Source organism: Rhizorhapis suberifaciens, from assembly GCF_014200045.1.
Lineage (GTDB): Bacteria > Pseudomonadota > Alphaproteobacteria > Sphingomonadales > Sphingomonadaceae > Rhizorhapis > Rhizorhapis suberifaciens.
Genome location: NZ_JACHOV010000001.1, coordinates 394,198 through 449,001, shown reverse-complemented (window position 1 = coordinate 449,001; position 54,804 = coordinate 394,198). Strand labels below are relative to the sequence as shown.

Genomic DNA, 54,804 nt, shown 5'->3' with positions numbered 1-54,804 from the left:
AAAGCACATCTGCGAAAGGCCAAAGCCAGGACCATCGATGCCCTGTGGCAAGCTGTCGGCTCAATCTGCGAACTCTACTCCTCAGACGAATGCTGGAATTATCTCAAACACGCTGGGTATGTTGCAGATTAATGGCTCGTTGCTCTAGCGTTCGGAGCAGCTCGCTTCGCCGCCCGCGATGCGAACCTCCTTCTTGCTCACCACTCCCACCCGGTCGCGACGGCGCTCGAATTACGCGTAGGCCACAGCGTCGATCCTGAGGAAGTGGTCGCCTTTGCCCGCAAGTCGATGGCGGCCTATAAGATACCTTGCCCGAATCGAGATCGGAATGGCCCTCCCCCGAACCGCTTCGGGCAAGGTGCAGCGCGCGGCTATCCGCAACTATTTCGTCGAAAAGGAATAGCGGCAGATGCTTTAAACGAGCAGGCGCGTGCGCACCGCCTCAATATCAGCATCGCCAAGCCGCAATTCCTCGCGCAGGAAGCCTTCCGCCGATCCATGCCGCGCTTCCACCGTTTCAAACATAGCGAGCAGATAGGCCGGGTCGGCGCGCATCATCGGTTCCCAGATTTCAGGAGCGATGCCCACCAGCTTTCCGCCCACAGGGTCCTTGGTGACCAGTTCGCAGCCGCGTGAAAAAAAGCAGTCTGTCAGTTGGTAGTCCTCGATCACAAGGTCGCGGGTCACTCCCAGAAGGTCAAGCAGCAGGGCCGCAGCAATGCCGGTGCGATCCTTGCCCGCAGCGCAATGGAAAACAAGTGGCAGCGGTCCATGCGCGATCCGCAGGAAAAGCTCCCGGTAGGAAGGCGCCTGCTCATAGGCCAGGTCGTGATAGGCCTCGATCATCAGCCGACGGGAGGTCTCCGAATTAGCGCCGGGCCGCCGCATTGCCTCCGTGAGGTCGCCAGCACTCATTTTATGGTCGCGAGACCAAATCTCGTAGGTCGCGGCCTCCGGCAGCCGCGACGGCCGCCGCGCCCGCTCGGTCGTCGAGCGGAAGTCGCAGATAAGCTGCAGCCCAAGGGTATCGAGCACCGCATGGTCCCGATCGCTCAGTTCCGACATGGTGCCGGACCGATAGACCAACCCGCGCGCGACACTGCGGCCATCGGCGGCCGGATACCCACCAATGTCGCGGAAATTGTGGCCGCCTTCCAGCTGCACCACGCGATCGAAATCGTTGTTCGCTTCCATCATGCTCCGTCCATAGCCTCGCGATGTGTCAGGCCTATTACCCAAGGTTTTTACCAGCAGTTCCCGGTGAAGCCGGAAACACGGGCTATCGCCTCATCCGATAGGCTGTAAGGCGGGAGAGGGAAACCATAAAGCACTAACGGTCGAGATCGGTGTGGTAGAGATAGGTTATCGTGTGAATCAGGCTGCCGGGCCGCGTTTTCCGCAAGCGCGGCGGCCTTTTGCGCCTAACCGGCAATCGGGTCAAGCAACCAGCGCGGAGGGCAATCCTCGTGCAGAAGCATCAGTCTCTCCTCTTATTCGCCTTCCATGGGCGCTTGTAGATCGTGTATTAGCATATCATATATGTGCAATCCTTCTTCTCTCTTTATGGAAAGTCTCTGCATTTTGTTCTAGGGGAATGCCGGTAAGGGGCGGCAGGAGCATTTTTTGAAGATGGCGACGGAACCGAAAAAGAAAACAAAGCGCGAGGGCTCTGCTGCCGCCCGACCCGTTGTGAAGCCGTTCCGGTTTGGCTTTCTGGTCCATGACGTCTCCCGCATGAGGCGCACCCTGTTTGACGAGGTCATGCGCGAGCGGGGGGTCACCAGGTCGCAATGGTCGGTTCTTGCAGCGCTCTCGCGCATGGGCCATGATGGCATGATGCAGGTGGATATTGCCCGGCATATGGATGTTGGAAAAGTCACTATCGGCGGACTTATCGACCGGCTTGAAGCTAGTGGTTTCGTGGAACGGCGGCTGGATGCCGAAGACCGGCGAGTGCGCCGCGTCTTTATCACCGACAAAGGCTTTGAGGTGATCCAGGAAATGCAGAAGGCCGGGAACAAGCTCAACCGTTCCATCTTGGCAGGCGTTACCGCTGACGAGCTGCGGATCACCGAAGACACATTAGCGCGTGTGAAAGCCAATATTCGCGCCTTGATTCAAAACAGCTGAAGCCCTCGCCAGCTGCTAGCTCGTTCTTATACAAGCGACGCTCCGCGTTCGAGTCTCAGGTCAGCCGTCATTCGGCCGGTCCGCTCTCCATTGCCCATTCGTAGCTGATATGATGAGCCTAATTATGATATTCTAGCATATCAATACTCCCTTGACAGCACGGGCCGTTCTGGACAGCGAGGACGCCATAGAGGGCAAGCGTGCCTTTGTAGAGCGCAGACCTCCCCGCTGGAGGGGGCGATAGACACCACTGCCTGCCATAGGAGAGCGTAATGGCATCAAATCTGGATCATGTTCTCGAATTCATCGACGCCTGGAGCAGGCTGGAGTTGGAACCAATTTTGGGGGCCATGACGGAAGACTGCTTCTATCACAATATGCCTTGGCCGCCGATTGTCGGACAGGTCGCCATTCGTGAGGCGCTCGCTCAATTTATGGCTGGGGCTGAAGCGATCGAATGGCAAGTGCTTCACGCCGGGGAAACAAGGGACGGAGCGGTGCTGACCGAACGGCTCGACCGTTTCCTGATCAACGGCAAATGGATCGAAATTCCTGTCATGGGCACATTTGAATTGCGCGATGGCCTTATTTCCCGCTGGCGCGATTATTTCGATTCTGCCCAGTTCGAAACTGCGATGGCATCCCTCACCTGAGAGGCATTGCAGTTTGCTGCCAAAGCACATAGTACGCATACGGACGACATGGTAAGGAGGGATGACATGGTGGTGGGTGTCGGCATCATCGGCGTGGCTCCAGGGCGCAGCTGGGCGGCATTGTCCCATATTCCCGCGCTTCAGGCACTGCCTGACTATGATATCCGCGCGCTCAGTACGACGCGGCAGGAAAGCGCCTCGGCCGCCGCTGCTGAATTCGGCATACCCAGGGCATTCGACAATCATCACGATCTGGTGAACGATCCGGACGTTGATCTGGTCGTTGTCGCCGTCAAGGTCCCGCACCACCTGGAGCTTGTCACCGCCGCCATCGAAGCCGGCAAGCATGTCTATTGCGAATGGCCGCTAGGAAATGGCCTAGTAGAGGCCGAAAAAATGGCAGCGCTTGCCAAGGCCAGGGGCATGGTCGGCGCGATTGGATTGCAGGCCCGTTCCGCCCCAAGCTTCAATTATGTCCGCGATCTCATCGCCCAAGGCTATGTCGGCACGGTTCTGTCGACCACTCTGGTGGGATCGGGCATGAACTGGGGCGCGTTCATCGACCAGCCCAACGCCTATACCGCCGACAAGGCGAATGGCGCGACGCTGCTGACCATTCCGTTCGGGCACACGATAGACGCAGTATCCATGTGCCTTGGCGAGTTTACGTCCGTTACCGCCATGCTCGTCAATCGCCGCGACCACTTCACGCTTTTACCGGACGGCAAGCAGATGCCGATGACCGCCGAGGATCAGGTGACTGTCACCGGCACGCTCGAGTCCGGAGCAGTGGCGGTGGTCCACTATCGCGGCGGGGTTTCGCGGGGCACCAACTTCCGCTGGGAAATCAATGGCACAGAAGGAGACATTGTAGCCACGGCCGATGGGGGCCACGCCCAGATGTTTCCCCTCACAGTGATGGGAGCACGCGGCCCTGATCAGGCGCTCGCTCCGCTCGCAATCCCCGGTGAATATAAATGGGCGTCAGACGTGCCGCCCTTCGCTGAGAACGTGGCCCAAGCCTATGCGCGGCTCGCCAACGACCTGCGCGACGGGACATCGACCTGCCCGACATTCGATGATGCGGTGAAGCGGCACCGGCTGATCGACGCAGTTGAGACATCTGCCACCAGCGGCACGCGCGTTACAATTTAGCCGCAGTAATCAATTTCCTTCATACCATCACATCAGAGCGAAACGAACTACATCACCAGTCAGGGCTTGTGCGTGGATGGCGGATTCTCCTCGTCAATTTTCTAGCTCGTGAACAGAGTCTCGTTAGGTGCGTCGAGGAGAATTTAGCCGTCTTGCCCGTGGACGACCGCCGCCCGATATCTCTTCCGCCCCTCGATTGCCACAAGGATCGAGATCCCCGAACAGACCAGGCAGACCAGCGAAATGCTGTGTCCCAAGCCCGTGCGAGGGTCGGAGAAAACGGTGTCCGAAAGTGCGCCAATGATCGAAGCGCCGACCGTCAGCGAGACAAGACTGTTCCAGAGCACGAAAATTGCAGAGTTGACGCCGCGTAGCGATGGCGGAGTGATAAGCTGAAGCGCGGCCACGAGATTGCCGTAAAATGAAGCCAGAGCAAGCGCCTGCAAGACCAGCATTCCGATGGAAAGATACAAGCTTCCGACCGAGGCATAAGCACTGGTCGCCAGGGCGATGGCCGAGAAAAGCGCTACCGCAACGAGTGGGGCGTCAGTCAAGCCCCGGCGGTGCAGTCGCTCGGCGAGTGACACGCCCAGCGCCGTGCCAAGGCTGCAACAGCAAAGATAAAGGATGCCAAGAAGATAGCCGGCTTGACTTGGCGAGAAGTCGAACGCCCGGATAAGATGCGTGGCATACCAGACGAAACCGGCGTAATAAACGATGCCGAGCAACCCCGAGCATACAAAGATGGGAGCGAAGGCTCCCGCACGGCGCCAGAGCAGCTTGAAAGCATCTGTGAGGCGGGCTGGCGCCCCCACGGGCGTCGCCGCCCTCGAAGGTTCACGGACGAGCAGCAGCAGCAGGGCCACGAAGAAGCCCGGCAAGCTGATGAGCCAGAACGCCTCTTGCCAGCGCTCGTATCCGGGCAGGATCAAGGGCAGGCGGTTGACGAGATTGATGACGGCGCTGCCGGCCAGAAAAGCCGCGCCGACGCCCAGGGTCGCCGCCATCGTGAAGATCGACATGGCGCGGACGACGCGTTCCTTGGGGAAGGCGTCGGTGATCATCGTGTATGCGGCCGGAGATAGAGTCGCCTCGCCCAAACCGACTATGGTGCGCGCCACGAAAAGCATTGAGAAGCTGTCCGCCAGGCCACACAGGATCGTGCCCGCGGTCCAGAACAAGACACCGCAGATCAGAACATTGCGACGGTTCCAGCGACTTACAAGTATCCCTGCCGGAATGGTCGCCACGCAGAAGGCCAGCGAGAAAGCGGGTCCCTGTAGCAGCGCGATCTCGAAATCGCTTATCTGGAGCGATGCTTTGATAGGGGCGACCAGCAAAGCTATGACCTGACGGTCAAGAAAGGCGACGATGTAGGCGAGCACGAGTACGCCGAGCATCTGATATGCCGAGCCGAGCGAACTACCGGGCTTCAACGCACCCGCTGTGAAGTTGTTCATTATTCCTCCCCGACGCCAAGATTGCTGGTGTGAGATTTTGGTGCGTCGCCGCATCATCCTATGGCCAGGATTGGAACTCGCCAAGACATGATTGTCATCAAACAAACTGTCGAAACGCCGCGAGCCTTGAACCTTGCCAGCTCCAACCATCTGTTGACGCTATTCAAAAAATGGATAGGTTATAGATCCTATATATAAATCGGGGCGATTAGAAGTCGCTACAGGCTGAGGAGACTGATATGTTCAAGACATCGCAATTGGCGCATTTGACCTCCGTGTGTCTGGCATCTTTGATGGCAGCGCCGTTGGCAGCGCAATCATTGCCGGCCGAAGGTGCCGGGCAGCGCGAGCTCGCCGCGGCTGATGACAGCGCTGATATTGTCGTTACGGCCAACCGCCGGTCGCAGGCGCTGACCGACGTGGGTCTCGCCATGAGCGTCCTTGACAGTTCCCAGCTCGATAATCGCCAGGTATCGAGCGTGAGCGATCTCGCCGCTCTCGTTCCCGGCCTGTCCATCGGCGACAGCGGCTATGCCACGCCGATATACAGCTTAAGGGGTGTGGGCGTGAACGAGCCGGCGGTTGGCGCCGGATCAAGCGTCACTGTCTATGTCGACGAAGTCCCATTGACGCTGCCAATCTTTACTCGCGGCGCATCTTTCGATCTGGAGCGGATCGAAGTTGTAAAGGGCCCCCAGGGCACTCTCTACGGCCAGAACGCCACGGGCGGCGCCATCAATTATATCGCGTCCAAGCCGACGGACAATTTCGAGGCCCGTATCAAAGGCAGCTACGGACGGTTCAACGCCGCATCGCTCGAAGGCTTCATCAGCGGTCCCTTGTCAGATACGCTCAGCGGTCGAATCGCGGCGCGGGGCGAGCGCGCCGACGGATGGCAAAAGAGCATCACGAGAGACGATAGTCAGGGCAAGGTACGGAAATTCGCTGGGCGCGCCATGCTTGAATGGCAACCCGGCGATGACTTCCGCGCGCTGCTGAACTTCAACGGATGGAAGGACAGATCGGACACGCAGGCGCCGCAGCTGATCAGGATCGTTCCGAACAATCCGGCAGTCGCACCGTTTCCATTCGTTTCCTCAGCCCCACTCGCGGCCGGCAGCCCGCGCACGGCCGATTGGGACAGGGATACGGATTTCGATCAGAATGCATGGTTTTACCAGGGCTCGCTCCGCATGGAGTATGACATCGCCGACGGCGTCACACTTACATCGCTGACGGCCTATTCCAAGTTCCGCAACCGGTCCGTGCATGAAGCCGACGGCATCGGCTATTCGGCGGCGCTCGGCAGGGATATCATTGATGGGCGCTACGACCTCGCTTCCGATGCCAACAGCTTCACGCAAGAAGTACGTCTGTCCGCCAGTTTCTCGATCATAAATTTCGTCATCGGCGCGAATTATCAGCGGGACAATGTAAACGATGTGCAGTTCGGCCATTTCGACGACTTCTCGATCATATCGAACTTCTTTGGTGTCGACATAAATTCCACCCGCAATCTCAATAACCAGCGTATCCGCGGTTACGGAGTGTTTGGAAATCTCGAAGCCGAACTGACCGACTATCTCACCATTTCCGGCGGGTTGCGGATCAACAACGAGACCCGCAGCTTCAAAGGATGTAGCGCGGACAGCGGCGACGGCAACGCAGCGGCCGGCTATAATGGTTTCACCAACTTTTTGCGTGGGAACCTTGGTCTGCCGCCATTGTCGGGCTCGCAGATCATTGGGCCGGGCGAATGCATTTCGTCAAATTCGGACCTCATACCGGCCTTCCGGGTCGATCGGCTAGAGCAGTCCAACGTGCCATGGAACGTCAACGTCAATTTCAAGCCCTTCGACCGCTCGCTGATCTATGCGCGCGTCAGCAGGGGCTTCAAGGCGGGCAACTATCCTTCCCTCAGCGCGGGCAACAATGCCGTGTTCACTCCGGTCTCGCAGGAAAAGCTGCTGGCCTATGAACTGGGGTTCAGGTCGAACGCGATCGATGGCTTGTCCGTAGAAGGCGCGATCTTCCGTTATGAATATACCGACAAGCAACAGCGGGGACGTAAAGATACGGGCTTCCCGTTCGGCCTGGTGGCGACGCAGGTGAACATTCCTGAATCGCGGATCCAAGGCGCTGAATTGTCGGCGACGCTTCGTCCAGTGACAGGCCTGACGCTGTCCGGTTCGGCTGTCTATGTCGACACGGAGATCAAGCGCTACACGGGCTTCAGCATTGAGGGACCATTGGTCGACATGAAAGGCTTGCCCCTTAATTTTTCTCCCAAGTGGAGCGTGAACCTGGACGCTAATTATTCCGTTCCGATCACATCCAGCCTCAATCTCTTCGGCGGCGCCGGCCTTGCCTATCGCAGCAAGACGACCAGCCAACTCGCTGCATCCTCACTCTATGACATTGACGCATATACGCTGATCAACGCTCAATTGGGGGTTGAGGATATAGATGGCCGGTGGCGGCTATGGGCCTATGGCAACAACATTACCAACGAATATTACTGGACCAATGTCGTGAAGTTCGCCGACACGGTGACGCGGTTCACCGGCATGCCCGCGACCTATGGCGTCAGCTTTGCTTATAACTTCAAATAATTTGCCCATCCGCACCGGGGAGGCTGTCACCGTTCCCCGGTGCGGATTATCATATCAGCCGAAATCCGCCTCTAGCAGTTGACCTTAGGCATCGTCGTTCCTTCGTCACTACGACGAAAAACCCAAACCCTCCTTAATTTACAACCTCAAATCTGTGCCATTGGTGCTGACGGCGAACAATGCTAGCTATAAAATGACAGTTTCGATCAAGCAAAAACCGTATGCTAGAATACGATATTGGTGAAAGCCCAATCTGAATTGAAGCGGATCATGTGTAATGCCCGTGCGACCCTATGACAATATTCCGGTCCCGACACTGCACGCTATTGTGACAGAGCATGCGGGCAGGACCCCGGATGCACCCGCAATCCGCTTCAATGACAGCATGTTGAGCTATCGCCAGCTCGACGCCCGCGCCAATCGCGTCGCCCACAGCCTGATCCGCGATGGGGTGAAACCCGGCCAGCGGATCGTGTTCCTGGGTCGGAACAGCGATGCCGTTCCCTTGCTCGCATTGGGCGCAAACAAGGCCGGGATTGTGCCTGTGCCACTGAACTGGCGCCTTGCCCCGGCAGAAATAGCGCAACTTGTTCGCGATTGCGAAGCACCCATCATCTTCGCTGAACCCGATTTTCTGCCGGTCATCGAAGGCACCGATGATGCCCAGGCCTTCCGCACGGTGTCAGCACGCGACCTTCTGGCAGAAGACAACTGGCTATCGGATGACGAAACGCCCATTAATGCTTCGGCCGACAGCGAAGCGATCGCGCTTCAGGTCTACACGTCAGGCACGACCGGCCATCCCAAGGGCGTCATGCTGCCCCATCGCGCGCTGCTCGGGATCAACGCCTTGCGGCACGCCGTTGCGTGGGACAGCTGGGGGCCAAAAGATGTCACGCTGGTTCAAACACCGCTTGGCCATATCGGCGCCTTCGGCGGCCTGGCGCGTGCGCTCTATTTTGGCGCGCTGGCGATCATCCATGAGAGCTTCGACGCGGCGGCAACCTTGAGCGCGATCGAGCGAGACAAGGTCAGTAAGCTCGCGCTGGTGCCGACTGCGATCAAGATGATCCTCGATCACCCCGAGGCCCGCACCGTGGACTATAGCTCCCTGGACACCATCATTTACGGATCCGCGCCGATCACGCCAACGTTGTTGCGCGAGGCTGTGGCAACCTTCGGCTGCCGTTTCGCGCAGAGCTACGGTATGAGCGAAACCAGCGGCGCAACCGTCGCGCTTCCGCCCGAAGATCATGATCCATCAGGTACCCACCGCATGACGGGGGCCGGCAAGCCGCTGCCGGCAACAGAGTTGAAAATCGTTGGGGAAGACGGCGATCCTCTACCGGCCGGGCAAACAGGCGAAATCTGGATACGCTCGATTGCCAACATGGCAGGCTATTGGAAGCTGCCGGAGGAAAGCGCGAATACGCTAACGCCCGACGGTTGGGTCCGAACGGGCGATGCCGGCTATCTGGAGGAAGACGGCTACCTCTATGTCTGCGGACGCGTGAAGGAAATGATCATTTCCGGGGCCGAGAACATCTATCCCGCTGAAGTCGAAAACGCCATTGTCAGCCATCCCGGCGTGGCGGAAGTCGCGGTCATCGGGCTGCCCGACCCGCATTGGGGAGAAGCCGTAACAGCGATCATCGTGCTACAGACGGGCGCTGCCGCCGATGCACAAGCGATTACTGACTGGGCGCGACAGCAGATCGCTGGATACAAGGTGCCCAAGGCGATCCATTTCGTCGAGGCTCTCCCGCTCAACGCCACTGGCAAGGTCGACAAGCGGCAGCTCCGGGATCAATGGGCAGCCGCTCCACTGGCGGAACGCGCGTGATGCGGCAGCTGGGAAGCTGCCGCCCGCATTGCCTTTAGGCGAGGGAATTCGGCGCGCCTGGCAGGAAGTCATTATAAGGCCCAACGGTCATACCACCATCTACGGCTATTTCCGCTCCACAGAGATAGGAGGCATCGTCACTGGCCAGGAACAGGCTGATGCGGGCGACCTCTTCCGGCTCGCCGATGCGCTGGATGGGCTGACCCACATAATATTTGGCGAGTTCCGATACCTCTTCGTTGGTAACATTGCATGACGGTGTCGATGCCGCCGGGGAATACCGCGTTGACCCGCACGCCCTTAAAGCCAAGCTCCATCGCGGTCCCCGTCCCGTCAGAAATGAGTGAAGAGCCTTGATGTAATATCGTAGGCGTTTATATAGTGCACTATGAAATCGCTCGATATAGAGATTAGCCCCTCGCTTTCGAAAATCCAGGCCTCCGCCAACCTTTCGGTGAGCATGGAAGTATCTTTTGCGCTCTACAGCGCGGCAAATCGGGTGATCAGGATGCACCGATCCCTGCTCGATCCAATGGGGTTGACCTATCCCCAATATCTGGTCCTGCTGACCTTGTACGACGGCTCGCCACGAACGGTCGGGGAAATCGGTTCTGCGCTCGGCATGGACACAGGTACGTTGACTCCCCTGCTGAAGCGATTGTCCGCTGCTGATATGGTGACGCGGTCGCGCGATCCGGCAGATGAAAGGCGCGTCATCGTTGCGCTGACCGCAAAGGGCGACTCATGCCGGGCCGAGATCAGCCTGATTCCTTCGAAAATTGATGCAAAGTGCCGGTTGAGCAAGGAAGAACTTACCGACTTGCGCAACACATTGAATGCGCTGGGCCATGCAGGTCCATCATCCGATCGAACAAACGCAACCCTAAATCCCTAAACGAGGTGCCCGTGACCACTATAACCGCCCTTGCCACACCATCCGAGATGAACTCGGCTGATGCCAGCCTGTCCTTTCGCGAAACCGTCAGGAAGCGTCGCTCCTATCGGGGGTTTCTGCCCACCCCGGTAAATGATGCCGTTATCATGGACGTTCTCGAGGACGCCCAGCGGGCCCCCTCGAACTGCAATACCCAGCCTTGGAACACTCATATCGTATCGGGTGCGAAGCGGGACGAACTGTCGAACGCCCTTATTGAGGCCAGTCGCGCAAATCATTTCACACCCGACTTCTCGTTTGACATGAACGCCTTCTACGGACGTTATGGCGAACGGAAAAATGACCAAGGCCGAGCCTATTACAATGCCCTGGCCGTTGAAAGAAGTGATGAGATCGGCCGACAGGCGGCGGTTGAGCTGAACTACCGCTTCTTCAACGCACCCCACGTCGCGCTGCTATTCACGCCATCCTTCGGCGATAATGCGCGGGTGGCATCCGACATCGGCATGTACGGTCAGACCCTGCTTCTTTCACTTACAGCGCACGGCCTGGGCGGTATTCCTCAGACTTCCCTCGGCTTCTTTGCTGACACCATCCGGGAAGTATTGGGAATAGATCCGGCATTAAAGATGCTGTTCGGTATCTCGTTCGGCCATCCTGATCCGGACGCGCCAGGCAATCGCATGATCATGGATCGCGATCCGGTAAGTGCGAACGTCACTCTGCATAGCTAGTTTCACCACGGGTGGGGTTCTTCAACGGGCCGTTCCACAAAGTTGACTGCATGGCATTGATTCATAGCAGCGCGCAGTGAGATTAAGAGAGCAGGTCATGGAATATTTCGAGCAAAAACAATATCTCGCCGCGGACGGACTCAAACTTGTTGCAGATGTAGGCGGCCCTGAAGGAGCTCCACTCGTCGTTCTTCTTCATGGTGGAGGCCAGACCCGCCATTCTTGGTCGAACGCGATGCACAGGCTGGTGAATTCTGGCTACCATGTCATCAACTTCGATGCGCGTGGACATGGCGACAGCGACTGGTCGCCCGATGGCCGTTATGGCCTGGACGTTCGCGGCAGGGATTTGCAGACCGTGCTGGGCGAAAACAGCAGACCTGTCGCCCTGGTCGGTGCATCCATGGGTGGCATGACCGCTTTTTATGCCGTCGGAACTGGCTTGGTTCCAGAAGCCCGGGTCTTGATAATGGTGGATATCGTCATGCGGCCGGCGGCAGCCGGAGTGGAAAAGATCCAGAACTTCATGGAAGGCCATGTGGACGGTTTCGCAACGCTGGAAGAAGCAGCATCGGCGGTTACGGCCTATAATCCTCAGCGGCCACGACCTAGCGATCCGAGCGGTCTCCTCAAGAACCTTCGCTTACGCGAAGACGGCCGTTTATATTGGCATTGGGATCCGCGCATGCTGGAAATCAAGCCAACCCCCGATACGCCTGACTGGACCGATCAGCTATTGGAGGTCGCCGACCGCATTTCACTCCCCACCATGCTGATTCGTGGGGGTCTCAGCGATATTGTGGACGATGAAGGCGTGGTCGAAATGCAGAAGCTTGTGCCACAGACCGAGATCTATGACGTTGCCGACGCTGGCCACATGGTTGCCGGTGACAAAAATGATGCGTTCAATTCGGGCGTCATCGATTTCCTGAAGCGCCATTTGCCAAGCACATAAATCATCCGCTGGCTCGGCAAAAGCAATCAGACCTGCTCTGGCCCATCATGCCTTCAGCCTTCATGCTCGGCCGCGATCCTCCTTATCTCGCGGTCACGATCCGTCCGTTCAGCGCGTTCCGCAAGTTTCAACCAGGCGTCCAGGGCGCGCTGATTGCGGTCCCGCACATTATCAAGCGTCGCGCTGTGGACTTGTTCTTCTGCCTCGCGCACCCGGGCGCGGTAGAATTCTGCCTGGCTCAACGATCTGCTCTCTTTTAATAAGGGGCGCTTGACAGATATGCCGCCAGCGCCCCTGCAAATCAGACCTGCTTCAGATCCACAGCGGCCATCTTGCCCCGCCTGTCCTGTTGCAATTCATAGGAGACGCGCTGCTCTTGATGCAGGGTCCGCATTCCCGATGCTTCGACCGCACTGATGTGAACAAAGGCGTCGCTGCCGCCGTCCTCCGGCGAAATGAATCCATAGCCCTTGTCTGTGTTGAAGAATTTTACCGTGCCAATCGGCATGAGATTTTCCTTAGGTAGTGATGCGCCGGTATGGATGACCGACACACGTCGAAGGAGCCGGAAGTATGATATGACAGGCCCGCTGTCCGGCTCGGTCAGCGGACTTGAAATCAAATGGCTGGGGCGCTAGCCGCCTTCTGAAAACCGGCGATCTTACGCGCATAAGCCCGGGCAAGACTCTCATGCGCCCGCCGTGCTTCCACACATTGCGCTTCCGACGCGAGCCGGGTTTCCGTTTGCTGGCGACGGGAAAGATAGGTGAAATCCGACACGACATTCCCTTCCGATAGGCAAGCGGGAGCGCGTCTGGTCTCTCAGTCTGGATGAATGCTTGCGGCAATTTTCACCTGATGCCTTCTCTTAGCATGAAAGCAGAGCAACGTCGCATTAATTCGGGACAACGTGTCCCTAATGCGGCAAGTCGCTACTTTTGCAGCGCATAGCAACGGAGTTTCCGGCCAAAAAAAAGATTATGGGCTTTGACCAACCTGAGCCTTAGCGGCACGATAAACAAACGAAAAGCGGGCCGTCACATTTTCGCGCAAGCGAGCAAATATTTGCAGCAAGGGCTATTAAATGCGGAAATTTCGTCGGTATGAACGATATACAACACCTCCTTCATATTGCGATGATAACAGCCCATGGCACAGGATGCTGAGAATGCGGCAGCTGCTGCTATTGGGTGCACTTCTGTGGCTCGCGGCCCTTTTCATGGGAGGGGGGAATTCCGCGATCGACCTGCACATATCCTCCGCTCTGGGAATTTCGCCACATTCTGCTTTGGTCTCGCCCGTCCTGTTTGTGACCCATCTTGGCGGATGGATGTTTTTGAGCCTTGTCAGCCTTGCCGCAGCGACGTGGCTCTTGATGCAGCGACGGACGAACGATGCGCTTTTCCTGCTGATCGCGACCTATGGCGGCCGCGCCTTGGTCGAGTTGCAGAAGCTGGCGCTGGACCGCCCACGGCCCGCAGAACATCAACTGGTGGAAATACATTCCATGAGCTTCCCCAGTGGTCATGCCGCGAACGCGCTGATCACCTACCTCACCCTGGCCTTGCTTTTCAAAAGTCGGGCAGCAGTTGCCGCGGCGCTGCTTCTTAGCTTCATGATCGGCATCAGCCGACTCCTGTTGGGCGTGCATTGGGCCACCGATATTCTAGGGGGCTGGGCCTTTGCCCTATTCTGGATAGCCCTGGTCCGTGGCGCGATCTGGCCCGAAACGCATATGGATTTGAAACGCTGACCCCGCCGTTGATCGTTTCAATCGATTAATCTCTTCGGAATTTCCAGCTTCCGCAATGCAGCAGACCTGCCTACATCGGCCTCGCACAACAGTGAGGAGCAACCATGTCCGTTCTCAATACCGCTATTAAACCTTTCGAAGCCCAGGCCTTTAAGGAAGGCAAGTTCGTCACCCTGACGGACGAGCACGTCAAAGGCAAATGGGCGATCTTCTTTTTCTACCCCGCCGACTTCACTTTCGTCTGCCCGACGGAATTGGAAGACCTTGCCGACCATTATGCCGAATTGCAGAAGCTGGACGTCGAAATTTTCTCCGTGTCGACCGATACGCATTTCAGCCACAAGGCATGGCATGACAGCTCGCCGGCAATCGGCAAGATCAACTATTACATGATCGGGGATCCCAGCGGCACTGTCACAAACAATTTTGAGGTGATGCGTCCCGGTATCGGCCTTGCCGACCGTGGCACCTTCCTGGTCGATCCGGACGGCGTGATCCAGTTCATGGAAATCACCGCCGAAGGCATCGGCCGCAATGCCGCCGAATTGGTCCGCAAGGTCAAGGCAGCGCAATATGTCCGTTCCCACCCCGGCGAAGTTTGCCCGGCCAAGTGGGAAGAGGGCGAAAAGACGCTGGCTCCTTCGCTCGACCTCGTCGGTAAAATCTGATCCCTCGCGGGTCGTGTGGGTCCGGGGACGGCTATGGCCGTTCCCGGCACTCCCAGCCTCGCGCACATCCTTAACGGAGTAGACCCATGCTTGACGCGAACCTGAAGCAGCAGTTGCAGGCCTATATGGCCAATATCACTCAGGCGGTAGAACTGGTCGCCTCTCTGGGCGAAGACGCCAAGTCATCCGAGCTGAAGGCGCTACTGGATGAAATAGCGGCGCTTTCCGATCAGGTGACTGTCGTTCGCCAAGACGACAAACGGGTGCCCAGCTTCATGATTCGCAGGGCCGGCACCGATATCGGCGTTCGTTTCGCCGGCATTCCCATGGGTCACGAATTCACCTCGCTGGTGCTCGCCCTGCTGCAGGTCGGCGGCCATCCGTCAAAGGCGGCGCAGGAGGTCATCCAGCAGGTCAAGGATCTGGAAGGTGACTACGCCTTCGAAACCTATTTCTCGCTATCCTGTCAGAACTGCCCGGACGTGGTCCAGGCGCTGAACCTGATGAGCGTGCTCAATCCCCGCATCAAGCACACGGCCATCGATGGCGCGTTGTTCCAGGATGAAGTTACCGAGCGAAAAGTGATGGCTGTGCCAACTGTGTTCCTAAACGGGGAGCCCTTTGGTCAGGGCCGCATGGAACTCGAACAGATTCTCGCCAGGATCGATAGCGGGGCTTCCACTCGGGCAGCGGAGAAGATCAGAACCAAAGAACCTTTCGATGTGCTCGTGGTCGGCGGCGGACCGGCCGGCGCTGCGGCGGCCATCTATGCCGCGCGCAAAGGCATTCGCACTGGTGTCGCGGCAGAGCGCTTTGGTGGACAGGTGCTCGACACCATGGCGATTGAAAATTTCATCTCCGTCCCGCACACCGAGGGGCCGAAGCTCGCCGCCCATCTGGAACAGCATGTCAGGGAATATGATGTGGACATCATGAATCTGCAAAAGGCGGAAACACTAATTCCCGCCCACATCCCCGGCGGCCTGCATGAAATCCGCCTGGAAAATGGCGCGAGCCTGAAGGCGAGGACGGTGATCCTCTCTACCGGCGCACGCTGGCGGCAGATGAATGTTCCGGGCGAAGACGAATATCGTAACAAGGGCGTTGCTTATTGCCCCCATTGCGATGGGCCATTGTTCAAAGGCAAACGCGTCGCAGTCATCGGCGGCGGCAATAGCGGCGTCGAGGCGGCCATCGACCTGGCGGGCATTGTCGCGCATGTAACACTCATCGAGTTCGACGGCCAACTGCGCGCCGATGCCGTACTGCAACGCAAACTGTTCAGTCTTTCCAATGTTCGGGTCATCACCTCTGCCCAAACCACTGAGGTGCACGGCAATGGCGAACGGGTTACTGGCCTTACCTACAAGGACCGGAACGCAGACTCGCCGCACCTGATCGAACTGGAAGGCATTTTCGTCCAGATTGGACTGGTTCCCAACACCGAGTGGCTGAAGGACACAGTGGCGCTCACCGCTCGGGGAGAGATAGAGGTCGACTCTCGGGGCCACACGTCGATTGAAGGGATATTCGCCGCGGGGGACGCGACGACTGTCCCTTATAAGCAGATTGTCATTGCCTTGAGCGAAGGCTCAAAGGCCGCGCTGTCGGCTTTCGATTATCTGATCCGGCTAGCCCCTACAGAAAGCGAAGCTCAGGCTGCCTAAGACAAGGAGGCGGGGTGTCACTCCGCCTCCTTACAGAGCTTCGTCAGCCAGCCCGTCGGCATTAAGCTGCGCGCTTAGCCATTCTACCAGCAGGTCAAACGAGATGGGCCGGATAAATGACAGGCCCGCCCTACCGTCCTTTTGCCATCGGATCAGGCTTTTGCGGTCCTCAAGGCCACTGATCGAAACGACGACTTCCTTTCCGGATTCGATTGGCTCGGGCAGCGTTACTTTCACGCCGCCTTGGGACAGATCGCAAAGATCGACCGAACAAATGCGGTTCCCCACTTGGATATGGGCTTGCCCATAAACCTCAATGCGGGGAGCACGCGTGCGCAGGCCACGATTATCGACCGACGAGGATTTCAACATATCGTCGACATTGACAAGATTACCGAAGTGCACGCCGATGCATCCGTCCCGCGCCCACACAATCTCTCCTTCCAGCCTCTGTCCGGATCGAATTTCAAGCGCGATATGCTCTCCCACTGCATGCGCAGAGTAGACATTCGCCATCACCCCGCCGGCGGAAATGTTGCGTATGAGGCACAATTCCTGACCCTTGTCGCCCGTGATCTTGGCCACCCATCGGACGGTTACGACCTGCCGGTCGCAACGGCGATGCTCATCGCCAGCAACTTGGCCTTCCAGGGCATGCTGGTCCGTCATCGGCATGTTGGTCCCGTACCTCGCTGGGGATGCATAATCCCCCTATCCCAGCCTGAAGGATTGCCGAAAAAATGTAAAATATCGGTAAAATTACAACATGATATATTGAAAGCGTTGGGAAACGCCGGGCCGCCGGAATTTAGATCGATTCCGAAACGATCTTGGCCCACTCCCCTTCATCAATCACGGGGATGCCAAGATCCGCTGCTTTTTTGAGCTTGGTCCCTGCGCCGGGTCCAGCCACCACTAAATCAGTCTTAGCCGACACCGATCCTGCAGCCTTGGCACCGAGCGCCTCCGCCTGGGCTTTCGCTTCATCGCGGCTCATGGTTTCGAGTTTGCCGGTGAAAACCACAGTTTTGCCCGTCAAAATCGATTCACGCACGTCCGATATATAAGGCTGGGGCCGGATCTCATTCAGTAGATCCTCCCAGACTGCCCTGTTGTGCGGTTCGTGGAAAAAGTCGGCAAGCGCCTCCGCCACGGCCAAACCAATGCCGCCGATCGCGGTAATGTCCTCCCTGGCCGCCTCATCGTCATGCGCGGAGGTCGCCACGTCCGCCAGCCGTTCGACCGTCCCGAAGGCCTTCATTAATTCGCGGGCAGTGACCGACCCGACATGGCGCATTCCCAATGCAAAAAGGAAACGCGCGGAATCCGGCTCCCGCCGTGCTTCAATCGCGAACAGCAGATTTTCGACGGACTTTTCCTGCCAGCCTTCCCGGCCGATCAATTCATTGCGTCGTCTGTGCAGCCGGAAAATGTCCGCCGGACTTTCCAGCCAGCCGAGTTCGAAAAACTCCTGGATGCTCTTTTCACCCAGGCCGTCAATGTCCAGCGCACCGCGACTGACGAAGTGGATCAATCGCTGCACTCGCTGGGCTCTGCATATCAGTCCCCCGGTGCAGCGATAGTCGACCTCGCCTTCCTCGCGGACGGCCTCCGACCCACAATCAGGGCAGTGTCCCTTGAACCGCCAAATCTCACCTGGTTCCTCTCGGCTGAGATTCGCCACGACTTGCGGGATGACGTCGCCCGCTCGCTGTACGACGACCCGATCGCCTTCGCGCAGGCCCAATCGCTCAATCTCATCCATATTGTGCAGCGTCACGTTGGACACCACCACTCCGCCCACCGTCACGGGTTGAAGCCGCCCGATCGGAGTAATCTTGCCGGTACGACCAGTGTTGGTGTCGATCCGCAACAATGTGGTTTGCGCCTTTTCGGCGGGAAATTTGTGCGCCAAAGCCCAGCGGGGAGCCTTGGCGACAAAGCCCAGACGGGCCTGCCAGTCCAGGCGGTTGACCTTGTACACCACCCCGTCAATGTCATAGGGCAGATCCGCACGCCGCGTTTCAATGGCGCGATAATGATCCAGCAGGGCTCCCAGACTTTCGAAGCACTGAAGATGCTCCGAGACCGGAATGCCCCAGCCTTCCATGGTCCGCATCACCTCCATCTGCATGGCGCCCGGCACCGCACTGGCGACGCCCCAGCCATGCGCCAGAAAACGAAGCGGACGCGCAGCGGTTATGGTCGCGTCAAGCTGTCTCAGAGAGCCCGCCGCGGCGTTGCGGGGATTTGCAAAGATCTTGCCGCCAGCCGCCGCCTGCCGATCATTCAGCGTGACGAAATCGGCCTTTGCCATATAGACCTCCCCCCGGACCTCGAAGATGTCAGGAGCTCCCGGCGGAAGTTCTTGGGGAATATCCGTGATCGTGCGGGCGTTTGCAGTCACATCCTCCCCGACCAGACCGTCTCCGCGCGTGGCGGCACGCACCAGCTTGCGGTTTTCATAACGGATGGAAAGCGACAGGCCGTCAATCTTGTCCTCCGCCGTCATCGCGAGCGGAGCGTCGTCGGCAAGGTTCAAATAGCGCCGGATACGCGCCAGAAACTCAGCTATGTCCTGATCGGAAAAGCCATTATCCAGCGAGTAAAGCCGCTGCTCGTGCATGACTTTGCTCAGCGGCGAGCTTTCCACCATTGCCCCGACCTGCCGCGACGGGCTGTCGCTGCGGATCAAGTGCGGGAACTGCGCCTCAAGCTCTGCATTACGGCGGATCAGCGCGTCATAATCAGCGTCACTGATTTCTGGAGAATCTTCAGTGTGATAGAGCCTGTTATGCCGGGCAATGGCTTTTGCAAGGCGCATCAACTCGTTGGCAGCGTCGGCTTCAGATATGGGTCCTGTTGTCACGTTCTGCTTATTCCCAATTCGTCTGCGCGGGGATGACGAGAATTACTATACCCCCTCCAGCAATCGGCTGGCCTGCGCCCGTGCTTCGTCTGTGATCGCCGCGCCAGAGAGCATACGCGCAATCTCTTCCCGGCGGTCGCCGTCGCCAAGAGCATGGACACCGGTACGGGTTACCGTGCCATCACTTGCCTTGGCGATCAGCATATGGGTGCGCCCCCGCGCCGCCACTTGCGGCGAATGGGTCACTACCAGTAGCTGGTTCTTCCGCGACAACCGCGCCAAGCGGTCGCCAATGGCAGAGGCCACCGCCCCGCCAACACCCCGGTCGATCTCGTCGAAGATCATCGTTTCCGCCCCGCCCTCTTCCGCAAGCGCCACTTTCAGCGCCAGGATGAAACGCGACAGTTCGCCTCCGGACGCAATTTTGATAAGCGGCGCGAACGGGGCGCCAGGATTGGTTGATATTTCGAACTCAACGCGGTCGGCGCCACCCATTCCCCACTGGCTTTCCGGCAACGGTTCCACAACCGTACGGAAGCGGGCGGCATCCAGCTTTAAAGGCGCAAGTTCCGCCGCGACAGCATGATCGATACGACCGGCCGCTTGCTTGCGTTCGGCACTTAGCTTCTCCGCCGCCGTGCGATAGGCAGCAGCCTTGGCGGCAAGATCCGCCTCCAGTTGATGAAGCCCCTCTTTTCCCGCTTCCATGCGAGCCAGCTTTGCGGTCATTTCCCGGTAAAGCGATCCAAGCTCCCCCGGCTCCACCCGGTGCTTGCGCGCCAGTGCCCGCAGATCGAAAAGCCGCGTCTCAATAGCGTCCAGACGGGCCGGATCAAAGCTGAGCGCGTCGTTCGCGGCGGCCAGCTTCTCTTCCGCCTCGCTAGCTTCGATCACTGCCCGATCAAGGCTGGCCAGTGCTTCGGTGAGCAACGGATGTTCCGCCGCCATGCGGTCCAACCGCCGCGCCGCCTGCCGCAGTTGCGCGAGGCTACCCTCCGATCCCAGCAGCAATTCACTGACGGTCGAAAGCTCATCAGCCAATCGAACGCCCTTCTGCATATCGGACCGTTCGGTTGCCAATTCCTCCTCCTCACTTTCCTGCGGATCAAAGGACTGTAGTTCGGCCACAGCATGTTCGAGATACTCCCGGTCCCGGGCCGCATGCTCCGCCTCCATACGGGCTTGCTCCAACGCCGCCTCGGCCTCGCGCCAGGCTTCATGAGCCGCACCCACCGCGGCAGCATCACACCGGCCAAAGGAGTCCAGCAATGCACGGTGACCTCGTGGATTAAGGAGACCACGATCGTCATGTTGCCCGTGAATTTCCACGAGGCAATTACCGATTTCCCTCAGTAAGCCGGCCGAGCAGGGCTGATCATTCACAAACGCGCGGCTGCCGCCGTCGGCCCGCAATGTTCTGCGAATGATTAATGGCTCGCCCGCTTCCAACTCGATCCCGTTCTCTGCGAGCAGATCAACCATCGGGTGCCCGGCTTTTGGTTCGGAAAAGGTTGCCGTGACGCTGGCCCGCTCTTCACCCTGCCGCACAAGGCCCGTGTCGCCGCGAGACCCCAGAGCCAGTCCAAGGGAGTCCAAAAGGATGGATTTGCCAGCGCCCGTTTCGCCGGTCAGCACACCAAGACCCGCGCCGAACTCAAGATCCAGGGCCTCGATCAGAACGACATTACGGATGGAAAGGGCGGTCAGCACGACCTTTGCCTGTCAGGCTCCCGCTGCATGTTCCTGGACGAGATCATAGGCCCGCTTGTACCACTTCGTGCCGGGATAATTGGCGCCGAGCACCGCAGCGGCCTTTTTCGCTTCAGCCGGAACGCCCAACGCAAGATAGCTTTCGGTCAAGCGCATCAGCGCCTCGGGCGTGTGCGTAGTGGTCTGATATTTGTCGATCACGGTGCGGAACCGGATCGTAGCGGCCAACCATTGGGCCCGGCGCTCATAAAAACGCCCGATCTCCATCTCTTTCCCCGCGAGGTGATCGTTCACAAGATCCACCTTCAATCGTGCATCAGCCGCATAGCGGGTATCGGGGTAGCGGCGGATCAATTCACCCAGGGCGCCAAGCGCCTGTTCGGTGATCTTTTGGTCGCGCGTGACATCAGCAATCTGCTCATAATAGCAAAGTCCGATAAGATAGTACGCATAGGGCGCGTCCTTGTTGCCGGGATGTATCGACAAGAAGCGCTGCGCCGACTGAATAGCCTGCGTATAATCCCGGCCCATATAATAGCTGAAAGCGCTCATCAACTGCGCGCGCCGGGCCCAGGGCGAATAGGGGTGCTGCCGCTCCACCTCATCGAACAGCGCCGCCGCCATTTTGAATTGGCCACGGTCAAGCCGGTATTTCGCCGCATTATAAAGGGTGCTTACATCGCGCGCGACATAGTTGGTGTCGGCTTTGTTCTTGCTGGTGGCGCATCCGGCAAGAAGAGCGAGGGACAGAGCGGCGACGAGCGGCTTAACGAGAGTCTTATGCATGGGGACGGGTCATAGCTTACCGTTTCGCCTGCGCCAAGCGAATGATTTCCGGTACGCTCAGAGGCACATCGAAACCGCGAAAGACAGCAAATAGATGAGTTCAGGCAATCCAGGACAGCCCGCGCAATTGCGTCAGGCTGTCCCGAACCGTGCGACCCGAAAGCTCTGGACGTCATACCAACCTGGCGGCGTAGGCGCCGCTAATGGTAATCGAAACATCCTTCCGGTATTCTGGTGCCGCGGAGCCTTGAATAGGGCTGCCGGCGTGGTCCGGTGTGTAGCCGATGCTGTGGCACGGGCATGTAACGTAATTGGGTGACAAGGAATCGATAATCAATCTAACGATATATATCCATGACCAATGCCAGCCAAGGCTGCGGAGACCCGATCGCTAACTTGCAGCTTCATGTAGATGCGGCGCAGATGAGTATCGACCGTGTTCGCGCTTATTCCGATAATATCAGCAATAACGCCGTTGCTTTTGCCACGAGCGACCCAATGCAACACCTCTTTTTCTCTTCGGGACAAGGCTGCTCCTGAGGTGACCTGATGTGCGGCAAATTCACAGAAACGCTGGTGGGCAAACTGCGCAATTACCTGAAATTCAGTGAGTAAATCTTGTGGAATATCACGCAATTCTTCGGGGAAACCGATGGCCACGTAACCGTTGCGCCCATTTGGGCCGAAGACAGGAATAGCCACGCCTCCTGCCGGCGAGTAGCTAAACACGTTTTCCAAAAAGGCTTCCTCTTTCGGCGACAATGTCCGAAGCCGTGGAATATCCAACCATTTGAAAGGTTGGGTGGCCGTCATCGCATGCAGGCGAATGGGATCGTCATAAAACACCTTCTCATCGAAATACCGGGTAACAGCCATTTCCGGCATGCCAACGAGCCGCACCCAACTTTGCGAATGATCCAGTCCAGGAGGCGAAAACAACACGCAGGTGATCTGGCGAATGCCATGCCTGTCAAAATAATTGACGAAAACGTCCCACAAACGACCTACGTCAGTAGCCGCCGCGGCCGCCGCAAGGAAGTGCCGCATCGAGCAATCCAGTCCTGCTACCCGAGCATATGGCCCGCTCGTGGCCCTTTCCTAGATACCATATTATTTAGATTCGTTGAACGCGCAGCGCATTCGAAAAAAAAGGGACCCCCGAGAGGGTCCCTCCTTATTAGCTTGAGCGGACGATCAGTCGTCCTGGGTAATGAAGCTCGGCAACCCGGTGTCGCCGCCATCATCACCTCCACCGTCGCCCCGTTCGCCACGGTCACGACGCGGGCCCCGGCCGCGGCCACGGTCACCACCGCGATCGCCACGACCACCGTCCCTGCCGCGATCGCCACGAGGACCGCGATCGCTACGCTCGCGCGGTTCGCGAGCCGGACGGGTGTCTTCCAGTTCCTCACCGGTTTCCTGATCGACAACCCGCATCGAAAGGCGGACCTTGCCGCGGTTGTCAATTTCAAGCACCTTGACCTTGACCTCCTGCCCCTCGGAAAGGGCGTCCGCGACCTTTTCAACCCGCTCATTGCGAATTTCAGAGACGTGGACGAGGCCATCCTTGCCACCCATGAAGTTTACGAAGGCCCCGAAATCGACCAGGTTAACGACCTTGCCATTGTAGATCTTGCCGACTTCGGCCTCCTCGACGATGCCCTGAATCCACGCCTTGGCCGCCTCGATCTGCTTGATATCGGACGAGCTGATCTTGATCACGCCCTCATCATCGATGTCGACCTTGGCTCCGGTTTCCGCGACAATCTCGCGGATTACCTTGCCACCGGTGCCGATGACGTCGCGGATCTTCGACTTGTCGATCTGGATCGTCTCGATGCGCGGAGCATGAGCCGACAATTCAGAGCGGGTGTGGTCAAGCGCCTTGGACATTTCGCCAAGGATGTGCGCGCGGCCCTCATTCGCCTGGTGCAGAGCTACCTTCATGATCTCTTCGGTAATACCGGCGATCTTGATGTCCATTTGGAGAGACGTAATGCCCTCGCTGGTGCCGGCAACCTTGAAATCCATATCGCCGAGGTGATCCTCGTCGCCAAGGATGTCGCTCAGAACGGCAAAGTCCGTGCCTTCCAGGATCAGGCCCATGGCGATGCCCGACACCGGCCGCTTCAACGGAACACCAGCATCCATCATCGAAAGCGAACCCCCGCACACCGTTGCCATCGACGAGGAGCCGTTGGATTCGGTAATGTCGGACAGCACGCGGATGGTGTAAGGGAATTCTTCCTTGCTGGGCAGCACGGGATGCAAGGCGCGCCACGCAAGCTTGCCATGACCGACTTCACGACGGCCCGGAGCGCCGAAACGGCCGACTTCACCGACCGAATAGGGCGGGAAGTTGTAGTGAAGCATAAAGCTTTCATAGCTTAGACCGGTAAGGCCGTCGATCATCTGCTCGGCATCCTTTGTGCCCAGCGTGGTGGTGCAGATCGCCTGCGTTTCACCACGCGTGAACAGCGCCGAACCATGAGTGCGCGGCAGGAAGCCGACCATCGCCTCGATCGGACGGATCTGCTTTGTGTTACGCCCATCGATGCGCTGACCATCCTTCAAAATGGCAGTGCGGACGATCTCCGCTTCCAGCTTCTTGACCTGCTTGATTGCAACCATTTGCGTCTGCGGATCTTCGCCGGCGAATGCTTCCTTCGCCTTGGCGCGGGCCGCGTTCAGGGCATCGGAACGCTGCGACTTGTTGGTCAGCTTGTAAGCAGCCGCAATGTCCGCGCCTACCAAGTCCTTGAGCTTTGCCTTGACCGAGGAATAGTCATCGCCGGTCGCCAGTTCCCAAGGATCCTTGGCAGCCTTTTCGGCAAGCTTGATGATCGCCTGAATGACCTTCTTCGATTCCTCATGGGCGAACATGACGGCGCCAAGCATAACGTCTTCCGAAAGCTCCTTGGCTTCGGATTCGACCATCATGACCGCGTCATAAGTTCCCGCGACCACCAGATCGAGTTCGCCTGTCTTCACTTCATCCAGTGAAGGATTGAGCTGATATTCGCCATCCTTGTAGCCAATACGGGCAGCGCCAATCGGGCCCATGAATGGTACACCCGAAATGGTGAGCGCCGCCGACGCCGCGATCATTGCAAGAATATCGGGTTCCGTTTCACCATCAAAGGACAGGACCTGCGCAATGACGTTGATTTCGTTGTAAAAACCTTCCGGGAACAGCGGACGGACCGGACGGTCGATCAGTCGGGAAACCAGCGTTTCCTTTTCCGTGGCGCCGCGTTCGCGCTTGAAGAATCCGCCCGGTATACGACCGGCGGACGAGAATTTTTCCTGATAGTGAACGGTGAGCGGGAAGAAATCCTGCCCTTCCTTCACCGATTTGGCGGCGGTGACTGCACACAGCACTACGGTTTCGCCATAGGTTGCCAGCACTGCGCCGTCCGCTTGGCGGGCAACACGGCCCGTTTCGAGTGTCAGGGTTTTTCCGCCCCACTCGATTTCTACTTTCTTGATATCAAACATGGATTTTCCTTCCTCCCGCCTGCCCTATGCAGACGGTGGCCTATGTGCGGGCAGAACCGGCCCGCAGCGGTTTTGGGGCCAATTTCGTACCCCTGACCATTCCGCCGAATTACGGTTTGGCCTTGTTTGTATCCTGCGAAGGCAGGAATTCAGGGTCTCAAGCACATCGCCCGGAAACCCTGGGCTCCCGCTTCGCAGGAGCACATCCTCCGCAGCGAGGATGTAAAAAGAAACGGCCCCGCACAGGGGCCGTCCCGTTATTTGCGAAGACCCAGCTTCGCGATAAGCTCTGCGTAGCGTCCTGCATCCTTCTTCTTCAGATAGTCCAGAAGACTGCGGCGCTTGTTGACCAGCATCAGTAGACCACGGCGGCTGTGATTATCCTTGTGGTGCCCCTTGAAATGCTCAGTCAAGTTCACGATGCGTTCGGTCAGGATCGCCACCTGCACCTCGGGTGAACCGGTATCGCCACTTTGGCGGGAGTGCTCGGTGATCAGTTCCTGCTTGCGCTCAGCTGTAATCGACATCGTCATCCTTTCAAATTAGAGGTTGAACCCGCGAACAACCCGGACGTCGCCGTCCGAAACCTCCACCAGCGCGACCGGCACATTGTCCAGCCTTGCAAAATGAAGTCCGTCATCTGCGGATGTCCCGCCCAAGACCTGACCCTGTCGGATCAGCCTTGCCTGGTCGGGGGTGAGGTCGAAAGCCGGGATGTCGTCCAGCCCTGCCTCAATTGGCAAGATTATGTCTTCAAGGGAGCGGCCTTTACCGCAATCCCGCAATTTGTCCAGCGAAATCGCCTCAGTAAGACCGAATGGCCCCGCCTTAGTCCGGCGAAGCAGGGTGACGTGGCCAACAGTGCCCAGCGCCAGCGCAATGTCCCGGGCCAGCGAACGGATATAGGTCCCTTTGGAGACATGGGCGGTGAGGGTCGCTTCTCGCAGGCCATCGCCATCCGCGTCGCTATTGGCATGGCTAATAGAGAGGCTGTACACGCTCACTGCCCTCACCCTCATCTCTATATCTTCCCCGGCCCTCGCCAGATCATAAGCGCGCCGCCCTTCCACCTTGATCGCCGAATAGACAGGCGGCACCTGTTCGATCGGTCCAGTGAACCGACCCAGCACCGCTTCCAACTCAGCCTTTCCGGGACGGCGGTCCGACGTCGCGATCACCTCCCCTTCGGCATCCAGCGTATCGGTCTGCTCGCCAAAGCGGATCGTGAAATCGTAGATTTTCGATGCGTCCAGCATCCGCCCGCAAAGCTTTGTCGCCTCGCCGAGGGCGATCGGGAGAACGCCGGTAGCCAAGGGGTCGAGCGTCCCGCCATGGCCTACTTTTATTTTCCCGTGGCCACCTTCGCGCAGCGCGCGCTTGACCGCGCCGACCGCCTGTGTCGACCCTAGCTCAAGCGGCTTGTCCAATATGATCCACCCGTTCACAGGCGGGTCAGTAGCCGGGACTCGCCTTCTTGTCAGCGCTTTGTTTGTGGTGTTTCCGTTTGGACGGAGGTGCAGAGCTCTTCACCATCGCTTCGATGGGGCAACGCTGACCCCGCACCAGGATCGTCCCGAACCGATCGAGCGTGTCGGGTCCGCGCGTCTCAAAACCAATAGTTTCCACGAAAGGAAGATCAGTGCAGTTCGACATCAGACTGGCACGGTACCAATCGCCATGGATATCCTGGATATAGACTGCCCTTGTGCCATCCGCCCTCCAGTCACGGATTGATCCCGTGTTTACAAACGGAATGGAGGCTTCCTTGACGGCGGGCCGATCGGGTGGAGAAGCTCCCCCGCTTTCCCCGGCGAAAAGGGCGGCGGCAACAATGATGCCTGCGGCGATGGCTTCCTTGTACGACATTTTCCGGCTCCTGTCCTTACATGAGCCCCTGTCGCAAGCGGATATGGGGAACAGCGGAACAGGATCAATGCCGGCTACAATTTGATACAAAAAACTTCGGCCAGAGGGAGGCTTCACTCTCCCTCTTCAAGGTCCCTCGCCACTTTGGGATCTCTTAGCAGCCGATCGATATGCCCGCCCTCATCGAAGCTTTCATCGATCAGGAACTTCAGCTTTGCCGCATATTTAAGCTTTGTTCGCGCCGCTACTTCACGCTGCAAAAAGGCCGTATTGGTGCGCAGCGCCTTCAGTACCGCTTCTTCATCCGCGCCCAGCAGCGGTTTTACAAACGCCGTGGCATGGCGAAGATCGGGCGACATGCGTACTTCGGTGACAGAGACCATGTGCTTTGCGAGCACGTCGTCATGCACGTCCCCCCGCATGAGAATTTCAGAAAGGATATGACGCACCTGCTCTCCCACGCGAAGTACGCGGACAGATGGGCCATCGGTGGATGAAGTATGAGCCATGGTTTCCCTCTCCCCTTCTGGGGAGAGGGCGGGGAGAGGGGAATGCGCAAATAGCACTCCCCGCCCGACTTCATGGGGTCAGACCCCTCTCCCTAACCCTCTCCCTAACCGGCAGAGGAAATGTTGCGGCCGCGTCAAAGCGTCCTTGCGCGTTCCTCAACCTCATATGTCTCAAGATAGTCGCCCGGCTTGATATCCGTGTGACCAGCGAAGGTCACACCGCATTCGAGGCCAGCGCGAACCTCCGCCACATCGTCCTTGAACCGACGAAGCGATGCGATCTCGCCATTGTAGACAATGACGTCGTCGCGCGTGATCCGTGCCTTTAGCGCCTTGCGGATGAAGCCGTCGGTGACGAGCAGACCCGCCGCCTTACCGTGCTTGCCAGCGGAGAACACCTCCTTGACTTCAGCGCGGCCGACCACAGTCTCGATCCGCTCGGGACCCAGCTCGCCTGCCATCTCGCCCTTAATGTCCTCGATAAGGTCATAGATGACATCGAAATATTTCAAGCGGACCTTATCCCGCTCGGCCAACGTCCGCGCCTTCGCATTGGGACGCACGTTGAAGCCGATGAGCGGTGCATTGGAGGCTGCTGCAAGGGTTACGTCGGACTCCGTGATCGCCCCTACACCGCTGTGCAGTACGCGTACTTTGATCTCGTCGGTTGACGCCTTGTTGAGCGAACTCACAATGGCTTCCACCGATCCTTGGACATCACCCTTCACAACCACCGGATATTCGATGACCTTGTCGTTAAGGGCAGAGAACATATGTTCGAAGGATGTGGGCGCAGCCGTTGTCCGCTTACGGTTCATCTGCTCCTGGCGATAAGCCGCGACTTCACGGGCACGCGCCTCATTCTCGACCACGGTCAGCGTATCGCCCGCCTGCGGAACGCCGGACAGGCCAAGCACCTCCACGGGAACCGAGGGACCAGCCTCCTTCACATTCTTGCCCTTGTCGTCGATCATCGCACGGACCTTGCCGCTTTCTCCGCCGACCACGAAGATATCGCCCACGTTAAGCGTGCCACGCTTGACCAGGATCGTCGCAACAGGTCCCCGGCCCTTGTCGAGCTTGGCTTCGACGACTGTACCCTCGGCGGCGCGCTTCGGATTGGCTTTCAACTCGATGATTTCCGCCTGCAGCATGATTTTCTCGATCAGATCGTCAAGTCCGATCTTCTTGAGCGCGGAAACCTCGACGTCCTGAACTTCGCCACCCATATCCTCGACGATGACTTCATGCTCCAGCAGGCGTTCACGAACCTTCTGGGCATTGGCATTATCCTTGTCGATCTTGTTGATCGCCACGATCATCGGCACGCCCGCGGCCTTGGTATGATTGATGGCCTCAATCGTCTGCGGCATCAGCCCGTCGTCGGCAGCCACCACCAGCACCACGATATCGGTCACGTTCGCACCACGCGCGCGCATTTCCGTAAAGGCTTCATGGCCCGGCGTATCGAGGAACGTTATGACATGCCCCTCCTTCGTCTTCACCTGATGCGCGCCGATATGCTGGGTAATGCCGCCCGCTTCGCCGGCGACGACATCCGTTCCGCGCAATGCGTCCAGCAGCGAGGTCTTGCCGTGATCGACATGACCCATGATGGTTACGACCGGAGGACGCGTCTTCAGCGTCTCGTCGGCGTCCACATCCGTCGCTGTATCGATGTCGATATCCGATTCCGACACGCGCTGAATGCGGTGGCCGAATTCTTCGACCAATAATTCCGCCGTATCCTGGTCGATCGTCTGATTGACAGTGACCATGGTGCCCATCTTGAACAGCGATTTCACCAGGTCCGCGCCTTTTTCGGCCATACGGTTGGCGAGTTCCTGAACAGTGATCGCCTCTGGCACGATGACGTCGCGCACCTGTTTTGCCTGCGGTTCGCGCACACCGCCCATCTGGTGCCGCTTTTCTTTCTCACGAGCGCGTTTCAGCGCCGCGAGCGAACGTGCCCGCGCGCCGCCGTCGCCGTCGTTAAGAGCGCGGTTGACCGTCAGCTTACCCGATTGGCGGCGATCATGATCGCCCTTGGTCCGGGCAGGCTTGGGCTCGGGGCGCTTGACGGGAGCCACAGGCGTGAATTTGCGCGGAGGCGGACGGTCGCCCGCTTCATTCGTCTCTTCCACTGCGGGCTCGGCCGCCGCTGCGACAGTGTCCTGTGCCTGAGCGGGTTGCTCTTCAGCGGCAGGGGCGGTGTTCTCCACCACCTCTGGCTCAGGCGCCTTACGGGCAGCTTCTTCTTCCGCCAGTCGTTTCTCTTCGGCCCGGCGACGCTCTTCCTCGCCCGCCTGTTGTTTTGCCGCTTCCTCACGGCGACGCGCGTCTTCAAGCGCGTTCATCCGAGCCTCTTCGGCCTCCCGCAGCAGTTTCGCCTGAAGCTCCTGACGAGTCATCAAACTGTCCGGCGCAGGACGACGGGGCGGAGGCGGTGGCGCGGGGCGAGGTGCAGGCGCTTGCTGCACAGGTTCAGGAACGGGCGCAGGTGCGGTATCCAACTCGCCCGGCTTGCCGATGAGGCGGCGGCGCTTCACCTCGACCACGACCGTATTCTTGCGGCCATGGCTGAAGCTCTGCTGCACTTGTCCGGCCTCAACCGTCCGCTTCAGGCCCAAAGGCTTGCGGCCCAGTTTCGGCTTGTCCGTATCGCTTTCACTCATCGACTAAACCAGTTCCTTCGATCAACATTCCCGGCGCGGAGCAATTCTCCGAACCCATTTCGTTATTTACTCATCCACTGCAATATTCGGAGCACCCTGACTCGCGGGCGTCGCGATTTGCGCTCCGTTAGCGCATCCGAGGAAAAGTTGCCAGCGGCCAAGTATTTCGCCGACGCGATCCGCCGCCCTTTTATCAATGATGGCAATGTGGACTACATTGTCGCGACCCATTGCCATAGATAAGGGTGCCCGGTCTACAGGCAAGACCGTTCCGGCAAGATCGGTTCCTTCCATTCCATTTCCGACGCGCAAAGCCTGATCGAGCTTTCGATTTCCGTCGCTGGCCGCGTCGGCGGCATGCAGGAGCATGTGCACCTGCCCCCTGCGGGCGGCCACCTCTATCTTCTCCGATCCGGTCACAAGCATTCCGGCGCGCGCTTCCAACCCCAGTCGGTCGAGCGTAGCTTGTTGCAGGGCCGTCTCAATGCGGTCGGGAAGATCGCTGGAGAGCGTGAATGCCGAAGTCTTGTAAGCGCGCGCCAGGCCGCCCTTCAGCTTTCCGTTTTCAAGCGCTTTTTGAAAAGCGGCGCGGTCGACCCCGATCCAGGCGCCACGGCCCGGCGCTCGGGCGCGAACGTCAGGCGCGACCTGTCCGTCCGGCCCAAGGGCCAGCCGAATGAGGCCTTCACGAGCCTCACGTTCGCCGGAAAGAATGCAGCGGCGGGTGTTTTCACTCATACGCCCCCTCCTTCCAAAGAAGGGGACCTGGAACGAACGCGCCGCCTACCTCAACGCCTAACGTGTCATTGGGAAGTATCCGCAACCGCGTCCTCCCCATTGGTCTCGTCTTCGAACCAGTGCGCGCGAGCGGCCATGATGATCTCGTTGCCTTGCTCTTCGCTAAGCCCATACTCGGCCAGTACGCCGCCCTTGTCTTCGACAGGTTCCTTGCGGCGGCGATTGTCCGTCCGCTTTTTGGCGACGAGTTCGTCAGTGGCAAGATCCGCCAGGTCATCCAGTGTCAGGATCCCGGCCTTGCCCAGCGTCACCAGCATCGCCTCGGTCAGATGCGGTATGTCGGCGAGCGCGTCTTCGACCCCCAGGCCACGGCGTTCTTCACGGGCAGCGGCCTCGCGGCGCTCCAGCGCCTCAAGCGCACGGCTCTGCAGCTCCTCCGCCAACTCCTCATCAAAGCCTTCGATGCCGGCCAGTTCCTCGATCCCGACATAGGCGACTTCCTCAAGCTCGGAAAAGCCCTCGGCGACGAGGAGTTGCGACAGCGTCTCATCCACATCCAGTTCGCCCTGGAACATTTCGGAGCGCTCGACGAATTCCTTCTGCCGCTTCTCGCTGGCATCGGCTTCCGTCATGATATCGATGGCCTTGCCGGTCAGCTGACTGGCCAGGCGGACATTCTGCCCCCGGCGGCCGATGGCGAGCGAAAGCTGGTCATCGGGGACCACCACCTCGATACGCCCTTCGTCCTCGTCGATGACGACGCGGCTGACCGTTGCCGGCTGCAGTGCGTTGACCACGAAAGTGGCCGTGTCTTCGCTCCAGGGAATGATGTCGATCTTTTCGCCCTGCATTTCCTGCACAACCGCCTGAACGCGACTGCCTTTCATGCCGACGCAAGCCCCCACAGGATCGATACTGCTATCGCGGCTGATAACGCCGATCTTGGCGCGGCTGCCCGGATCGCGTGCGGCGGCCTTGATCTCTATGATGTTGTCGTAGATTTCCGGCACTTCCTGCGCGAACAGCTTCTTCATGAATTCCGGATGCGCGCGCGAAAGGAATATCTGAGGTCCGCGATTTTCGCGACGGACATTAAGGATGATGGAGCGAACCCTGTCGCCCACACGCACCACTTCCCGCGGGATCTGCTGGTCACGGCGAATGACGCCTTCGGCCCGGCCAAGATTTACGACCACATGACCGAATTCCACGCTTTTGACGACGCCGGTGATGATTTCGCCGACGCGATCCTTGAACTCCTCATGTTGCCGCTCGCGTTCGGCATCACGGACCTTCTGGAAGATCACCTGCTTTGCCGATTGAGCATCGATGCGACCAAGGTCGATCGGAGGAAGCGGATCGACGATGAAATCGCCCACCTTTGATCCAGGCTGCAGTTTCTGCGCGGCCTTTACATCGACCTGTTTGAAAAAGTCGTCGACCTGCTCAACCACTTCCACCACGCGCCACAAGCGTAGGTCGCCGCTATCGGGGTCGAGCTTGGCGCGAATGTCATTTTCGGCGCCATAGCGGGCACGAGCAGCGCGCTGAATCGCGTCCTCCATCGCCTCAATGACGATGGCCTTGTCGATCATCTTCTCCGACGCGACGCTATTGGCAATAGCGAGAAGTTCAGCTTTGTTCGCGGAAATGGCGTTAGCCATGGTCTAATCCCTATCCTTCCGTTTGAATATCGTCCGCGCCTTCCGAAGAAAGCGGCATTGTAGCATTGATGAGAGCGTCGGTCAGCACCAGCTTCGCGCCATGGATATTGGCAAAGTCGACCAGCACCTCCCCCATTTTGGGGTCATTTAACCGTACTGTCGAGCCATCGATTCCGGCGAGCTTCGCCTTGAACTGCTTGCGGCCATCCACCGCCTCGGTGACGTTCACCCGAGCTTCATGACCGGCCCAGTCGGCAAAATCCTGAAGGCGCGTCAGCGGGCGATCGATACCGGGCGAACTTACCTCCAGCCGGTAAGCCTCCTCGATTGGATCAACTTCGTCGAAACGATCAGAAATGCGGCGGGAAAGCGAGGCGCAATCGTCAATGGTAAGCTGCCGGGTGTCCGGACGCTCCGCCATGACCTGAAGCGTCAGGTCATCGCCACCCCCGAACAGCTTCACCCGCACGAGCGCGAAACCCAGAGCCTTCGCCTCTGGTTCGATCAACTCGGTCAATGCGGCGATATCCGCCATTCCTGCTCCAGTCCAAGGCATGCGCTTTTGCCGCCGGCCCCTTTCGGCGCCAGCCTCAACATGTTTGACGATGTCGAGAGATGTTGTGCCTATAGCCGCAAGTTCAACATACCGCAAGCCTTGCCGAACCCATGTCCTTGCAACAATTTTCGTCATTCTCGATTATCGGTCCATCTGAATCTGTAGGAGCGGGTTTCATGACCAAATATGTCTTCATTCTAATGCTGACCCTGGCCGCGCCCTCCTGCAGCAATGGCGCGACGAGGGGAGAGGAGAGCAGCGGCGCGCGGCCATTCACGACGCAAGAGGTCGGAAACTTCGACGAGCCATGGGCGATGACCTTCTTGCCCGATGGTCGTCTGCTGGTGACGGAAAAGAAAGGCCGCCTTGAAATATTTACCCCATCAACGGGATCGAGCACAGATGTCCAGGGCGCGCCCAAAGTCGTTTATGCTGGTCAGGGCGGCTTTGGCGACGTCGTGCTCGGTCCGGACTTCTCCACAAGCGGGTTGATTTATCTAAGCTGGGTGGAAGCTGGCCCGAACAGCACCTCAGGCGCCGTTGTCGGACGCGCAAGATTGGTGGAGGTCAATGGCGCGGCACGACTGGAGAATCTTCACATTATATGGAAACAGACGCCGAAGGTTCAGGGAGAGGGACATTTTTCGCAGCGCATCGTCTTCTCTCCCGACGGACAATATATGTTCATCGGCTCGGGCGAGCGGCAACAGTTCGATCCAGCACAGGACATGAAGGCCAATCTGGGCAAAATCGTCCGCCTGCACCCGGACGGCTCGGTGCCGCCTGACAATCCCTTTGCAAGCAGAGGCGGGGTTGCCGCACAAATATGGTCGCTGGGTCACCGCAACATTCTTGGCTTGGCTTTCGATGCGGAAGGACGGCTGTGGGAGCAGGAAATGGGCCCGAGGGGTGGCGATGAGGTCAATCTTATCAAAAAGGGTACGAACTATGGCTATCCCATTGTGTCCAATGGCGATCATTATAGTGGAGAGCAGATTCCCGATCATTCCACCCGGCCGGAGTTCGAGAAACCGAAATTGTGGTGGAATCCTTCCATATCACCCGCGGGGCTGATGATTTATTCCGGCAAGCTTTTCCCAGAATGGACAGGATCGCTTTTTATGGGCGCGTTATCGGGCGCGGCGCTGGTCCGTGTTGCCCTTGATGGCGAGGGCGCTCGCAAGGCCGATCATTGGGACATGGGGAAACGGATCAGAGAGGTGGAGCAAGGGCCGGATGGATCGATATGGCTGCTGCAAGACGGCTCCGGCGGCAGGCTATTGAAGCTTAGTCCACGACGCTGACGTCCCCATTATCCTCTGACCGCGATATCGGCAGGCTCGGAAGTAACGGGATAGCCGAGATCTTCGGGAATGCAGAGATGCTGCCTTCCTTCCCGCTCCTCCATCCAGGGCGTGACAATGCGAATGGCTATTGATCGAGCGTGAGCACTTGCCGAGTCGAAGTCCTTGAATTGCGCCAACCGCTCCAGATTGCGCCGGGTGGGAAAGATCAAATGCACCTCGCCTCTGTTTGCGCGATCAATCACCTCGGACGCACTTGCCCAAAAAAGCCGGATATTTTCGGTAGCGTCCACCACGGCAGCATGGCTGTCATTGGGTAGTCGGGCCAAATAGAAGCGAGTGTCATAAATACGGCTACGCCTTAAGTTCGGCAACCATCGCGCGAAGGGAACAAGCTGATCGAGATCGAGCGAAAGACCATATTCGTCGAGCAAGCTGCCAAAGGCTTCGCCCGCCGCCAACCGCTCGCGCATTTCCTTTGCAAGCGCCATTTCCACCGGAGCAGCGAAGCCGAGGGCAAGGCCGCATTCCTCCAGCGTTTCGCGAACCGCCGCCACCCGCGCGGTCGCTTCATCGAATTCGAGATCGGGAGCGAACATCCGCGCCGGGCTTTCGTCCCCCACGTCGACGGCGCCTCCCGGAAACACAAGCGCACCTGCGGCAAAGTCCATGGTGCCTGCGCGCTCCATCATCAGCAGTTCAGCGCATTGCCCTTCCCGTTCGCGAAAAATGACGAGTGTGGCGGCGGGCCGGGCCGGTGGGATATCTTTTGCGGTCATCACATTCCTTTAGACCAGAATGCCACGCAAGAAACCCCTTCCAGACTGGCGCCGCACCTGCATTGCAGGCTGCGCCCACTGCCCCGCTTCGGGACAGTGGCTACCCCTCCTTGGCCGTGGAATTTGAGGCTAACCGATGCTAAAAAATTGGTTAATTTCTAGTCTGTGAAATCCAGGAGCAGTAATCATGCGAAGGTTAATCCTATGGGCAGCGGCCCTTGGCACGGCTGGCCTATGGGTGCACGACGCCTATGCCCGCCCAGGCGCAACGGGCGTGTCTTCGGCCGGAAACGCATCGATGTCAGTCGTCCGGCACGGCAGGTCGGGACACATGCGCGTGCACCGTTGGGGGCATGTGATAGGCGGGCGCTGGCATGGCGGCTTTTTCGCACCTGGTGGCTGGACTGCCTGGCAGCCGCCGGTTGTCGGATTTGTCCTGCCCAGCTACTGGATCCAGCCCGCATTCTACGTTCCCGATTATCGCGCCTATGGCCTGCCGGCGCCGGCTTATGGCTATGGCTGGTCGCGTTATTATGATGATGCGGTACTGACCGACCGGTATGGCAGGGTTCTGGATAGTCGGCGGGGCGTGCACTGGGACGAAGAACGATACCGTCGCGAGACCTATCGACAAGCCCCTCCCCCGCGTCTCCCCGACTATGACTATGGCGACTATAATGATTATGGAGTGACCTACCGGGGCGCGTCCGAAGATTCGGGATATCGCGGCACTTGGACAGGCACTTGGACCGGCGAGGACGGACGGACCTATAGCGGCACCTATAGTGGCGAGTTCCGTGACAGGACCCAGGCAAGCGCAATCCCCGTCGAACCGCACTGGCAGAATGTCGCCCCCGCGCAAGCGGTTCCGGTGCTCCCCTATCAAAGCGGCTATTACGCCGGCGGCTTTTATTATCCCGCACCCACAGTGACCACTGTTGTCGTTCACCCGTCAGTGACGACAACCACGACGACCTTCATAGAAGAAGAGGTCATCCACCCCGCGCGCAAGACATGGCGGCCGAAGAGAAAATTTATCAAAAGACGGTAGTCGGAGTTCCGCAAAGCCAGGAGCAGAGGGCATCGGCGGCCTGACCTTCGCACCCTCCCTATTTCGGGAAAATCCCTGCCAGTTCCATGGGAAGGTTCCGGTCGCCATACTCGCTGGAAATGGCGACCTCCCGGATCGCCTGTTCCTGTGCATTGGGATCAAAACGCGTCCAGCCATTTTTGCCGAGGCGTTCCAGCGGCCGGTAACGGATCTTGTACTGCATCCGCTTGGATCCTTCGACCCAATAGCCAAGGTAAACATAAGGAAGACCCGCCCGGCGCGCGCGCAAGATGTGATCCATGATGATATAATTGCCAAGGCCCGGCCTGGTCGGATGGTGCGGATCGAAGAAGCTGTAGATCATCGATAGCCCGTCGCTCTGCCGGTCGGTCAGGCAGGCGCCGACCAGCCGTCCCGGCGCGCCGGTGTCCGATGGTTCACGATATTCGATGACATAGCTTTCCACCGGCGTCTGTTCGACCATGTCGGCAAAGTCCATCTCATCCATTTCGGTCATGCCGCCGCCCGGATGACGCGACTTCAGGTAACGGCGAAGCAGTTCAAACTGTTCGTCCGTGGACCAGGGCTTGCACGCAGTGACGACCAGATCATCGTTGCGGCGGAGCAGCTTGCGCTGGGTGGCGTTGGCCTGAAACTCATGCGTGACGACGCGAACCGAGACACAGGCGGTGCATCCCGCGCAACTTGGACGGTAGGCCACGTTCTGACTGCGGCGGAAGCCGATACGGCCCAATGCGTCATTCAGTTCAGAAGCGTTTTCGCCACTGAGTTCTGTAAAAACCTTCCGTTCGCTCCGCCCAGACAAGTAGGGGCATGGGCTGGGATTGGTCACGAAAAATCGTGGGAACCGAAAGGGCGCTGTCACCGTCTCTCCGACCTCGTCTTATGGTTGCTGGACTCCGACAAGACAACTATGCCGCCAGCCATTCTACATGAAAAGCTTGTTTACCACGAAAGATGATGCATCCTCAATTTTTTGCCGATTTTGGCACATCAGGATGCGTGTTTTCGTCAGTGCGGCCATAAGATGAATGATGAAGCTGCGATCGGAGCCCCGCCAGTTCCGGTTCAGTTAAGGTTGAAGGGGATTCGCAGAGTCGTCCGTACGTCATTGGCGTCGTCTGTCGCGCCCATCTCGACGGTCCAGTTGATGGTGGTTCGGACGGGCAAATGACCGCCATGCCAAGAGGGAGAGCGGCCTACGTTACATGGTGGCGCGCATGGCATGGCAGATATTGGGTGAAGAATCCGCCACAGCACCGGCTTTCTCGACCAAGATCGGCGGCCTTCACCGCCGACGCACGCATTCCGGTTCAGGCGAGTTCTACCGGCGAGACCTCATAGCCAGCCGCCATAAGCGCGGCCATAAGCTGATCGAGATGCGCCCGATCGCGGGTTTCGCATTCAATGTCGGTGATGAGGCCCTTTGCCGGCAGCGTGGTGAACACCCGCTGGTGATAGACCTCGATGATGTTGACCTGCTGCTCATCGAAGATGCGCGCAACATGGAACAGTGCGCCCGGCCGGTCTTGCAGCCGGATCCGCAGACGCGCCAGCCTTCCTGAGCGGGCAAGGTCGCGAAGCAGCACATTGGCCAGCAGGCGTGTATCGATGTTGCCGCCGCAGAGCACAAGGCCTACGGTACGGTCCTTGAACTGCTCCTTGTGCGCCAAAAGCGCTGCAAGGCCAGCCGCTCCGGCGCCTTCGACCACGGTTTTCTCGATCTGGAGGAGCAGGCTCACCGCTTCTTCCAGATAGCGTTCGCTCACCAGAACAATGTCGTCGGCAAGCGCCTGCACGAACTTGCGGGTAAGTTCGCCTGGCTGCTTGACGGCAATGCCCTCGGCAAGGGTATCGCCATCACAGGAAAGTTCTTGGCCTTTCACATTGGCATACATGGATGGGTAAAGTTCCGCCTGCACCCCGACCAGGCAGATGTCAGGCTTCACCGCACGCGCGGCAACGCCCATGCCCGAGAACAGCCCGCCGCCGCCGATAGGGATGACCAGTGTGTCGATATCGGGCGCTTCTTCAAGCATTTCCAGCGCGACCGTGCCCTGCCCCGCAATGATGTCCGGCTCGTCGAATGGATGGACGAAGGTCAGCCCCCGTTCCTTCTCCAACTCGCGGCTATGGGCATAGGCGTCCTCAAATTTTTCGCCGTACAGCACCACCGTGGCACCATGGCCCTGGGTCTGCATGACCTTAACCGTTGGCGTGGTGCGCGGCATGACGATAGTGACCGGCACGCCCAGGCGCGCACCATGATAGGCAAGGCCCTGCGCATGATTGCCGGCCGATGCGGCGATCACGCCTTTTTTCCGCTCCTCCTGGCCCAGCAGCAACAGGCGATTGAGCGCGCCGCGTTCCTTGTAAGCCGCCGTGAATTGCAGGTTCTCGAACTTCAGATATACTTTCGCACCAATCAAATCTGACAGCGTGCGGCTGTGCAGGGTCGGAGTGCGGACGATCGACGCGCTAATCCGCTGCTGCGCTGCCTTCACATCCTCAACGGAAACGGGCAATGCAGTCGCATCGACGCGGGTCATTTTCTGTTCGTTCATGGGGCGAAAGCCCTAAAAGCGAAAGCGGCATAATTCAAGCAGGCCTTTGCCGCCATGCCCCTAGCTTCCTGTCAAATGAGGCGATATGCGGTATTTATGGCAAAGATCGCATTTATCGGCCTCGGTATCATGGGCGGACCCATAGCGGGGCATCTCGCCGCCGCCGGGCATGAGCTCACCGTGTTCAACCGCTCCATGAGCAAGACGCAGGCTTGGATTGAGAAGCATGGCGGGGAGGCAGCGGTCACCCCAGCCAAGGCCGCCGAAGGAGCCGATATAGTGGTCAGCTGCGTCGGCACGGATGACGATCTTGCTGCCGTGACGCTGGGCCGCGACGGCGCGTACCGCAGCATGAAGCCGGGCAGCCTCTATATCGACCATACCACCGTTTCGGCTCGCATCGCCCGGCAACTTTTCGTCGAGGGCGAAAGCCGGGGCATTTTCTTTGTTGACGCCCCGGTTTCCGGTGGACAGGCAGGGGCCGAAAAGGGCGCGCTTTCCATCATGTGCGGCGGCACTCCTGAAGCCTTTGCCGCCGCCCGCCTGGTTATGCAGGCCTATGCAAGCCGCGTCGTCCATGTTGGGCAGGCAGGCGCCGGACAGACGACGAAGATGGTCAATCAGATCTGCATCGCCGGCCTGCTCCAGGGACTATCCGAGGCTCTTCGCTTTGCCCAGGCCGCAGAGCTGGATCTCGACAAGGTTTTTGAGGCGATTTCCGGCGGCGCGGCGCAAAGCTGGCAATTGGACAATCGCTGGAAGACGATGGCGCAAGACAATTTCGACTTTGGCTTTGCGGTAGACTGGATGCGCAAGGATCTGGGGCTGACGCTTGAAGAAGCACGGGCGAACGGGGCCACACTGCCGGTCACCGCAATGGTTGACCAATTCTACGCCGATGTGCAGGCGATGGGCGGAAATCGCCAGGACACCAGCGCGCTGGTAAGGCGATTGACCAAGGCATGAGAAAGATTTCTGGCGGCTTGAAGGCCAGAGTTCCGTCGCCCGTGAAGAAGAAAGGGAATAAGGCCCTTTCCCTTTCCACTGCGTTTCTCCTTTCCCCAATGGCTCTTCCCTCTTCAGCCCTGGCCGCAGGCCTGATCGATAATGTGAACGGCTTTACGCTGGACGAAAATGGAAAGATCGTCCGCTTCGACGCTCTCCTGATCGACGACAATGGCAAGGTCGAAAAGCTACTTCAACGCAAGGACAAGCGGCCAGAAAAGCTCGATTTCCGTACCGACGGCAAGGGCCGCACGTTAATGCCCGGCTTTATCGATTCCCACGGGCATGTGATGGCGCTCGGCTTTCAGGCGCTCACCCTGGACCTCAGCAAGGCCAGATCCCTCGTTGAGGCGCTGACGATGGTGAAAGCCTATGCCGAAGCCAATCCCCAGCGCAGGTGGATCATTGGAACCGGATGGAACCAGGAGGCCTGGGGCCTGCGGCGCTTTCCGAACGCAGCCGATATCGACGCGGTTGTGCCCGGCACGCCGGTTTGGTTGGAGCGCGTGGACGGCCATGCTGGCTGGGCAAACAGCAAGGCGATGCAATCCGCCGGGATCACGTCTGCCACCAAGACTCCGGAAGGCGGCCGCATTGAGATGGAGGCCGGCAAGCCAAGCGGAATTTTCGTGGACGCCGCCATGTCGCTGATGGAAAAGGTCCTGCCCCCTCCGCTTCCGAAGGAACGGGATCTGGCCTTTTCGAAGGCGCAGCAAAATCTGTTGAGCCAAGGAGTCACCGCCATCGCCGATATGGGCACGACCCTGGACGATTGGCAGACCTTTCGCCGCGCCGGGGATCGGGGCAATCTAAGGCTGAGGATCATTTCCTATGCCGACGGGATTGACGCCATGCTGCAGACGGCCGGATCGGAACCGACACCATGGCTTTATGATGGCCGGCTCCGCATGGTCGGCGTCAAATTCCTGCTCGACGGCGCGTTGGGCTCACGTGGCGCATGGCTAAAAGCACCCTATGCCGACGCGACAGGCCAGACCGGCCTTCCGCTGATGAGCGGCGCGCAGCTTCGAAACCAGATGAGCCGTGCCGCCATGGACGGATTTCAGGTCGCCGTCCACGCTATTGGCGACCGCGCCAACGTGGAGCTGCTGGATGCGATCGACGAGCTTGCCGAAACCTATAAGGGCGACCGGCGCTGGCGGATCGAACATGCGCAGATTGTTGATCCCGCCGATCTGCCACGCTTCGCCCGCAATGGGATCATCGCTTCAATGCAGCCACTGCATGAGGCAAATGATTGGAAGATGACCGAAGCACGCCTTGGGATAAACCGCCTGACGGGCGCCGACGCCTGGCGCTCGATGCTGGCCAACAAAGTGCCGCTCGCTTTTGGATCGGACGTCCCGGTCGAACCCGCCAATGGCTTTGCAGGTATTGCGGTCGCGATGACACGGGAAGACGGAGCGGGCGAACCCTTCGGCGGATGGATGCCCGAACAACGGATTTCGCTGGAAGATGCGCTTAAGGCCTATACATTGGGGGGTGCCTATGCGGCCCGCGCCGAAGGCCGGTTGGGAACGCTGATGCCCGGCAAGAGCGCTGACTTCCTGATGCTCGAGACCGATATCGGCATGGCCTCTCCCTCCGAAATACGCGCTGCCTCGGTTGAGGAGACATGGATCGGCGGAAAGCCTCAATATGTCAGGGGTGGCGCGCCTGTGAGTCAAAGAGATGCAAAGTGACCACGATCAAGCTTACCACCAAATATATTGAAAAGCCCTGGGGGCGGACCCAAATTCCGGCGATTTTCCCCAACCCCGATGGAAGACAGATTGGCGAAATCTGGTTCGACGGTCCGGAAGGCGAGCGCCCGCCGCTGCTGGTCAAATATATTTTCACGAGCGAACGGCTTTCGATCCAGGTCCATCCCAATGACGCTGAAGCGAAAGAACGCGGCCTGCCCGGCGGCAAGGAAGAATGCTGGTATATCCTTGAGGCGGAACCAGATGCGAGGCTTGGCGTAGGTCTCAACCGTCACTTGAACGGTGAGGAGCTTCGCACCGCGGCGCTGGATGGCTCCATCGAGCAACTGATGGACTGGAAGCCAGTTCAGGCCGGCGATTTCTTCTTCATCCCCGCCGGCACAGTCCACGCCATCGGCGCCGGCATCACGCTGGTGGAGGTGCAGCAGAATGTGGATGTCACTTACCGCCTCTATGACTATGGTCGCCCACGCGAGCTTCATCTGGAAGATGGCGTGGCCGTAAGCAAGGCGGAACCATATGCCTTTTCCCCGCGCAACATTTCCTTGGGCTCCAATGCCCAGTTGATGCCCGGCAAACCTTTTGCGCTGGAGATGAAGGCGCTGGACCGGGGGACTGCGATTTCCCTTAGCGGGACATCGTGGTTCATTCCCCTCAGCGGATCCGGCGAGCTGGGCGGCAAATCCTGGCGTGGCAGCGAATGCTGGTACATTCAGGACGCTGCGGAGTTGACCGTCGCCGAGAAAGCAAATGCCCTGATCGCGCGCATTTGACACAGACCTACGTTCGTCCGCGCTCGCCCTTCAACCACAGCGGCAACCCCGCCACCACCAGCGCGACGGCGTCCGCCTCTGCCGCCAAAAGCTGATTCAGCCGTCCTGCCTCATCCCTGAATGCCCGACCGAGGGGCGTTTCCGGCACGATCCCGGAACCGACTTCGTTCGATACGAAGATCACCTGCCCCGCTTGCCGTTGAAGCGCCTGGACCAGACGCTGGCGTGCGGCGGTCAGATCCAGTTCCGCCAGCATCAGGTTGCTCAGCCACAGCGTCAGGCAGTCGACCAGCAGGACCTTTCCCGTCCCGCCATGAGCTTCGATCACCCCGGCAAGGTCAGTTTGCTCCTCGACCGTCTCCCAGCGCTCACCCCGGTCCATCCGGTGTCGTACGATGCGGTCTTCCATCTCTGCGTCATGCGCCCCTGCCGTTGCGACATAGACCAGCCGTCCTGCCTCGTTTTCAGCCAAATTCTGTGCAAAACGGCTCTTGCCCGACCGCGCGCCCCCCAGAACCAAGGTGGTTTTTTTAATACTATTCTTCATGCTTGCCCTTCATGCTGCGTGCGCTTAAGAAGCGCTTCGCGACAGGTTCCCAGAGATGGGATGAAAAGGGAACCCGGAAGTGGCTATCACCATAATCCGGGGCTGCCCCCGCAACTGTAACCGGCGAGCTTGTGCCCCCGAAGGCCACTGGATGCAAATCCGGGAAGGCGGGCTGCGAGCGAGGACCCGGAAGCCAGGAGACCTGCCTGACGCAGTCGTTCCATCGCGCGGACGGGGTGTTGCCGAGCGATCGAGGGATTTCCTCGCGTGACGACGCAGTCGGCTGTGCGGGAAGGACCATCCGAAACCATCCGCGCATAGCCTCTTTGTTGTTTGAGGGGCCAATATGCGATTTTCTCAATGCTTGCTGCTCTCGACCGCGCTCTTTGCCACCTCGCCCGCACTGGCGGACGATGGTGAGCCCATCATTGTCACTGCCACGCGAACGGAGCAGCCTTTGTCCCGCGTCGGGCAGTCGGTTTATGTGTTGGAATCCGACACAATTCTGCAGAGCCAGAAGACCACCGTCGCCGATCTTCTAGCCACAACACCCGGCGTAACGATTTCTCGTAGTGGCGGTATTGGCGCTCCTACGTCCGTACGTATCCGAGGAGCAGAAGCCGAACAAACCGTCGCGTTGATCGACGGCGTGAAATTGAACGATCCATCGTCCGGTGGCGGAGGGTTTGACTTCGGCAACCTGCTCATCGGAAATATCGAAAGAATTGAGGTTCTGCGCGGACCGCAATCCGTTTTATGGGGCAGTCAGGCCATTGGCGGGGTCATCAACATGATCACGACCGACCCAACTGAAGCATTTCGAACAAACGCGCGCGCGGAATATGGTTATCGCAATACCGCCCAATTCGTGGGAAATATATCAGGCAAAAGCGGAATCTTCGATGGCAGCCTTGGCGCCGGATATTTCCGGACTGACGGCATTTCAAAGCTGAGCGAGGATCGGGGCGCTACCGAAAAGGACGGTTACAAGAATTTTGGGGCCAATGGAAAGGTGCGCTTGCATCTGACCGAGGCGCTGAAGGTTGATCTGCGTGGTTGGTACTCCTACGGTAGAAACGAATATGACGGCTTTGGCGTAGACTCCGCTGAATTCAGCAAAACCAAGGAACTTGTTGGTTATGCGGGGGTCACGTGGGATTTGCTTGAAGGGCGATTCCGCAACCGCCTCGCCTACGCCTATACCAGAACAACTCGCGATAACTTCGATCCGGCCCAATCCACTGAACCTAGTTTTGAGGGCGAAGGAACGAATGAGCGTGTTGAATATCAGGGGATCGCCAATATCAGCGATGGCTGGCAATTCACCTTTGGTGCCGAGCGCGAACGCTCGGAGCTTTTCACCCTTTCCGCTCCCTCGTCTTTCAACCCAAATCCTCGGCCCACGAGGGGATCTGCGGTGCTCGAGAGCCTTTATGGGCAATTGATCGCGACACCCTTTCAGCGCCTGACCATCACCGGTGGCATCCGTTATGACCATCATGACAGCTTCGGAAGCGAGACGACTTTGGGAGCCAGCGTGGCTTGGTCGCCCAATGAAGGCGAAACCCTTGTTCGTGCCAGCTATGGCGAAGGCTTCAAGGCGCCAACTCTTTACCAGTTGCAGGGAGACTTCGGGAATCCCGACTTGCGTCCAGAGCGCGCAAAGGGGTGGGACGCTGGGGTAACCCAGAAACTACTTGATGGAAAAATTGAGGTCAGCGCCACCTGGTTTGAACGCCGGACGAGCGATCTCATCGATTTTGTGTCTTGTCTGAACAGTCACCCGCTCTGCGCCGACGGCCGCTTCGGCTATTATGAAAATGTCAGTAGAACGCGCGCCAAGGGTCTGGAATTGCTGCTTTCTCTCAAACCGGTAGAGTCTCTGACGCTAGATGCGCAGTATAGCTATACAGACGCAATGAACCAGGTCACGGAGGAAAAACTGCCGCGTCGGCCCGAGCAAGTTGTCAGTATGCGAATGGATTATCGCTGGCCCTTCGGGCTTTCAACCGGTGCCACCGTTACGCACGCTGGCAGCAGCGAGGATATAGATTTCGGTGTATTTCCAGAAGAGACGGTCAAGCTCGGCGGTTACGTTCTGGTAGACCTCCGTACCAGCTATAGGCTGACGGACAATTTGGAACTTTATGGCCGGCTCGAAAATCTGTTCGATGAACGGTACGAGACCGCTCTGAACTTCGGATCACCAGGACGCGCCGGCTATATCGGCGTCCGGCTGAGTTACTAAAATGGCTCACCGACAGCGATACGGTGGTGATGTACGATACAGCGCCAACAACCCAACCTTCGAACCGGTCTCAACGGCGAGCTACTGATCCATGACGCGCACCGCTACGCCTTACCCCTACCCCGCCGAACTTATCGGGCATGGGGGACGTGTGGGGGTGGCGGCGCGGCATTTCCCAGCCGCGCCTAGCCCCTGGATGGACTTATCGACAGGTGTAAGCCCATGGTGGTATCCTTATGATAATCAGTCGCAAACTGATCAAAAAGCTCTTCCCGACCCCGAAGCTCTGCTGAGGCTCGAAGCTGCGGCGGGCTTAGCCTTTGGGACAAGCGATGCAGCTGAAGTCGTAGCGGTCCCTGGCAGCGACATCGCAATCCGCTTACTGCCTTTCATATTGGGCGCGCAAAAGGTGCGCTATCTTGCACCAATCTACTCGGGTCATCGCGCGGCATGGCCCAATTCCATCCCAGTGACGCCTGGAGAGGCACAGGACAGCGATCTGCTCGTCCTCTGCAATCCGAACAATCCTGACGGCCGCATCATCCCGCCCGACGAGCTCCGCGCCCTTCCCTGCCAACTCATCGTTGACGAAGCCTTTGCGGACGCCTTGCCTGAATGCAGCCTGGCTCCTGACCGGCGCGGCGCGATCCTGTTGCGCTCCTTCGGCAAATTTTTCGGTCTTGCTGGCGTCCGCCTGGGCTTCGTGCTCGCCGATCCGCCGCTCGCTCGGCGCTTGCGAGCAGTGGTGGGGGATTGGCCCGTAAGCAGTGCGGCCATCGCGATCGGCACCGCCGCCTACCAGGACCTTGGCTGGCATAGGGAGCAGCGCCAAAGGCTGAACGATGCAAGCCAGCGGCTCCACAAGCTGTTGCGCCGCGCCGGCCTGGAGATAGTCGGCGGTACGCCCCTTTTCCGCCTCGCCCGGACAACCGATGCAGCTTGCCTGTTCCGCCATTTGGCGCAGGCAGGCATATTGACCCGCCCCTTCAGCGATGATCCATCCGCTCTCCGCTTCGGCCTTCCCGGCGAAGAGGCGCAATGGCAAAGGCTGGAGCAGGCACTGACACATTGGAGTACAGCATGAGCGAAGCCGACGAACATGCCCACCACAACGACCGCATGAAGAAGGTGCAGGCCGCGCGCGCGAAGATTCAGGCGCGCAAGACCGAAGAGCGCGGGCTCCTCATCGTCCATACGGGTAATGGCAAGGGCAAGTCCTCCTCGGCCTTCGGCATGGCCGTCCGGTCGCTGGGCTGGGGAATGAAGGTCGGTGTCGTGCAATTTGTAAAGGGCAATTGGGAGACCGGCGAGAAGAATTTCTTCGCCCAGTATCCGGACCTGCTCACCTTCAATGCGATGGGCGAAGGTTTTACATGGGACACGCAGGACCGGGCGCGCGACATCGCCGCCGCCCGCGCCGCATGGGAACGCTCCAAGGAGCTCATCCTTGATCCGGATTATGACTTCATCATTCTTGACGAGCTCAATATCGTTGCCAGGAACGGTAGCTTACCCATTGATGAAATTGTCGATTTTCTAAAGATCAAGCCGCGGGATAAGCATGTTTGCGTCACTGGACGAGGGGCTAAACCGGAGCTTCTGGAAATTGCCGATCTGGTGACCGAATTCGCCGAAGTGAAGCACCCCTATAATGCTGGTTTCAAAGCCCAGAGGGGCGTCGAATTTTGATCTGCACCTTGCCTCCTCGCTATTATCCGGAGGGAGGTAGGGCAGCGCGTGCAGGGTTTGGGTGGATGATGGGGCTCATCGCCCTTGCAAACCTCACGGGTCCTGCCGCCGCACGGCCTCTCCGCATCGTCTCGCTCAATCCCTGCGCCGATGCCATATTGATGCATATCGCCGATCCTTCGCAGATCGCCGCCATCAGCCATTATTCCCACGACCCCCGCGCCACATCGATCCCGTTGAGCCAAGCGCTCCGCTATCCCGCCACTTCTGGCACGGCGGAGGAGGTGCTTGCCAAACGTCCCGATCTGGTGATCGCCGGACCGCATGTCGACCTGCCCACCATTCACGCACTGGAACGTCAGAATATCAATCTGTTGCGGATCGATGTTCCCGAAACTATTGAGCAAAGCCAAAGCCAGATTGCCCAAATCGCCGCAACCTTGAATGTCCCCCGGCGCGGCAAACTGCTCAATGCCCGGATCGACGCCGCTTTGTCCAAAGCCCGTCCGGCAGATGACACGTTCATCCCCGCCCTGATCTGGCAGGGCGGCGGGATGGTGCCGGGCGCAGGCACGCTAGCGGATGACCTTCTCCGGCGCACCGGGTTTCGAAACATGAGCAGCGCCTATGGGCTTCGGCAATGGGACATCCTGCCGCTTGAGCATTTGCTCGCACGACCGCCCAGGGTGCTTTTTTCGGCGGGAGCGGCTGAGGGCAAGCGCGATCGGATGCTCAATCACCCCGCGATTCGTCGCCTTTCTCATCGGGTCGCCATGTTCGATTATGCGCCCCGGCTCCTCCACTGCGCCGGTCCCAGCATGATTGACGCCGTAACCAGACTAGCCGAGGTCCGCCGGTCATTGAAGTCGCATCCATGAGCCAGCTCCGCGTCAATCTTTCGCTCGCGGGGGCGTTAGTAGCGGCGCTGGCGGCTTCCCTGCTGGCGGGCAAAATCTGGGTTCCGCCCAGTGACTGGCTACAAGGCGATTTGGCCTCGTTGATTATTCTGGAGCTGCGGCTACCGCGCACCGTCCTGGCCGCCTTTATCGGCGCAGCGCTCGGCATGTCAGGCGCGGTGATGCAGGGTTACCTGCGCAACCCGCTGGCCGATCCCGGCCTGTTCGGCGTTTCGGGCAGCGCCGCTTTGGGTGCTGTATCCTCGCTCTATTTCGGCTATGCCGCTTCAGCCCTGCTGCTTCCGCTGTTCGCGCTCGCCGGGGCTGCGATTGGCATGGCGCTCCTTGCCATGCTCGCGGGACGTTCTGGAAGCCTTATCCTCTTCACTCTGGCAGGCATGATCCTTGCCAGCATCAGCGGATCGCTGACCTCGCTGCTCATCAGCCTCGCGCCCACGCCATTCGCCGCCTCCGAAATCGTGACCTGGCTTTTGGGAGCGCTTACCGATCGAAGCTGGGATGATGTCCGCTTGACCCTTCCCGCCATGATTCTGGGCATATTGGTCCTGGCTGCAGCGGCACCCTCTCTCGACGCGCTGACGCTCGGCGAGCAAGCGGCCCGATCCCTCGGGGTAAATATCAGCCGTCTGCAATGGCTGGTCGTTCTGGGCGTCGGCCTGACGGTCGGGGCGTCGGTAGCGGCCGCCGGGATTATCGGGTTTGTCGGGTTGATTGTTCCGCATCTCGTACGGCCGCTGGCGGGACATCGACCCTCGGCGGTCCTGCTGCCCTCTGCCCTCGCGGGCGCGCTGCTGTTATTGCTAGCGGACAGTCTCGTCCGTGTCATGCCCAACACCAGCGAACTGCGCCTGGGCATCGCCATGTCGCTTCTGGGCGCACCATTCTTCCTTGCCCTTCTCTTCCGCATGCGCAGGGAGCTTGCCTGATGGACATGGAATTCAAGGGGGTATCGCTCACTCTTCGCGGCCGGAAGATATTGGCCGATGTCAGCGGAGCATTCTCGCAGGGGCGGGTAACAGTGATCCTCGGCGCCAACGGCGCGGGAAAAAGCACTTTGCTATCCTGCCTTGCTGGCCTGCGGCGGCCCGACAGCGGAAGCATCGCCATGGCAGGCCGCGACATTCAACAGTTGGATCGCCGAGAGCGCGCCAGGATGATCGGCCTGCTCCCTCAACAGGGCGACATTCACTGGGATATTGATGTCGAAACGCTGGTGGGTCTTGGACGAATTCCGCATCGCGGCCGCTGGGGCATGAGCGAGGCGGACCATCAGGCGGTCGCAAACGCCATGGAGGCGACGGACTCCGGCCACCTGGCAAAACGCAACATTCTTCGACTTTCCGGCGGCGAACAGGGGCGCGTCCTTCTCGCGCGTGTGCTGGCCGGAGAGCCGCAATGGCTGCTCGCCGACGAACCGCTCGCCAGTCTCGATCCTGCACACCAGCTCGACGTACTCGACCGGCTGAGGCAATGTGCCCATAATGGCGCGGGGGTGGCGGTAGTGCTTCATGACCTCACCCAGGCCGCACGCATCGCCGATGACATATTGGCCCTGAAGGATGGCGCGGTGCTCGCCGGGGGACGCCGCGACCAGGTGCTGACCCCCGCCGTTCTGGCGCAGGCCTATGGCGTTGAGGTCCATATCGGCAAAAGCCCATCCGGCGATCCCATGGTCGTCCCAGTCCGCAGGATTGTTTGAGCGTGGATCGCGCGGAACAGCTTCTCGCCGCCCTCATTCTTGAGGCGGCGCTCGGCTATCCACAAGCGTTGCACCGCCGGTTGCCGCATCCGGTGGTGGGCATAGGCATGATGATAACGGCGCTCGACCAGCGGTGGAATAAAGCATCGCGCGGAACAAATCCTCTCCTGGCGCGCCTGCCCGGCATCGCCACCCTCGCGATGCTCATCATGGTGAGTGCCAGCCTTGGCCTGATTCTGGAACATCTGCTCTTCGGCTGGACGGGCGCCGGATTAGTGATCCTGCTGGCAACGACGGGCTTTGCGCAGAAAAGCCTTCATGACCATGTCGCCGCCGTCTTCCACCCTCTCGCTGGCGGGGATCTGCCACCAGCTCGAGGCGCGCTTTCGATGATCGTGGGTCGCGACACGCAATCGCTTGATGAGCAAGGCATTGCCGCAGCCGCGACCGAAAGCCTGGCTGAAAGCTTTTGTGACGGCATCGTTGCCCCCGCCTTCTGGTTTCTGCTCGCGGGCCTACCCGGCCTCCTGGCCTTCAAGGCGATCAGCACCGCGGACAGTCTTATCGGCCATATGGACGAGCGCTATCGCTATTTCGGTTGGGCTTCTGCCCGCGCAGATGATGTGCTGAACTTCATCCCCGCCCGTTTGGCCGGCATTTTGCTCTGCATGGCAGGCGCAGGCGGTTGGCGGATCATGTGGAGAGATGCCGGCAAGCACCTTTCTCCTAATGCCGGTTGGCCCGAAGCGGCCATGGCCGGCGCTCTGAACATCCGTTTGGGTGGCGGCGCAGCTTATGATGGCGAATGGATCGAGCGCGCCCTACTGGGCAAGGGACCCCGACCGAAGGAGCAGGACCTCGGCCGCGCCCTCACCATTTACCGCCGCGCCTGCCTTCTCCTTTGGTTCATCGCGGGGGGCCTTGCATGGGCGCTGTAATGCTTCAGGGCACCGGCTCCGACGTCGGCAAGTCAGTTCTTGTCGCGGGCCTTTGCCGCCTATTCACAAATCGCGGGCTGAAGGTTCTCCCCTTCAAGCCGCAGAACATGTCGAACAATGCCGCCGTCACTGCCGATGGCGGAGAAATCGGCCGCGCCCAGGCATTGCAAGCGCTCGCCTGCCGGGCTGAAGCGCATACGGACATGAACCCGGTTCTACTGAAGCCTCAGTCGGACCAGGCGGCTCAGGTCATCGTCCACGGCAAAATGCGAGGAACGCTGGGCGCGGATTATTATCGCAGTCGGAAAGGCGAATTACTGGACGCAGTCCTGACATCCTATCGCCGCCTGCGTTCCGCCGCCGATCTCGTCATCGTTGAGGGCGCAGGCAGTCCCGCCGAAATCAACCTGCGCGGAGGCGATATCGCCAATATGGGGTTCGCGCGCGCCGGAAACGTACCGGTGGTATTGGTGGGAGATATTGACCGAGGCGGCGTCATTGCCTCGCTTGTCGGCACCAAGGCGGTCATCGATGCCCAAGACGCCGCGATGATTCGCGGCTTTCTTATCAACAAGTTCCGTGGCAATGTGCAGCTATTCGATGAAGGATATGCCGCCATTGAGCGGATGACCGGCTGGCAAGGCTTGGGCGTTATTCCTTGGCTTACGGCCGTGCGGAAGCTTCCCGCCGAGGATGCGGTGGTGCTTGAGCAATCCGTCGCCAGTGGCAATGGCGCAATCGAGATCGCCGTGCCGATGCTCTCCCGCATTGCCAATTTCGACGACTTCGATCCGCTGGCACAGGAACTTGGCGTCCGCCTGGTCATGGTGCCGCCGGGAAAGCCGATTCCGGCGACGGCAAACCTCGTCATTATTCCGGGTACCAAGGCGACGATTGCCGACCTCCGCTTCCTGCATGCCCAAGGTTGGGACGTGGACATCGCCGGCCATGTTCGGCGGGGCGGTCATCTGCTCGGCATTTGCGGCGGATATCAGATGATGGGCCGGACCATCGCCGATCCGACCGGGGTGGAAGGAAAGCCGGAAACGGTCCAGGGGCTTGGATATCTGCCGGTCGATACGGTGCTCGGAACCGAAAAATCATTGGTAAAGGTCCACGGCGACAGCATTGCGGAAGCTGCGTCCTTTCATGGCTATGAGATGCATGTCGGCGTCACCACGGGTCAGGCCACACCTCTGTTGCGCTTCAGCGACGGACGCGTCGATGGCGCACAGAGCGCAGATGGACTCATCAGCGGCTGCTATGTCCATGGCCTTTTCCACTCGGCGGATCAGCGCGCCGCGTGGCTTATCCGCCTTGGGACACGATCAAATGGCATTGATCATGAGTGCGCCGTCGAAACAGCCCTGGATGAACTGGCGATCGAACTTGGGCAGGTTGTGGATACCGACCGCATATTTGCCATCGCCCAGAACGCCGCCCCGGTCTCGCTATTTTAAAGCATCCTTACATCGAGTTATTGATGAACATCACCCTTGAAACCGCCCAAGCCCATCTCGACGCATTGGCAAAGCCCAAAGGCAGCCTTGGCCGCCTGGAAACACTCGCTGCTAGATTGGCAGTCATTCAGCAAAGCCTGAAACCCCAAACGCGCCCCCGCCGCATCGTCCTCTTCGCAGGGGACCATGGCGTTGCGGCGAGCGGCGTCACTGCGTGGCCCTCGGCCGTAACCGGGGCCATGATTGGCCTTATCTGTGCGGGGCGCGCCTCCAGTTGCGCCTTGGCCAGCGCTCAGGGAGCGGACCTTCGGCTGGTCGACATGGGTAGCCTTTCGTCCACTCCCAACCCTCCTGTCTTTTTCCGAGACGCCCGGATCGCGCCGGGCACGGCCGATCTCTCATGTGGAGCGGCCATGACCGTCGACCAGTTCGAACAGGCATGGTCTGTAGGCGAAGAGGAAGCGCGCCGCGCCCATGCGGAAGATTTCCGCGTTTTGATTGCCGGGGAGATGGGCATTGGAAACACCACCGCTGCGGCCTGCCTCACCATGCTCTTTGCCGGAACCGACGCCAGCACGGCGACGGGACGGGGAGCAGGCGCGGATGACGCTATCCTTGCTCGCAAATGCGCTATCGTCGAAGCCGCAACCAATTCCGCTCGCAGCCTTGACGGCTCGACGGCTGTCGCGGCCATTGCGGGTTTTGAGATTGCCGCCATGGCCGGCTATTTCGCGCAAGCTGCCCAACAAGGCTCGACCATCCTGCTGGACGGCTATGTGACGACCGCCGCCGCGCTTGTGGCGGAACATTTTCGTCCTGGCACCTCAGCGCAGATGATCGCCGCCCATCTCTCCGCAGAGCCCGGGCATCGTGCCGCTCTGAATGCTCTGGCCCTTGAGCCACTCCTCCAGTGGGACATGCGCCTGGGCGAAGGCACCGGTGCGCTTACCGCCCTGCCCCTGCTCGACTCAGCCGCGGCTCTCTTCGCAGACGTCGCCCTGCTTGCGGATATCGCGCCGTGACCCAAGTGCTTCGTTCCCGCTGGTGGGTTTCGCCTTTGCTGGCGCTTCAATTTCTCACTCGCATTCCCGTCAGCGCCTTGAACGGCGTTCCTGGAGCAGAGATTGCGCATGGATTGAAGCGCTCTCCCATATGGTTTCCGCTCGTCGGTACACTGATCGGATGCTTGACCGCCAGCGTCCTGATCTTAGCCGACCTGCTTTGGCCCCGCATAATCGCGGTGCTGGTCGCACTTGCGATAGAAGCCCGCCTGACCGGAGCCTTTCATGAAGATGCCGTGGCCGATTTCTGCGATGCGCTGGGGGGCGGCTATGACCGCAAATCGACGCTGCGCATCCTGAAGGACAGCCGGATCGGCAGTTATGGAACGGTGGGGCTCATCCTGGCCATTGGATTACGGGCCGCCCTGCTGATGACGATACCCACGTCCTTGCTTCCCTGGGCCGTCATTGCGTCCGCTTGCTTCGGCCGCTTGCTGGCAGTGGCCACGATGTCATTCATACCGCAGCCGCAGGAAATAGAAGGCATCGCCAGCCAGGTGCGAAGCTCGACCCAATGGCCGATTCTGCTCATGGCGAGCTTGCTGGCGCTGCCGGCCTTGCTGCCTCTGGCCCTCACAAGGCCGCTGGAGCTCATAGCCGCGATCGTCGGATCGGCTCTTTTCCTCATCTGGCTATACCGGCTCCTGCTAAACCGCCTCGGCGGCGCAACCGGCGACTGCCTGGGCTTTGCGGCCTATGCGGGGCAACTCATTCTTTTGCTGGCGATAGCGACAGAATGAAGCAGACTGTGTGGCTCATTCGTCATCCGCCAGTGGCGCTTGGCTGGCAAAAACGCTGCTATGGCCAAAGCGACCCGGCGCTCAGCCGTGAGGGCCAACGAATGGCCAAGGATTTGATCGCACAGATAACAGCCTGGGCTCCGGACCTCGTTATCCATTCCGATCTGCGCCGCACACGCGCCATTGCCGAACGAACCGCAGCCGCCATAACCGCGGTCCCTCAATGGCGAGAGCGGCACTTTGGCGATTGGGAGGGGCAAAGTTGGAATGCTGTTTACCGCGCCAGCGGCAATGCCATGGACGGCATGTTAACCGCGCCAGATACCTACCGTCCGGGCGGTGGCGAAACCACGGTGGAATTATTTGAGCGGATCAGGCAGGCGTGGCTCGCCGTCCCTGCTCTGTCACGCGTCGCCATCGTCACGCATGGCGGACCAATAGCTTGCATTCGTGCGCTTCAGCAAAACGCGTCCATCGACCTGCTGCCGCAATTGATCCCTGGAACAGGAGAAATCGTGGAAACGGAAATTTACCGCCAGTCCGACCGCGTGAACGTAAGCGGCTCCTGAGCACAACCGATGCGTTCAAGATAAGCGCGCTTTCGCTCCCGCCCGACCGAAAAGCGATGCCGCATCCTGGCAGGAGGCACGCCCAGCGGAAGGAAATGCGTCCAGTCGTACAGGCGGACCTTATAGGTATCGCACAAAGGGCGCAGCTTCGATTTGGGCACAAAGTCCAGATCCATGAGGATCGGGCGGCTGAGCTTGCCTCCCTCAACCCGGATGATGTCCTGGATGAAAACCCCTCCCCGCGTATCGACCAGCACGATGTCGGCATCGACGCTCTTTGCCATATGATAAGCGCGCGCATATGGCTTCACGAAGTCAT

General features: G+C 59.2%; 51 protein-coding genes and 1 riboswitch (1 of these 52 only partly in view). Of the genes, 27 read left to right on the top strand and 24 right to left on the bottom strand.

The window, feature by feature from the left end; translation table 11 throughout:
- Window positions 1-414: 414 nt before the first annotated feature.
- Window positions 415-1,197, bottom strand: coding sequence for a tyrosine-protein phosphatase (locus tag HNQ99_RS02230; protein ID WP_184473989.1), 783 nt, complete (start codon window positions 1,195-1,197; stop codon window positions 415-417).
- A 432-nt stretch (window positions 1,198-1,629) separates the two neighbouring features.
- Here HNQ99_RS02230 and HNQ99_RS02225 point away from each other — a divergent pair, with 432 nt between their 5' ends.
- The 3 genes from HNQ99_RS02225 (at window position 1,630) to HNQ99_RS02215 (ending at window position 3,938) form a co-directional block, all read left to right on the top strand.
- Window positions 1,630-2,130 carry a MarR family winged helix-turn-helix transcriptional regulator gene (locus tag HNQ99_RS02225; RefSeq protein ID WP_184473988.1) on the top strand — a complete coding sequence of 167 codons (501 nt, stop codon included), beginning with the start codon at window positions 1,630-1,632 and terminating at the stop codon, window positions 2,128-2,130.
- Window positions 2,131-2,402: 272 nt separating this feature from the next.
- A complete protein-coding gene (locus HNQ99_RS02220; protein WP_184473987.1) occupies window positions 2,403-2,783 on the top strand; it encodes a limonene-1,2-epoxide hydrolase family protein in 381 nt (126 codons plus the stop codon).
- Between the two features lie 66 nt (window positions 2,784-2,849).
- Window positions 2,850-3,938, top strand: a complete 1,089-nt coding sequence (locus tag HNQ99_RS02215) for a Gfo/Idh/MocA family protein (protein ID WP_221232516.1) — start codon at window positions 2,850-2,852, stop codon at window positions 3,936-3,938.
- A 143-nt stretch (window positions 3,939-4,081) separates the two neighbouring features.
- Here HNQ99_RS02215 and HNQ99_RS02210 read toward each other — a convergent pair whose 3' ends face one another.
- A complete protein-coding gene (locus HNQ99_RS02210) occupies window positions 4,082-5,398 on the bottom strand; it encodes an MFS transporter (RefSeq protein ID WP_184473985.1) in 1,317 nt (438 codons plus the stop codon).
- A 239-nt stretch (window positions 5,399-5,637) separates the two neighbouring features.
- On the opposite strand from HNQ99_RS02210, the gene HNQ99_RS02205 reads away from it, so the two are divergent.
- The gene (locus HNQ99_RS02205) at window positions 5,638-8,010 is read left to right on the top strand and encodes a TonB-dependent receptor (RefSeq protein ID WP_184473984.1); all 2,373 of its coding nucleotides are present in this window, start codon (window positions 5,638-5,640) and stop codon (window positions 8,008-8,010) included.
- Window positions 8,011-8,287: 277 nt separating this feature from the next.
- Window positions 8,288-9,853 (top strand): long-chain-fatty-acid--CoA ligase, encoded by a 1,566-nt coding sequence (locus tag HNQ99_RS02200; protein WP_184473983.1) that lies wholly within the window; start codon window positions 8,288-8,290, stop codon window positions 9,851-9,853.
- A 34-nt stretch (window positions 9,854-9,887) separates the two neighbouring features.
- On the opposite strand, the gene HNQ99_RS02195 is transcribed toward HNQ99_RS02200, so the two are convergent.
- Window positions 9,888-10,163, bottom strand: a complete 276-nt coding sequence (locus HNQ99_RS02195) for an SDR family oxidoreductase (protein ID WP_221232515.1) — start codon at window positions 10,161-10,163, stop codon at window positions 9,888-9,890.
- A gap of 78 nt (window positions 10,164-10,241) precedes the next feature.
- Between HNQ99_RS02195 and HNQ99_RS02190 the strand changes: the two genes are divergently transcribed.
- The 3 genes from HNQ99_RS02190 to HNQ99_RS02180 all read left to right on the top strand — a co-directional run bounded on the left by HNQ99_RS02190 (window position 10,242) and on the right by HNQ99_RS02180 (window position 12,437).
- Window positions 10,242-10,748 (top strand): MarR family winged helix-turn-helix transcriptional regulator, encoded by a 507-nt coding sequence (locus tag HNQ99_RS02190; RefSeq protein ID WP_184473982.1) that lies wholly within the window; start codon window positions 10,242-10,244, stop codon window positions 10,746-10,748.
- An 11-nt stretch (window positions 10,749-10,759) separates the two neighbouring features.
- Window positions 10,760-11,482: a nitroreductase gene (locus tag HNQ99_RS02185; RefSeq protein ID WP_322790295.1), complete on the top strand. Its 723-nt coding sequence runs from the start codon at window positions 10,760-10,762 to the stop codon at window positions 11,480-11,482.
- Between the two features lie 97 nt (window positions 11,483-11,579).
- Complete coding sequence (locus tag HNQ99_RS02180) at window positions 11,580-12,437, top strand: alpha/beta fold hydrolase (RefSeq protein ID WP_184473981.1); 858 nt, start codon at window positions 11,580-11,582, stop codon at window positions 12,435-12,437.
- Between the two features lie 53 nt (window positions 12,438-12,490).
- On the opposite strand, the gene HNQ99_RS02175 is transcribed toward HNQ99_RS02180, so the two are convergent.
- Both HNQ99_RS02175 and HNQ99_RS02170 read right to left on the bottom strand, forming a co-directional pair.
- On the bottom strand, window positions 12,491-12,679 hold the full coding sequence (locus tag HNQ99_RS02175; RefSeq protein ID WP_184473980.1) for a hypothetical protein: 189 nt from the start codon (window positions 12,677-12,679) through the stop codon (window positions 12,491-12,493).
- A 59-nt stretch (window positions 12,680-12,738) separates the two neighbouring features.
- Window positions 12,739-12,945 (bottom strand): cold-shock protein, encoded by a 207-nt coding sequence (locus tag HNQ99_RS02170; RefSeq protein WP_184473979.1) that lies wholly within the window; start codon window positions 12,943-12,945, stop codon window positions 12,739-12,741.
- A 660-nt stretch (window positions 12,946-13,605) separates the two neighbouring features.
- On the opposite strand from HNQ99_RS02170, the gene HNQ99_RS02165 reads away from it, so the two are divergent.
- The 3 genes from HNQ99_RS02165 to ahpF all read left to right on the top strand — a co-directional run bounded on the left by HNQ99_RS02165 (window position 13,606) and on the right by ahpF (window position 16,525).
- Window positions 13,606-14,190, top strand: a complete 585-nt coding sequence (locus HNQ99_RS02165) for a phosphatase PAP2 family protein (RefSeq protein ID WP_184473978.1) — start codon at window positions 13,606-13,608, stop codon at window positions 14,188-14,190.
- A gap of 104 nt (window positions 14,191-14,294) precedes the next feature.
- A complete protein-coding gene (gene ahpC, locus HNQ99_RS02160) occupies window positions 14,295-14,858 on the top strand; it encodes an alkyl hydroperoxide reductase subunit C (protein ID WP_184473977.1) in 564 nt (187 codons plus the stop codon).
- Window positions 14,859-14,944: 86 nt separating this feature from the next.
- Window positions 14,945-16,525, top strand: a complete 1,581-nt coding sequence (gene ahpF, locus HNQ99_RS02155) for an alkyl hydroperoxide reductase subunit F (protein ID WP_184473976.1) — start codon at window positions 14,945-14,947, stop codon at window positions 16,523-16,525.
- A 30-nt stretch (window positions 16,526-16,555) separates the two neighbouring features.
- Here the strand turns inward: ahpF and HNQ99_RS02150 are convergent, their stop codons facing one another.
- The 14 genes from HNQ99_RS02150 to rimP form a co-directional block, all read right to left on the bottom strand.
- Window positions 16,556-17,194, bottom strand: coding sequence for a PilZ domain-containing protein (locus tag HNQ99_RS02150; protein WP_184473975.1), 639 nt, complete (start codon window positions 17,192-17,194; stop codon window positions 16,556-16,558).
- A gap of 139 nt (window positions 17,195-17,333) precedes the next feature.
- The gene (gene ligA, locus HNQ99_RS02145; RefSeq protein WP_184474036.1) at window positions 17,334-19,349 is read right to left on the bottom strand and encodes an NAD-dependent DNA ligase LigA; all 2,016 of its coding nucleotides are present in this window, start codon (window positions 19,347-19,349) and stop codon (window positions 17,334-17,336) included.
- Window positions 19,350-19,439: 90 nt separating this feature from the next.
- A complete protein-coding gene (gene recN, locus HNQ99_RS02140) occupies window positions 19,440-21,104 on the bottom strand; it encodes a DNA repair protein RecN (protein WP_184473974.1) in 1,665 nt (554 codons plus the stop codon).
- Window positions 21,105-21,116: 12 nt separating this feature from the next.
- Window positions 21,117-21,890 (bottom strand): outer membrane protein assembly factor BamD, encoded by a 774-nt coding sequence (locus tag HNQ99_RS02135; RefSeq protein ID WP_184473973.1) that lies wholly within the window; start codon window positions 21,888-21,890, stop codon window positions 21,117-21,119.
- Between the two features lie 333 nt (window positions 21,891-22,223).
- Window positions 22,224-22,937: a helix-turn-helix transcriptional regulator gene (locus tag HNQ99_RS02130; RefSeq protein WP_184473972.1), complete on the bottom strand. Its 714-nt coding sequence runs from the start codon at window positions 22,935-22,937 to the stop codon at window positions 22,224-22,226.
- Window positions 22,938-23,084: 147 nt separating this feature from the next.
- The gene (gene pnp / locus HNQ99_RS02125) at window positions 23,085-25,388 is read right to left on the bottom strand and encodes a polyribonucleotide nucleotidyltransferase (protein ID WP_184473971.1); all 2,304 of its coding nucleotides are present in this window, start codon (window positions 25,386-25,388) and stop codon (window positions 23,085-23,087) included.
- Between the two features lie 257 nt (window positions 25,389-25,645).
- Window positions 25,646-25,915: a 30S ribosomal protein S15 gene (gene rpsO / locus HNQ99_RS02120; protein ID WP_184473970.1), complete on the bottom strand. Its 270-nt coding sequence runs from the start codon at window positions 25,913-25,915 to the stop codon at window positions 25,646-25,648.
- Window positions 25,916-25,930: 15 nt separating this feature from the next.
- Window positions 25,931-26,833: a tRNA pseudouridine(55) synthase TruB gene (truB, locus tag HNQ99_RS02115; RefSeq protein ID WP_184473969.1), complete on the bottom strand. Its 903-nt coding sequence runs from the start codon at window positions 26,831-26,833 to the stop codon at window positions 25,931-25,933.
- Window positions 26,834-26,840: 7 nt separating this feature from the next.
- Window positions 26,841-27,254 (bottom strand): DUF6491 family protein, encoded by a 414-nt coding sequence (locus HNQ99_RS02110; protein WP_184473968.1) that lies wholly within the window; start codon window positions 27,252-27,254, stop codon window positions 26,841-26,843.
- A gap of 113 nt (window positions 27,255-27,367) precedes the next feature.
- Window positions 27,368-27,763, bottom strand: coding sequence for a 30S ribosome-binding factor RbfA (gene rbfA / locus HNQ99_RS02105; protein ID WP_184473967.1), 396 nt, complete (start codon window positions 27,761-27,763; stop codon window positions 27,368-27,370).
- Between the two features lie 134 nt (window positions 27,764-27,897).
- Window positions 27,898-30,438 (bottom strand): translation initiation factor IF-2, encoded by a 2,541-nt coding sequence (gene infB / locus HNQ99_RS02100; RefSeq protein ID WP_184473966.1) that lies wholly within the window; start codon window positions 30,436-30,438, stop codon window positions 27,898-27,900.
- Between the two features lie 66 nt (window positions 30,439-30,504).
- A complete protein-coding gene (locus HNQ99_RS02095) occupies window positions 30,505-31,176 on the bottom strand; it encodes a DUF448 domain-containing protein (RefSeq protein ID WP_184473965.1) in 672 nt (223 codons plus the stop codon).
- A 65-nt stretch (window positions 31,177-31,241) separates the two neighbouring features.
- Window positions 31,242-32,840: a transcription termination factor NusA gene (gene nusA / locus HNQ99_RS02090; RefSeq protein ID WP_184473964.1), complete on the bottom strand. Its 1,599-nt coding sequence runs from the start codon at window positions 32,838-32,840 to the stop codon at window positions 31,242-31,244.
- A gap of 10 nt (window positions 32,841-32,850) precedes the next feature.
- Window positions 32,851-33,375: a ribosome maturation protein RimP gene (gene rimP, locus HNQ99_RS02085; protein ID WP_184473963.1), complete on the bottom strand. Its 525-nt coding sequence runs from the start codon at window positions 33,373-33,375 to the stop codon at window positions 32,851-32,853.
- Between the two features lie 197 nt (window positions 33,376-33,572).
- On the opposite strand from rimP, the gene HNQ99_RS02080 reads away from it, so the two are divergent.
- Window positions 33,573-34,700, top strand: coding sequence for a PQQ-dependent sugar dehydrogenase (locus HNQ99_RS02080; protein WP_184473962.1), 1,128 nt, complete (start codon window positions 33,573-33,575; stop codon window positions 34,698-34,700).
- Between the two features lie 8 nt (window positions 34,701-34,708).
- On the opposite strand, the gene HNQ99_RS02075 is transcribed toward HNQ99_RS02080, so the two are convergent.
- A complete protein-coding gene (locus HNQ99_RS02075) occupies window positions 34,709-35,479 on the bottom strand; it encodes an NUDIX hydrolase (RefSeq protein ID WP_184473961.1) in 771 nt (256 codons plus the stop codon).
- 187 nt (window positions 35,480-35,666) lie between these two features.
- Between HNQ99_RS02075 and HNQ99_RS02070 the strand changes: the two genes are divergently transcribed.
- Window positions 35,667-36,530, top strand: coding sequence for an RcnB family protein (locus HNQ99_RS02070; RefSeq protein WP_184473960.1), 864 nt, complete (start codon window positions 35,667-35,669; stop codon window positions 36,528-36,530).
- Window positions 36,531-36,588: 58 nt separating this feature from the next.
- On the opposite strand, the gene HNQ99_RS02065 is transcribed toward HNQ99_RS02070, so the two are convergent.
- Together HNQ99_RS02065 and HNQ99_RS02060 are read right to left on the bottom strand one after the other, a co-directional pair.
- Window positions 36,589-37,416: an arginyltransferase gene (locus HNQ99_RS02065; RefSeq protein ID WP_184473959.1), complete on the bottom strand. Its 828-nt coding sequence runs from the start codon at window positions 37,414-37,416 to the stop codon at window positions 36,589-36,591.
- A 448-nt stretch (window positions 37,417-37,864) separates the two neighbouring features.
- Window positions 37,865-39,115: a threonine ammonia-lyase gene (locus HNQ99_RS02060; protein WP_184473958.1), complete on the bottom strand. Its 1,251-nt coding sequence runs from the start codon at window positions 39,113-39,115 to the stop codon at window positions 37,865-37,867.
- Window positions 39,116-39,211: 96 nt separating this feature from the next.
- Between HNQ99_RS02060 and HNQ99_RS02055 the strand changes: the two genes are divergently transcribed.
- The 3 genes from HNQ99_RS02055 to HNQ99_RS02045 all read left to right on the top strand — a co-directional run bounded on the left by HNQ99_RS02055 (window position 39,212) and on the right by HNQ99_RS02045 (window position 42,617).
- Window positions 39,212-40,081, top strand: coding sequence for an NAD(P)-dependent oxidoreductase (locus HNQ99_RS02055; RefSeq protein ID WP_184473957.1), 870 nt, complete (start codon window positions 39,212-39,214; stop codon window positions 40,079-40,081).
- A 98-nt stretch (window positions 40,082-40,179) separates the two neighbouring features.
- The gene (locus HNQ99_RS02050) at window positions 40,180-41,823 is read left to right on the top strand and encodes an amidohydrolase (RefSeq protein WP_246414366.1); all 1,644 of its coding nucleotides are present in this window, start codon (window positions 40,180-40,182) and stop codon (window positions 41,821-41,823) included.
- Window positions 41,820-42,617: a class I mannose-6-phosphate isomerase gene (locus HNQ99_RS02045; protein ID WP_184473955.1), complete on the top strand. Its 798-nt coding sequence runs from the start codon at window positions 41,820-41,822 to the stop codon at window positions 42,615-42,617. Before HNQ99_RS02050 ends, HNQ99_RS02045 begins: the two co-directional genes overlap by 4 nt.
- A gap of 7 nt (window positions 42,618-42,624) precedes the next feature.
- Here HNQ99_RS02045 and cobU read toward each other — a convergent pair whose 3' ends face one another.
- Window positions 42,625-43,164 (bottom strand): bifunctional adenosylcobinamide kinase/adenosylcobinamide-phosphate guanylyltransferase, encoded by a 540-nt coding sequence (gene cobU, locus HNQ99_RS02040; RefSeq protein WP_184473954.1) that lies wholly within the window; start codon window positions 43,162-43,164, stop codon window positions 42,625-42,627.
- 26 nt (window positions 43,165-43,190) lie between these two features.
- A riboswitch (cobalamin riboswitch) is annotated at window positions 43,191-43,388 on the top strand.
- A 122-nt stretch (window positions 43,389-43,510) separates the two neighbouring features.
- Between cobU and HNQ99_RS02035 the strand changes: the two genes are divergently transcribed.
- From HNQ99_RS02035 to HNQ99_RS01985, 11 genes are all read left to right on the top strand, one after another.
- On the top strand, window positions 43,511-45,412 hold the full coding sequence (locus HNQ99_RS02035) for a TonB-dependent receptor plug domain-containing protein (RefSeq protein ID WP_184473953.1): 1,902 nt from the start codon (window positions 43,511-43,513) through the stop codon (window positions 45,410-45,412).
- A 91-nt stretch (window positions 45,413-45,503) separates the two neighbouring features.
- Complete coding sequence (locus HNQ99_RS02030) at window positions 45,504-46,496, top strand: threonine-phosphate decarboxylase (RefSeq protein WP_184473952.1); 993 nt, start codon at window positions 45,504-45,506, stop codon at window positions 46,494-46,496.
- Window positions 46,493-47,101, top strand: coding sequence for a cob(I)yrinic acid a,c-diamide adenosyltransferase (cobO, locus tag HNQ99_RS02025; protein WP_184473951.1), 609 nt, complete (start codon window positions 46,493-46,495; stop codon window positions 47,099-47,101). The genes HNQ99_RS02030 and cobO overlap by 4 nt, the downstream gene beginning before the upstream one ends.
- Before the next feature lie 65 nt (window positions 47,102-47,166).
- Window positions 47,167-47,979, top strand: coding sequence for an ABC transporter substrate-binding protein (locus HNQ99_RS02020; protein ID WP_184473950.1), 813 nt, complete (start codon window positions 47,167-47,169; stop codon window positions 47,977-47,979).
- The gene (locus tag HNQ99_RS02015) at window positions 47,976-48,944 is read left to right on the top strand and encodes a FecCD family ABC transporter permease (RefSeq protein ID WP_184473949.1); all 969 of its coding nucleotides are present in this window, start codon (window positions 47,976-47,978) and stop codon (window positions 48,942-48,944) included. The genes HNQ99_RS02020 and HNQ99_RS02015 overlap by 4 nt, the downstream gene beginning before the upstream one ends.
- Window positions 48,944-49,717, top strand: coding sequence for an ABC transporter ATP-binding protein (locus HNQ99_RS02010; RefSeq protein WP_184473948.1), 774 nt, complete (start codon window positions 48,944-48,946; stop codon window positions 49,715-49,717). The genes HNQ99_RS02015 and HNQ99_RS02010 overlap by 1 nt, the downstream gene beginning before the upstream one ends.
- Window positions 49,718-49,719: 2 nt before the next feature.
- On the top strand, window positions 49,720-50,655 hold the full coding sequence (gene cbiB / locus HNQ99_RS02005; protein WP_184473947.1) for an adenosylcobinamide-phosphate synthase CbiB: 936 nt from the start codon (window positions 49,720-49,722) through the stop codon (window positions 50,653-50,655).
- Entirely contained in the window at window positions 50,643-52,115 is a 1,473-nt protein-coding gene (locus HNQ99_RS02000) for a cobyric acid synthase (protein WP_184473946.1), read from the top strand. The genes cbiB and HNQ99_RS02000 overlap by 13 nt, the downstream gene beginning before the upstream one ends.
- Window positions 52,116-52,138: 23 nt before the next feature.
- Window positions 52,139-53,137, top strand: a complete 999-nt coding sequence (cobT, locus tag HNQ99_RS01995) for a nicotinate-nucleotide--dimethylbenzimidazole phosphoribosyltransferase (protein ID WP_184473945.1) — start codon at window positions 52,139-52,141, stop codon at window positions 53,135-53,137.
- Complete coding sequence (locus HNQ99_RS01990) at window positions 53,134-53,916, top strand: adenosylcobinamide-GDP ribazoletransferase (RefSeq protein WP_184473944.1); 783 nt, start codon at window positions 53,134-53,136, stop codon at window positions 53,914-53,916. The genes cobT and HNQ99_RS01990 overlap by 4 nt, the downstream gene beginning before the upstream one ends.
- A complete protein-coding gene (locus HNQ99_RS01985; protein ID WP_184473943.1) occupies window positions 53,913-54,485 on the top strand; it encodes a histidine phosphatase family protein in 573 nt (190 codons plus the stop codon). Before HNQ99_RS01990 ends, HNQ99_RS01985 begins: the two co-directional genes overlap by 4 nt.
- Here HNQ99_RS01985 and HNQ99_RS01980 read toward each other — a convergent pair.
- Window positions 54,446-54,804: the final stretch of an MFS transporter gene (locus HNQ99_RS01980; protein ID WP_184473942.1), read on the bottom strand. The gene runs 1,363 nt beyond the window's last position; 359 of the gene's 1,722 nt are visible here — the last part of the coding sequence; its start codon lies beyond the right edge, outside the window; it ends in the stop codon at window positions 54,446-54,448. The two genes, HNQ99_RS01985 and HNQ99_RS01980, sit on opposite strands and share 40 nt — an antisense overlap.

Coding starts and splice junctions, on each gene's coding strand:
- HNQ99_RS02225 (WP_184473988.1), top strand. CDS start 1,630: ATGGCGACGGAACCGAAAAAGAAAACAAAGCGCGAGGGCTCTGCTGCC.
- HNQ99_RS02050 (WP_246414366.1), top strand. CDS start 40,180: ATGGCTCTTCCCTCTTCAGCCCTGGCCGCAGGCCTGATCGATAATGTG.
- HNQ99_RS02075 (WP_184473961.1), bottom strand. CDS start 35,479: ATGACCGCAAAAGATATCCCACCGGCCCGGCCCGCCGCCACACTCGTC.
- HNQ99_RS02165 (WP_184473978.1), top strand. CDS start 13,606: ATGCGGCAGCTGCTGCTATTGGGTGCACTTCTGTGGCTCGCGGCCCTT.
- ahpF (WP_184473976.1), top strand. CDS start 14,945: ATGCTTGACGCGAACCTGAAGCAGCAGTTGCAGGCCTATATGGCCAAT.
- HNQ99_RS02055 (WP_184473957.1), top strand. CDS start 39,212: ATGGCAAAGATCGCATTTATCGGCCTCGGTATCATGGGCGGACCCATA.
- HNQ99_RS02200 (WP_184473983.1), top strand. CDS start 8,288: ATGCCCGTGCGACCCTATGACAATATTCCGGTCCCGACACTGCACGCT.
- HNQ99_RS02220 (WP_184473987.1), top strand. CDS start 2,403: ATGGCATCAAATCTGGATCATGTTCTCGAATTCATCGACGCCTGGAGC.
- HNQ99_RS02130 (WP_184473972.1), bottom strand. CDS start 22,937: ATGCGGCACTTCCTTGCGGCGGCCGCGGCGGCTACTGACGTAGGTCGT.
- HNQ99_RS02180 (WP_184473981.1), top strand. CDS start 11,580: ATGGAATATTTCGAGCAAAAACAATATCTCGCCGCGGACGGACTCAAA.
- HNQ99_RS02070 (WP_184473960.1), top strand. CDS start 35,667: ATGCGAAGGTTAATCCTATGGGCAGCGGCCCTTGGCACGGCTGGCCTA.
- HNQ99_RS02230 (WP_184473989.1), bottom strand. CDS start 1,197: ATGATGGAAGCGAACAACGATTTCGATCGCGTGGTGCAGCTGGAAGGC.
- infB (WP_184473966.1), bottom strand. CDS start 30,438: ATGAGTGAAAGCGATACGGACAAGCCGAAACTGGGCCGCAAGCCTTTG.
- HNQ99_RS02215 (WP_221232516.1), top strand. CDS start 2,850: ATGGTGGTGGGTGTCGGCATCATCGGCGTGGCTCCAGGGCGCAGCTGG.
- cobT (WP_184473945.1), top strand. CDS start 52,139: ATGAACATCACCCTTGAAACCGCCCAAGCCCATCTCGACGCATTGGCA.
- ahpC (WP_184473977.1), top strand. CDS start 14,295: ATGTCCGTTCTCAATACCGCTATTAAACCTTTCGAAGCCCAGGCCTTT.
- HNQ99_RS02000 (WP_184473946.1), top strand. CDS start 50,643: ATGGGCGCTGTAATGCTTCAGGGCACCGGCTCCGACGTCGGCAAGTCA.
- HNQ99_RS02020 (WP_184473950.1), top strand. CDS start 47,167: ATGATGGGGCTCATCGCCCTTGCAAACCTCACGGGTCCTGCCGCCGCA.
- HNQ99_RS02135 (WP_184473973.1), bottom strand. CDS start 21,890: ATGCATAAGACTCTCGTTAAGCCGCTCGTCGCCGCTCTGTCCCTCGCT.
- HNQ99_RS01985 (WP_184473943.1), top strand. CDS start 53,913: ATGAAGCAGACTGTGTGGCTCATTCGTCATCCGCCAGTGGCGCTTGGC.
- HNQ99_RS02010 (WP_184473948.1), top strand. CDS start 48,944: ATGGACATGGAATTCAAGGGGGTATCGCTCACTCTTCGCGGCCGGAAG.
- HNQ99_RS02170 (WP_184473979.1), bottom strand. CDS start 12,945: ATGCCGATTGGCACGGTAAAATTCTTCAACACAGACAAGGGCTATGGA.
- cobU (WP_184473954.1), bottom strand. CDS start 43,164: ATGAAGAATAGTATTAAAAAAACCACCTTGGTTCTGGGGGGCGCGCGG.
- pnp (WP_184473971.1), bottom strand. CDS start 25,388: ATGTTTGATATCAAGAAAGTAGAAATCGAGTGGGGCGGAAAAACCCTG.
- HNQ99_RS02110 (WP_184473968.1), bottom strand. CDS start 27,254: ATGTCGTACAAGGAAGCCATCGCCGCAGGCATCATTGTTGCCGCCGCC.
- HNQ99_RS02095 (WP_184473965.1), bottom strand. CDS start 31,176: ATGAGTGAAAACACCCGCCGCTGCATTCTTTCCGGCGAACGTGAGGCT.
- HNQ99_RS02035 (WP_184473953.1), top strand. CDS start 43,511: ATGCGATTTTCTCAATGCTTGCTGCTCTCGACCGCGCTCTTTGCCACC.
- HNQ99_RS02205 (WP_184473984.1), top strand. CDS start 5,638: ATGTTCAAGACATCGCAATTGGCGCATTTGACCTCCGTGTGTCTGGCA.
- HNQ99_RS02080 (WP_184473962.1), top strand. CDS start 33,573: ATGACCAAATATGTCTTCATTCTAATGCTGACCCTGGCCGCGCCCTCC.
- ligA (WP_184474036.1), bottom strand. CDS start 19,349: ATGCGCCTTGCAAAAGCCATTGCCCGGCATAACAGGCTCTATCACACT.
- cobO (WP_184473951.1), top strand. CDS start 46,493: ATGAGCGAAGCCGACGAACATGCCCACCACAACGACCGCATGAAGAAG.
- HNQ99_RS02150 (WP_184473975.1), bottom strand. CDS start 17,194: ATGACGGACCAGCATGCCCTGGAAGGCCAAGTTGCTGGCGATGAGCAT.
- HNQ99_RS02060 (WP_184473958.1), bottom strand. CDS start 39,115: ATGAACGAACAGAAAATGACCCGCGTCGATGCGACTGCATTGCCCGTT.
- rbfA (WP_184473967.1), bottom strand. CDS start 27,763: ATGGCTCATACTTCATCCACCGATGGCCCATCTGTCCGCGTACTTCGC.
- HNQ99_RS02015 (WP_184473949.1), top strand. CDS start 47,976: ATGAGCCAGCTCCGCGTCAATCTTTCGCTCGCGGGGGCGTTAGTAGCG.
- nusA (WP_184473964.1), bottom strand. CDS start 32,840: ATGGCTAACGCCATTTCCGCGAACAAAGCTGAACTTCTCGCTATTGCC.
- HNQ99_RS02210 (WP_184473985.1), bottom strand. CDS start 5,398: ATGAACAACTTCACAGCGGGTGCGTTGAAGCCCGGTAGTTCGCTCGGC.
- HNQ99_RS02190 (WP_184473982.1), top strand. CDS start 10,242: ATGAAATCGCTCGATATAGAGATTAGCCCCTCGCTTTCGAAAATCCAG.
- rpsO (WP_184473970.1), bottom strand. CDS start 25,915: ATGTCGATTACAGCTGAGCGCAAGCAGGAACTGATCACCGAGCACTCC.
- rimP (WP_184473963.1), bottom strand. CDS start 33,375: ATGGCGGATATCGCCGCATTGACCGAGTTGATCGAACCAGAGGCGAAG.
- HNQ99_RS02030 (WP_184473952.1), top strand. CDS start 45,504: ATGACGCGCACCGCTACGCCTTACCCCTACCCCGCCGAACTTATCGGG.